General features: G+C 65.0%; 52 protein-coding genes and 4 pseudogenes (1 of these 56 running past the window's edge). 23 read left to right on the top strand and 33 right to left on the bottom strand.

The genetic code is table 11. From position 1 onward, the window contains the following. From JWS14_RS46860 to JWS14_RS46840, 5 genes are all read right to left on the bottom strand, one after another. Positions 1-652, bottom strand: partial view of a hypothetical protein gene (locus JWS14_RS46860; protein ID WP_206017035.1) — the 5' portion only. Its footprint begins 146 nt before the window's first position; only the first 652 of its 798 coding nucleotides appear in the window; it begins with the start codon at positions 650-652; the stop codon falls past the left edge of the window. Beyond that, on the bottom strand, positions 652-2,688 hold the full coding sequence (locus JWS14_RS46855; RefSeq protein ID WP_206017034.1) for a hypothetical protein: 2,037 nt from the start codon (positions 2,686-2,688) through the stop codon (positions 652-654). Before JWS14_RS46855 ends, JWS14_RS46860 begins: the two co-directional genes overlap by 1 nt. Next, complete coding sequence (locus JWS14_RS46850) at positions 2,685-3,029, bottom strand: hypothetical protein (protein ID WP_206017033.1); 345 nt, start codon at positions 3,027-3,029, stop codon at positions 2,685-2,687. Before JWS14_RS46850 ends, JWS14_RS46855 begins: the two co-directional genes overlap by 4 nt. A gap of 238 nt (positions 3,030-3,267) precedes the next feature. Beyond that, entirely contained in the window at positions 3,268-3,438 is a 171-nt protein-coding gene (locus JWS14_RS46845) for a hypothetical protein (RefSeq protein ID WP_206017032.1), read from the bottom strand. A 133-nt stretch (positions 3,439-3,571) separates the two neighbouring features. After that, a complete protein-coding gene (locus JWS14_RS46840; RefSeq protein WP_206017031.1) occupies positions 3,572-3,799 on the bottom strand; it encodes a hypothetical protein in 228 nt (75 codons plus the stop codon). A gap of 268 nt (positions 3,800-4,067) precedes the next feature. On the opposite strand from JWS14_RS46840, the gene JWS14_RS46835 reads away from it, so the two are divergent. Continuing rightward, entirely contained in the window at positions 4,068-5,006 is a 939-nt protein-coding gene (locus JWS14_RS46835; protein ID WP_206017030.1) for a phospholipase D family protein, read from the top strand. 770 nt (positions 5,007-5,776) lie between these two features. Here JWS14_RS46835 and JWS14_RS46830 read toward each other — a convergent pair. The 9 genes from JWS14_RS46830 to JWS14_RS46790 form a co-directional block, all read right to left on the bottom strand. Beyond that, positions 5,777-6,085 carry a hypothetical protein gene (locus JWS14_RS46830; protein WP_206017029.1) on the bottom strand — a complete coding sequence of 103 codons (309 nt, stop codon included), beginning with the start codon at positions 6,083-6,085 and terminating at the stop codon, positions 5,777-5,779. Between the two features lie 364 nt (positions 6,086-6,449). Beyond that, entirely contained in the window at positions 6,450-7,868 is a 1,419-nt protein-coding gene (locus JWS14_RS46825; protein WP_206017028.1) for a DUF2637 domain-containing protein, read from the bottom strand. Between the two features lie 156 nt (positions 7,869-8,024). Then, the gene (locus JWS14_RS46820; protein WP_061043254.1) at positions 8,025-8,396 is read right to left on the bottom strand and encodes a hypothetical protein; all 372 of its coding nucleotides are present in this window, start codon (positions 8,394-8,396) and stop codon (positions 8,025-8,027) included. After that, entirely contained in the window at positions 8,393-9,175 is a 783-nt protein-coding gene (locus JWS14_RS46815) for a ParA family protein (protein ID WP_061043255.1), read from the bottom strand. Before JWS14_RS46815 ends, JWS14_RS46820 begins: the two co-directional genes overlap by 4 nt. Before the next feature lie 1,234 nt (positions 9,176-10,409). Then, positions 10,410-11,642: a hypothetical protein gene (locus JWS14_RS46810; RefSeq protein WP_206017027.1), complete on the bottom strand. Its 1,233-nt coding sequence runs from the start codon at positions 11,640-11,642 to the stop codon at positions 10,410-10,412. A gap of 407 nt (positions 11,643-12,049) precedes the next feature. Next, positions 12,050-12,616, bottom strand: coding sequence for a hypothetical protein (locus tag JWS14_RS46805; RefSeq protein WP_241031875.1), 567 nt, complete (start codon positions 12,614-12,616; stop codon positions 12,050-12,052). 2,060 nt (positions 12,617-14,676) lie between these two features. After that, entirely contained in the window at positions 14,677-14,934 is a 258-nt protein-coding gene (locus tag JWS14_RS46800) for a hypothetical protein (RefSeq protein ID WP_043827435.1), read from the bottom strand. A gap of 229 nt (positions 14,935-15,163) precedes the next feature. Then, complete coding sequence (locus JWS14_RS46795) at positions 15,164-15,430, bottom strand: hypothetical protein (RefSeq protein ID WP_206017025.1); 267 nt, start codon at positions 15,428-15,430, stop codon at positions 15,164-15,166. 103 nt (positions 15,431-15,533) lie between these two features. After that, positions 15,534-16,028, bottom strand: coding sequence for a hypothetical protein (locus JWS14_RS46790; protein WP_206017024.1), 495 nt, complete (start codon positions 16,026-16,028; stop codon positions 15,534-15,536). Positions 16,029-16,598: 570 nt separating this feature from the next. Between JWS14_RS46790 and JWS14_RS46785 the strand changes: the two genes are divergently transcribed. Continuing rightward, positions 16,599-17,030, top strand: a complete 432-nt coding sequence (locus JWS14_RS46785) for a helix-turn-helix domain-containing protein (RefSeq protein WP_043827433.1) — start codon at positions 16,599-16,601, stop codon at positions 17,028-17,030. A gap of 292 nt (positions 17,031-17,322) precedes the next feature. Here JWS14_RS46785 and JWS14_RS46780 read toward each other — a convergent pair whose 3' ends face one another. Genes JWS14_RS46780 through JWS14_RS46770 form a run of 3 tightly spaced genes read right to left on the bottom strand, consistent with a single transcriptional unit; the run spans position 17,323 to position 20,205 of the window. After that, the gene (locus JWS14_RS46780; RefSeq protein ID WP_241031874.1) at positions 17,323-17,877 is read right to left on the bottom strand and encodes an inner membrane-spanning protein YciB; all 555 of its coding nucleotides are present in this window, start codon (positions 17,875-17,877) and stop codon (positions 17,323-17,325) included. 38 nt (positions 17,878-17,915) lie between these two features. After that, positions 17,916-19,001 (bottom strand): GAF domain-containing protein, encoded by a 1,086-nt coding sequence (locus tag JWS14_RS46775; protein ID WP_206017022.1) that lies wholly within the window; start codon positions 18,999-19,001, stop codon positions 17,916-17,918. Between the two features lie 37 nt (positions 19,002-19,038). Continuing rightward, positions 19,039-20,205 carry a cytochrome P450 family protein gene (locus JWS14_RS46770; RefSeq protein WP_206017021.1) on the bottom strand — a complete coding sequence of 389 codons (1,167 nt, stop codon included), beginning with the start codon at positions 20,203-20,205 and terminating at the stop codon, positions 19,039-19,041. Positions 20,206-20,296: 91 nt separating this feature from the next. Here JWS14_RS46770 and pgfA point away from each other — a divergent pair, with 91 nt between their 5' ends. Then, positions 20,297-21,370, top strand: coding sequence for a cell envelope lipid trafficking protein PgfA (pgfA, locus tag JWS14_RS46765; protein WP_241031873.1), 1,074 nt, complete (start codon positions 20,297-20,299; stop codon positions 21,368-21,370). 194 nt (positions 21,371-21,564) lie between these two features. Here the strand turns inward: pgfA and JWS14_RS46760 are convergent, their stop codons facing one another. The 8 genes from JWS14_RS46760 to JWS14_RS46725 all read right to left on the bottom strand — a co-directional run bounded on the left by JWS14_RS46760 (position 21,565) and on the right by JWS14_RS46725 (position 31,541). Then, complete coding sequence (locus JWS14_RS46760) at positions 21,565-22,152, bottom strand: hypothetical protein (RefSeq protein WP_206017019.1); 588 nt, start codon at positions 22,150-22,152, stop codon at positions 21,565-21,567. A gap of 12 nt (positions 22,153-22,164) precedes the next feature. Continuing rightward, positions 22,165-22,752, bottom strand: a complete 588-nt coding sequence (locus JWS14_RS46755) for a hypothetical protein (RefSeq protein WP_241031872.1) — start codon at positions 22,750-22,752, stop codon at positions 22,165-22,167. A 409-nt stretch (positions 22,753-23,161) separates the two neighbouring features. Next, a complete protein-coding gene (locus tag JWS14_RS46750) occupies positions 23,162-24,763 on the bottom strand; it encodes a peptidoglycan DD-metalloendopeptidase family protein (protein ID WP_206017018.1) in 1,602 nt (533 codons plus the stop codon). Then, positions 24,760-25,593 carry a hypothetical protein gene (locus JWS14_RS46745; RefSeq protein ID WP_206017017.1) on the bottom strand — a complete coding sequence of 278 codons (834 nt, stop codon included), beginning with the start codon at positions 25,591-25,593 and terminating at the stop codon, positions 24,760-24,762. Before JWS14_RS46745 ends, JWS14_RS46750 begins: the two co-directional genes overlap by 4 nt. Beyond that, on the bottom strand, positions 25,593-27,737 hold the full coding sequence (locus tag JWS14_RS46740) for a hypothetical protein (RefSeq protein ID WP_206017016.1): 2,145 nt from the start codon (positions 27,735-27,737) through the stop codon (positions 25,593-25,595). The genes JWS14_RS46745 and JWS14_RS46740 overlap by 1 nt, the downstream gene beginning before the upstream one ends. Beyond that, positions 27,734-30,790 (bottom strand): ATP-binding protein, encoded by a 3,057-nt coding sequence (locus JWS14_RS46735; protein WP_206017015.1) that lies wholly within the window; start codon positions 30,788-30,790, stop codon positions 27,734-27,736. The genes JWS14_RS46740 and JWS14_RS46735 overlap by 4 nt, the downstream gene beginning before the upstream one ends. Then, the gene (locus JWS14_RS46730; RefSeq protein WP_012687085.1) at positions 30,787-31,185 is read right to left on the bottom strand and encodes a hypothetical protein; all 399 of its coding nucleotides are present in this window, start codon (positions 31,183-31,185) and stop codon (positions 30,787-30,789) included. The genes JWS14_RS46735 and JWS14_RS46730 overlap by 4 nt, the downstream gene beginning before the upstream one ends. Before the next feature lie 44 nt (positions 31,186-31,229). Then, a complete protein-coding gene (locus JWS14_RS46725; RefSeq protein WP_043827431.1) occupies positions 31,230-31,541 on the bottom strand; it encodes a hypothetical protein in 312 nt (103 codons plus the stop codon). A gap of 1,211 nt (positions 31,542-32,752) precedes the next feature. Here JWS14_RS46725 and JWS14_RS46720 point away from each other — a divergent pair. The 17 genes and pseudogenes from JWS14_RS46720 to JWS14_RS50890 all read left to right on the top strand — a co-directional run. Next, positions 32,753-34,897 (top strand): type IV secretory system conjugative DNA transfer family protein, encoded by a 2,145-nt coding sequence (locus JWS14_RS46720; RefSeq protein ID WP_206017014.1) that lies wholly within the window; start codon positions 32,753-32,755, stop codon positions 34,895-34,897. 32 nt (positions 34,898-34,929) lie between these two features. Then, positions 34,930-35,643: pseudogene (locus tag JWS14_RS46715) on the top strand (type IV secretory system conjugative DNA transfer family protein); the annotation flags it as partial. Positions 35,644-35,783: 140 nt separating this feature from the next. Further along, complete coding sequence (locus JWS14_RS46710) at positions 35,784-36,131, top strand: hypothetical protein (protein WP_206017012.1); 348 nt, start codon at positions 35,784-35,786, stop codon at positions 36,129-36,131. A gap of 2 nt (positions 36,132-36,133) precedes the next feature. Beyond that, the gene (locus tag JWS14_RS46705) at positions 36,134-37,513 is read left to right on the top strand and encodes a CpaE/TadZ family protein (protein WP_206017011.1); all 1,380 of its coding nucleotides are present in this window, start codon (positions 36,134-36,136) and stop codon (positions 37,511-37,513) included. 113 nt (positions 37,514-37,626) lie between these two features. Next, a complete protein-coding gene (locus tag JWS14_RS46700) occupies positions 37,627-38,850 on the top strand; it encodes an insoluble domain protein (protein ID WP_206017010.1) in 1,224 nt (407 codons plus the stop codon). A 24-nt stretch (positions 38,851-38,874) separates the two neighbouring features. Continuing rightward, positions 38,875-39,564, top strand: a complete 690-nt coding sequence (locus JWS14_RS46695) for a DUF8176 domain-containing protein (protein ID WP_241031871.1) — start codon at positions 38,875-38,877, stop codon at positions 39,562-39,564. Positions 39,565-39,707: 143 nt separating this feature from the next. Continuing rightward, positions 39,708-40,508 (top strand): N-formylglutamate amidohydrolase, encoded by an 801-nt coding sequence (locus JWS14_RS46690; protein ID WP_206017008.1) that lies wholly within the window; start codon positions 39,708-39,710, stop codon positions 40,506-40,508. A gap of 323 nt (positions 40,509-40,831) precedes the next feature. Beyond that, the gene (locus JWS14_RS46685; RefSeq protein ID WP_206017007.1) at positions 40,832-41,008 is read left to right on the top strand and encodes a hypothetical protein; all 177 of its coding nucleotides are present in this window, start codon (positions 40,832-40,834) and stop codon (positions 41,006-41,008) included. Between the two features lie 77 nt (positions 41,009-41,085). Further along, positions 41,086-41,640, top strand: coding sequence for a hypothetical protein (locus JWS14_RS46680; RefSeq protein ID WP_241031870.1), 555 nt, complete (start codon positions 41,086-41,088; stop codon positions 41,638-41,640). A 656-nt stretch (positions 41,641-42,296) separates the two neighbouring features. Beyond that, positions 42,297-42,635, top strand: coding sequence for a hypothetical protein (locus tag JWS14_RS46675; RefSeq protein WP_206017006.1), 339 nt, complete (start codon positions 42,297-42,299; stop codon positions 42,633-42,635). Next, complete coding sequence (locus JWS14_RS50910; RefSeq protein WP_241031869.1) at positions 42,632-42,862, top strand: hypothetical protein; 231 nt, start codon at positions 42,632-42,634, stop codon at positions 42,860-42,862. The genes JWS14_RS46675 and JWS14_RS50910 overlap by 4 nt, the downstream gene beginning before the upstream one ends. Before the next feature lie 98 nt (positions 42,863-42,960). Then, entirely contained in the window at positions 42,961-43,239 is a 279-nt protein-coding gene (locus JWS14_RS50905) for a hypothetical protein (protein WP_241031868.1), read from the top strand. Positions 43,240-43,374: 135 nt separating this feature from the next. Further along, positions 43,375-43,712 (top strand): annotated as a pseudogene (locus JWS14_RS52295) (DUF6308 family protein). 182 nt (positions 43,713-43,894) lie between these two features. Beyond that, entirely contained in the window at positions 43,895-44,074 is a 180-nt protein-coding gene (locus tag JWS14_RS46665) for a YegP family protein (protein WP_206017005.1), read from the top strand. A 343-nt stretch (positions 44,075-44,417) separates the two neighbouring features. Beyond that, a complete protein-coding gene (locus JWS14_RS46660; protein WP_206017004.1) occupies positions 44,418-45,656 on the top strand; it encodes a ScoMcrA-related endonuclease in 1,239 nt (412 codons plus the stop codon). Between the two features lie 101 nt (positions 45,657-45,757). Beyond that, complete coding sequence (locus JWS14_RS52290) at positions 45,758-45,910, top strand: hypothetical protein (protein WP_338051797.1); 153 nt, start codon at positions 45,758-45,760, stop codon at positions 45,908-45,910. Positions 45,911-45,990: 80 nt separating this feature from the next. Further along, positions 45,991-46,545, top strand: a pseudogene (locus tag JWS14_RS50890) (YveK family protein); the annotation flags it as partial. On the opposite strand, the pseudogene JWS14_RS46655 reads toward JWS14_RS50890, so the two are convergent. Next, positions 46,546-46,977: pseudogene (locus JWS14_RS46655) on the bottom strand (IS21 family transposase); the annotation flags it as partial. Between the two features lie 132 nt (positions 46,978-47,109). Continuing rightward, positions 47,110-48,171 carry an IS110 family RNA-guided transposase gene (locus JWS14_RS46650; RefSeq protein ID WP_206017003.1) on the bottom strand — a complete coding sequence of 354 codons (1,062 nt, stop codon included), beginning with the start codon at positions 48,169-48,171 and terminating at the stop codon, positions 47,110-47,112. Between the two features lie 301 nt (positions 48,172-48,472). Between JWS14_RS46650 and JWS14_RS46645 the strand changes: the two genes are divergently transcribed. Together JWS14_RS46645 and JWS14_RS46640 are read left to right on the top strand one after the other, a co-directional pair. Then, on the top strand, positions 48,473-49,270 hold the full coding sequence (locus tag JWS14_RS46645; protein WP_338051850.1) for an O-antigen ligase family protein: 798 nt from the start codon (positions 48,473-48,475) through the stop codon (positions 49,268-49,270). A gap of 25 nt (positions 49,271-49,295) precedes the next feature. Continuing rightward, a complete protein-coding gene (locus tag JWS14_RS46640; RefSeq protein ID WP_206017001.1) occupies positions 49,296-51,245 on the top strand; it encodes a hypothetical protein in 1,950 nt (649 codons plus the stop codon). Positions 51,246-51,624: 379 nt separating this feature from the next. Here the strand turns inward: JWS14_RS46640 and JWS14_RS46635 are convergent, their stop codons facing one another. From JWS14_RS46635 to JWS14_RS46625, 3 genes are all read right to left on the bottom strand, one after another. Beyond that, on the bottom strand, positions 51,625-52,233 hold the full coding sequence (locus JWS14_RS46635) for a hypothetical protein (RefSeq protein WP_206017000.1): 609 nt from the start codon (positions 52,231-52,233) through the stop codon (positions 51,625-51,627). A 25-nt stretch (positions 52,234-52,258) separates the two neighbouring features. Beyond that, positions 52,259-52,720, bottom strand: a complete 462-nt coding sequence (locus JWS14_RS50885; protein WP_241031866.1) for an SHOCT domain-containing protein — start codon at positions 52,718-52,720, stop codon at positions 52,259-52,261. A 312-nt stretch (positions 52,721-53,032) separates the two neighbouring features. Beyond that, complete coding sequence (locus tag JWS14_RS46625; protein WP_206016999.1) at positions 53,033-53,398, bottom strand: hypothetical protein; 366 nt, start codon at positions 53,396-53,398, stop codon at positions 53,033-53,035. Between the two features lie 133 nt (positions 53,399-53,531). Between JWS14_RS46625 and JWS14_RS46620 the strand changes: the two genes are divergently transcribed. Continuing rightward, entirely contained in the window at positions 53,532-54,665 is a 1,134-nt protein-coding gene (locus JWS14_RS46620) for an IS630 family transposase (RefSeq protein WP_206017310.1), read from the top strand. Between the two features lie 240 nt (positions 54,666-54,905). Here JWS14_RS46620 and JWS14_RS46615 read toward each other — a convergent pair whose 3' ends face one another. The 3 genes from JWS14_RS46615 to JWS14_RS46605 all read right to left on the bottom strand — a co-directional run bounded on the left by JWS14_RS46615 (position 54,906) and on the right by JWS14_RS46605 (position 57,589). Then, positions 54,906-56,306, bottom strand: a complete 1,401-nt coding sequence (locus JWS14_RS46615; protein ID WP_206016998.1) for a ribonuclease H-like domain-containing protein — start codon at positions 56,304-56,306, stop codon at positions 54,906-54,908. Positions 56,307-56,527: 221 nt separating this feature from the next. Further along, entirely contained in the window at positions 56,528-56,803 is a 276-nt protein-coding gene (locus JWS14_RS46610) for a DUF4258 domain-containing protein (protein WP_206016997.1), read from the bottom strand. Between the two features lie 141 nt (positions 56,804-56,944). Further along, on the bottom strand, positions 56,945-57,589 hold the full coding sequence (locus JWS14_RS46605) for a type II toxin-antitoxin system CcdA family antitoxin (protein ID WP_241031865.1): 645 nt from the start codon (positions 57,587-57,589) through the stop codon (positions 56,945-56,947). Positions 57,590-57,671: the final 82 nt, after the last annotated feature.

Genomic DNA, 57,671 nt, shown 5'->3' with positions numbered 1-57,671 from the left:
CCAGTGCGGCGGCCAGTTCGCGGGACTCTTCGCTGGTGAACGGTGTGTCGGAGTTCGCGAAGTCCAGGGTGCGGATGCGGTAGTCGTAGCCCTCGTCGGCGCCGTTGCGGACCATGACGCCGCCCTTGACGCGAATGACCGCCTTTTTGGGTGTTCCGTCCGGACGCAACACCCCGGCGCGTTTCATGATGTCCTGCGCCTTCACGGTTTTGAGTTTCTTGCTGGCGTCGGCCCGCAACTCGCTCGTTTCCCCGGACCGGTACCGGGAGACGGCGGAGCGAGACCGGCCGATCTTGGTGGCCACGGCGTCGATGCCGCCGAGGCGTTCGATCGCGGCACGGCGTTGGGCTCGCTCGAGAACATCCGCATGCGGGATCCGGCCTTGCTGCGCCCACCGGCGCAACGTGCGCGCGGATGGGGGTGTGCGGCCGGCATCGATCGCGGCCTGCCGCAGGCCCTCGTTGCCGAGTTCCTTCCGCAGCTGTTTGACGGAGACCTTGCTGGTCAGTCCGGCCAGCCCCCCGCTCTTGACCTGTTTTGATTTTTCGACGCCGCTGGTCGCGGCGTTGGCGACGGAGACCTTGAGTCCGTCGAGGCCGACCGCCTCCTGCGCGGGTTTCTTGGTGCGCGGCTTCGGGAGATGCAGGGCCATCAGAGCACCCCCTCCCCTTCGTCGTCGGTGTCCTCGTTGTCGGCGAAGGCGGCCTTGATCGCGAGGTTCACCTCGTGGACGTCCTGGGCCGATGTGAAGGCGGATAGGATTGTGTCGGTGAGGATCACGTCCTTTTCGACCGACATCTTCCCCAGCGCCTCGCTCGGGTCGGCGATGTCCTCGCCGCCTGAGAGGAGGTATACCCAGGAGTCGGTGACGGTGCGGACCGGCCAGCGGCCGTGTTCGCGGGCAATCCGCATCGCCACCCGGCGGCCGCGCCACCGGCAGTGCGCGATGATCGCCGCCCGCCACACAGGCTGGTGGTGATGTTGCATCTGCTTGGCAGTCCACATGTCCGGGTTGACCATCCGCCCGATGTAACCCTTGTAGCAGGTGCCGAGGAACCGCTTCGCCGCTTCGTCGTCGGTGTCCACCGCGACCTTGCGGGCCTCACGCAGAATTTTCGCCCACTTGTCCAGCGCCCGGCCCTGCTGCGGGTAGACCCACGCCTCGGCGATGTCGAGGTCGTCGAGATCGGCGCCGATTCCTCCGTCCGCCACCGGTGAGCACAGTCCGTCGAGGCTGACCGTGCTCACCCAGGTCTGCACCGGCTGGTCGGCGAGCATGTGCGGATGCGGCAACGGGAGTTTCGCGGGCAGCGACAGTGTCTGCCCGGGCGGCAGGGTGATCCGCCACAGCCCGAACGGGGCACCCTTCTCCCCCACCGCCGCGGCGGCGGCATTGTGACCGGTCAGGTGCTGGGGTTGCCCGTAGCCGAATTCGAGCATGCCCGCGGAGGCGAGGTAGGCGGCGCGTTGGTCGATCGACACCAACCGGCTCGTCCCGTCCACATCCTGCGCGTCGGGGACGCGGGTCCAGCCGACGGCGGGTTCGAGATCTCCCCGCGGCGGGCCGTCCAGGGGTGGGACCGAACCGGGTGTGGTGACGACGATGCCTTTGCCGCTGCGGGTGCGTTCCCGCTTGATTTTGTCGACGAGGGCGGCGCCGGTGCGCGCGGGCGTTGGTCCCGGGAGCACCCCGAGGTGCTGGGCGCACCAGGCCAACCGCCGACCGAGTTCACGTGCTGCCGGGAGGTCGTCGTCCGGGAGATACGTTCCGGCCGTCGGTGAGCCGAGGATGCCCATGTCACCGACCCGGTTGTGCCAACCGAAGTCCTTGTTCCAGTACGTCCACACGTACGGTTCGATCACCACATCGACCATCGAGGTGAAGTTCCCGATCGAGCGGGACAGGTGCACAACGTGCCCGGGATCGCCGCGCAACTCCCAGCCCGCGTTCAGCATCGGTGTCAGGGTGGCGTGCAGGACGGCGGTCAGTTCCTGGGCGGCGCGGTTGCGCAGGGCCTCCATGTCGTCGACATCGTCTTCGCTGCCCGGGTCGATGATCCACCCGAGCAACTCGCACGCGCCCTGTCCGACGACCCAGATCTGCGCGGGGGCGCCCAACGGTGTCAGCGAGGCCCAGCGGATCAGTTTGTCCAGCTTCTCGACCGAATCGACCGGACCGGTCAACTCCCGCCCGGACGGTGTGTAGGTCCCGTCGGCGGTCACGATCAACGCATGGCCATCGGCTTCCTCTCCGGCGGGCAGCGCCTCCCACACCGGCGGATCCGCCGCGCCGTTGCCAGCCTCTTCGTTGTCAGCCTCTTCGCTGCCAGCCGTGTCGCTTTCAGCCGCGTCGTCGTGCACTTCGTCGCCGTCGACCGCAGCGTTGTCCACTTCTTCGCTGTCCGTCTCGGGTGTCGGCGGGGACGGGGCTTCGGCGGGGTCGGCGGCTTCGGCCACATCCGACCGCTCGGGCGATGCAGCGTGGGCGGCAGCGGCCGGCTCAGAATCCGCATGATCGGCTTCGACGAAGACATCAGCATCGACGGAGACAGCGTCGTCGTCGGGAAGAACGTCATCGTCGGGAAGAACGTCATCGTCAGGGAGAACGTCATCGGTGGAATCGGGAGACGTCGTCAGGGTTGTCTCGGGCAGTGCGAACAGGGGTATCTGTTCCCACGGACTGCTCATGACTCCTGCTCGGTGATCCGGCCGTCGTGATCGGCCGGCGGGACGCGGTAGCGGTCGAAGAACTCCTGCAGGGCCACGTCCACGACATTGGTCACCGTGGATTGGCGATCGTTCACCAGCCAGTTCAACCGGGCCTCCGTCGAGGCCAGGACCCGGGTATTGAGCGGAACCTTCGTCGGGCCCTTCCGTGGTTCCAGCTTCGCCGTCAATTCCGGACTCGGCGTTCCCGCACCACCGACGTCGCCCGCACCGGACGCGCGTTTCGCCGCTCCTACGGCTGCTCGTCCGGCCCCGGTCGGGCGGCGGCGGGTGCCGCCGTCGGAATTTCCTGCCTTCGCCATTCCCACCCACTCGTGTTCGGTGTGCCGCCCGTGTACGTGCGCGGACCTCACCCTACCCACTACGCGCCTTGTTGCCGGTATTTTCGTTGGCATGTTTGCGTGCAGAGTTACGCCCAGACTGTGACCGGGTGCTACCCCCCGCCGAGTGCATCGACGCCGCTGGTGGCGACCTCGCCGGAGACACTGCCCGGGCGGTGTCCCCGCCGGAAACCGTTAGGACTCGACCACTGCGGAGTCGTTATTCCACCAGCGTGATCGGCACCCCGGGGGTGATGAACAGGTGATGCCGGGCGCCGTCATAGGTGAGGGTCATCGCCACTCCCAGGGTGTGTCCCTCGGCGAACCGTGCGAGCAGCTCGCGGGTGGCCTCGAACCTGGTCTGGCTGATGCCGTAGGTGACACCACCCAAAGATGAGGCTGGGCACCCTACCCTCCTTCTACTCGGCGGTGGATCGTTGCCGAAAGTCTCGCGCACACCGACTCCTCCACGAGGACGGACACACTGGAGCGGCCCGACGAAGAAGGTATCTGCTGGGGCGGGGCTACCAGCGGTGGACAACGGTCGGGTTCGACTCGTCGCTGCCCCGAATCGCGATCGGAGTCGCCGGCGTGATCAGCAGGCGAACCGTCGAGTTCTGGCTGACGAACCCGACGAATCCACCGTTGCCGTTGTCTTCGAAGAGGCCCCGGATGTCGTCCTCGAGGCCGTGGGCGGCGGCCGCATCGGCGAGCGGGTAACGGACCCCGTCGTAGATCGCTTCGTAACTCATGATCCTTCTCCCGCCGGTCTCGTCTCGTGGTGCTCACAAGAGTACGAGCGCCGAGCCGACGGTCGTGGCCGCCGCCGACGCCGACACGTTGTCCGCAACCGAGATTCGACCGGATCGCTGCACCCCCCCGGCGACTGCGGTCAACCCGCCCACGCGCCACCGTCGACCTCGCCAGGAGCACTCGACCGGCGGTGACCCCTTTAGCTTCTTTTAGCGTTGCCAGGGACCGCCACCCGGCACAAGGCCTGGCCGGTTACCGTCTGTCGGTATGGGGACCACCTTCCACGGACCGAGCCCGTGGCCACACATCACCCGCGCCATCCGCACCCGCGGCGCCCGGTACGCCGCGATCGGCTACCTCGGACAGGACGCACCCGCGCTGCTCCCGCTGCGCGCCGGGGACGTCCTGGTCGTCAACGCCTCCAAGGCCGCTATCCGTGCGCACGCCACCTCCCCCGCCGCCCTCGCGTACTACCTGAACAGGGGGGTGCGGGTGCTGTCCTCGCCGACCCTGCACGCCAAGGTGATCGTCACCAACGCCCGGGCGGTGATCGGGTCGGCGAACGCGTCGGAGAACTCCACCCTCGCCGACGACGCTGTGGTCATCACCGACGACCCCGACATCATCGCCTCCGTGCGGAAGTTCATCAACGGCCTCGATGAAATCACCGAGGTCGATCAGGTGTTCCTCGACGACGCGATCCTGGAGTGGGAGATCGGCCGCGCGGTTCCACTGCCCGGGGTCACCGGCAGGGTTCGCATCGAGACAGATTTCCTGCCGACGCCGGTGACTCGGATGTTCGTCAAACACGCCGTCGACTATGAACCCACCCGCACCGAACAACAGGTCCTCGACGAACTGCGGGGCCGCCATCACAGCCGCGGCGGCCCGGCGGCGAAGTACCAGCTCGAATCGCTTCGCCTCGACAGGCCCAGCGGCGTGAAACGGGGCGACGTGATCATCCTCGCGGATGACGAGTGGATCTACGCGCCGGCGGTCGTGGTGTCCGACCCGATGAAGATCCCGCGGTCCGGTGGAGCGGTTCTGTACTTCCTGCGCCTGCGCACCGGCCTGTCCCCACTCGTCCTTTCCGATGCTGAGAAGGCGCTGACCGATCTGGGGCACCCGGGCTCACGGCTGCGGACCGACCACTACGTCCGCTCCCCCGGCCTTAGGTCCGCGTTGCTGGGGTTGTGGGACCTCTGATCGTCAGCGAGCCTGTGTCAGTGTGAGAGTGCGGCCGCAGAACCGACGAGCCCGACTGTTGAAACACTAGACGGCACTAGATACCGCGACACTGCTGCGCGCCGCTCGAACGGTGCTGATGCGGTGCTGCCAGCATCACCCTGGGTAGTACTACCTTCCACATCTCGTCGACCCGTTGTTCGAGGTCGGCCCGGTGAGCCAACAATCGAGGGACAGTCTGTAAACACGATGGGTGCGTTCCGTTGCGCAATACGCAACCTACAATCGCAATGCTAGCTAGCGTAGCGGAGTTAGCTATCTCCGCCTTGCTGTCACGGTCGCGGCGCTTTCCGGAGCACAATTCGTGACGTTGCCATTTACGCGGCAGCCATCCGGCCGCCGGTGAAGAAAACAGACAACCGTCCAGGCCCGGGCATTTACGTCACAGTGATGAAATTCTGTCCGATCTCCCCTGCCACCAGCGCCGCGTGAGATGGGTTCGCCAACCGTTCCGCAACTGATCGATACCCACCCATCCAAAGCGTCGGACCGCGCACTGACACCCCGCGGCACCGTCGAACGACTCAAGCGGCCGCGAAGGCATTTGCCGAGACCGGGCTCAACCAGCTCGTGACCTTAATGTGCCGCGCCGACGGCGCTGACGTCCGAAACAACATTGGCCCGAGGGGCGATGTGGAACCGGATCTACTCGCCCACTTCGAGATCGAGTGGCTGGATGGGTGTGCCTGCGGCGGATGTCAGCGTCACCAGGTACCCCGAGGAGACCGCAACTACAACTCGACGGATATACGTTGCTGCACCGTGCGGGCGTGTTGTTGCTTCGCGGTGATGGCGGCCTCGATACGGCAGCGCAGGTTTTCGTCGCTGAGGTGTGGATTGTCGAACCCGGCCACCACCGCCAGCTCTGTTCCGATACGGATGTGGGCAGTCTTATTGACCACCGACCCGTCGTCGCGGCGCGCCAGCTCGCGCCCAGTGGCGATGACCTGAGTCATGGCGTCAACGCGATTGGACGCTTCCCCCGCGCGCACCGATGTCCGCTGAGTCTCCAGATCCCAAAACGATACGAACCATTCCACAACCGCTCCCTCATCCACTCTTCTTAGGTGAACTGTGTAAATCACCAGCGTCCAACTTGCAACGCGGCGCTCGCCCACCTGCAATGCGCAAATGATCGCCGACGTTGTTGCGTCCGCTTAGCGGCCCACACGTCCGGTTGTCCGTTGCATCCGAATCGAACATTGCGTTGCCAATCTCGCACTGTCGGCGTTGCGCTGCAACTCCATCTGGTTGGTCTGCAACGTCGGGCCGTGTTGCGGTCAGAGGCGCTGGGGGTTGCGGCGGTTCGGGATTCCCTGGGTGTGGGGTGTGCTTCGTTCTGTTGGTCGGTCGTCTCCCGCGGAGAGCAGGGACTGGCGGTCGCCGCCTTGCCGGGGCGTGTGATCAGGGTGTCCCGACCAATGTGTACTGCGGATCGAGCGTTGCCGCATTGCGTCCGTCCGCAATCTCCTCGAGTTCCGGCAACGGGGGCGTCCGGAACCCGGCGTCGACCGCGCGTTGCGCAACCTTGTCGAACCGGCGCATTGCGGTGCTTGCGGCCTTGGCCCGCGTGAGCGTGGCGATTTCCGCGTAGCTGTGCTGTTCGATGATTCGCAGTCGGGCCGTCTCTTTCACTACAGGCTCGAAGTCGGCGCACGCGTCGATGAAGTCGAGGAGGTTCTCGATGGTCTGGGCCTCGTCCGGCAACACGAATGGCTCTTGCGAGTCCTCCGGCGCATTGCCGACCATCAGTGCATCGGCATTGCGCTTGTCCAGTGCGCTGGGCGCAACGTGCTCCTCGGTGAGGGTCGCAACATAGGTGAGGTCATCTGGGTTCGCCTCGGTTGGTTGCGCGGCATCCGCAACGACAGTGGAACCCTCAGGCCCGGCCGCGGCGCTCTCACGGCTGTCGTCGGGCGCCGAGGAGTCGTCTGCCGTTGCAGCGTCAGCGGCCTGCGCAACGGCCTGAGCAATGCGCGGCGCAACGTTGGGGTCCTGTGCAACTTTGCGGTCCTGCGCAACGGCCTGAGCAATGCGCGGCGCAACGTTGGGGTCCTGTGCAACTTTGCGGTCCTGCGCAACGGCCTGAGCAATGTGCGACGCAACGTTCGGGTCTTGTGCAACGTCGGAGTCCCGTGCAACGTCGGGGTCCGGCGCAACGTCGGGGTCCGGCGCAATGCTCGGAGCAACGAGGGCCGCAATATGGCCGACGTTCCGTTCGGACGCCGGCATCGACTCGGCCGCCATCCTCGGGTAGTCGGTCGTAGTGCCCTCACCGTCCTGCTGTTCGCGGTCGCGGGTGTCTCGGACGACCGCGGTGTACTCGGTGTGGGCGGTGCCGATGGCTTTGATGAGGATTCCGACGCCGTGGGTGAAAGCCAAGACCAGAAGTGGCGGAATGACTGCAATGAGGGAGGCGCCGGTTGGAGTCAGTGGGGTGTATCCCAGGTCGATGCCAGCTGCAGCACTCCGTGCGGCGGCTTCCCCGGCGCGGTAGGCGTGGTAGGCGTTGCCGAAGACGCTGATGAAGACGACGACCACTGCGAGCCAGAGGAAGAAGTGCTTGCCCGTTGCGCTGCCGTTGATTTTGCTTAGCGCAACGATGGCGATCGTTGCGCCGAGGATTGCGCCGTCGACGATGGCGGGGAAGATCCAGGTGAGGTAGTGCGGGATTCCGGCTTGCAATGCGAGGTCGCGTTGCACGGCGAACGAGAGGACGAACGCTCCGGTGGTGATGCCGACCGCAATGGCGATCGCAACGATTAGGGCGGCAATGAGGGCGCGGAGCTGGATTCGTGCTGCTCGGATACTAAGGTCGTTCATGATCGGGGTTTCCTTCCACGGGGTCCCGGTCCACGAGGCCCCCGCCGGCGCAATCGGCGGGGGCCTCCTTGTGTTGGTGCGGCCAGTGTTTTTCGGTGGGCGTACCTCGAACCACGAGCGTCCACCTAGCACCGATAGCTAGCGTCGCTATTGGCGCTAGCAGCCATTCTTGGTCAGGTACTCGATAAGCGCGGCGTCAGTGACCGACGAAATGGTGATGCTCCGATCCCCGGTCTCGTAGCGCAACTTGTCCACACCGCGCGTCAGGCGCGCCTTCGTCGAGGGCCGCAACCGTACGTTGTGTTGTTCGCTGAGCTTCTCGACAGGCGATGCCGCCTCAGGTGCAGGAGACAGGACCGGCGTGACGGGCACGTCGGCGACACGTCTGATAGTCGATTCGGTCGGAAGTTGCGTCGGCTGCTCGTCGACGGCGGCCGCGGTGGGGTCTTTGACGACCCGCGGGCGTTCAGGAAGATCTGCGGCAGGGTGCGCCGGCCTGCGGATAGCGGGTTCACGTTGGACGCTCATACGGTCGCTCCTGCGGTCTTGATGGGTAGTTCGTTGAGAAGGTCGGTGTAGGCGAGCTGCAATGACAGCGATTTTCCGCCTGTGAATTTGTGGATTGGGGTGCGCGCGCTGTGTGCGTCCTGCCGCGTGGCGTATTCCGGGATGGTGGTGCGCGCGACGAGGTCGCCGTAGACCTCGCGTAGTTCGCTCTCCCGGAATCGGTGTTCGCCTGTCCCCCGCTGTCGGCTGAGGACGATCTTGTCGATAGCCAGGTTCGGGTTGGGGCGTCGCTGGACGTTCTCGACGGTTTCGAAGAGCTTGGTGACGCCTTGGACGCTGTCGATGGTGGGCTCGGTCACTGCAATGACCCCGTCCACTGCACAGAAAACGGCGAAGAGGAGTTTGCCGAGCGACGGTGGGCAGTCGAAGAGGACTGCGTCGTAGGCGGAGAGGTCGAGGCCCTCGAAGGCGATGTCGAGGCGGAAGATGAGGTCGTTGGCACCATCCGACTCGATGTTCGCGAGCGTCTGGTCGGCCGGGATCAGATCGACGCCGTCCCATGGGGTGGCGATGACGGCGTCGATCGCCGTGCCTGACGCGCTTCGGCTCATCAGGTCGTAGGTTGTCAGCATCTCGTCGGTGATGGTGACGCCTACGCCGTTGGTGGCGTTGCCCTGGGGGTCGACGTCGACAATGAGGACGTGTCCGCCGGCGTTGCTTATTGCGCTCGCGAGACCGAGGGTCGTGGCGGTCTTGCCCACTCCCCCTTTCTGATTGCAGATCGCGCATTTGCGTGTCATGACTTGGTTTCCGTTCCGTCGAGGCCAGGAGACTTCCAGATGCGCGCGATGAGCGTTAGTGCAACTCCGCACGCTCGCGTAGGAAGCATAGCCAGGCTTGGCTGCTGATCTAGCTCGACACGCCGAGCAACGCTAGCGTTCTTTGCTAGGTGAGCTAGCGTTCATAGTGCAACTAGCGTCTCTAGTTTGGCTTCCGTAGCGATCGACGCTGCAGACGCAGACATAGCTATGGCCTCGACGGTTGCGATCGTATCTACGGTGTCTGTAATCGCATTGCTCGCAACACTTACTGCACTAGTTTTCATAGCGACGTTAGGTACGACTGCGCCTATAGCAATGACAGCAACGATCGATAGTTGAACTTCCCTAGCAAGCATCGCACTCGTAGTTTTGTTCACACTCATAGCTTCGCAAGCAACCCTACGGCCCCTAGACTGCGTTGCTAGCCTAGAAAGGCGAGTCAGCCTAGACGTGCGAGCGTCTCTAGAAAACGGCGCTACTGTAGCGCTCATACGGCGTCTAGCTCACGTAGATATCGTTGCTGGCATCTCTCTGATAGCCACGATTGCGAGAATTGCTGCGCTACAACGATTAGTTGTGATCGTATCCCTAGCAGGAATATCTGCGATATGAAGGCTAGAGACCATAGCCTGGATAGTTGCGCTTCCCTTCCTGCTATCAAAGTAGATCCCGCTAATGCTACAGGAGCTAGCATTGATATTTCAGCAGGTCAGGGGGTCGCCGCCCCAAATATGCACGAGGCGCCGTCACGCGAAACGCATCCCTCCAGCCAGATCGCATCTGCCTAGGCGCGGCGGAACCCAGCGAAACGGAGCAGGCCAGGATTCTGGCTTTCACAGTTCGACATGCTGCCCGAGCGGATCTCGCCCCGGATCAACCGAGCACGATTCTCGGGCTAGCCGCGCTCCGCTAGCTAGTATAGCGTCCTTATCTCTGTGAGCGAGAACTGCTATTTCCGCCAGCGGCCTTAGTGCAACGGTCGCTTCACTGCTAGCTACTACTTCACTCCTAGCAGGAGTAGGCGGGCGAGCAATCAACGCTCGCCTAGCAAGGCAAAATAGCTGGAATAGCGTTACTAATCTATCTAGCGTCTCTATCGACGCTAGGTAGCCTTACTAGCATCGCACTGTGGGGTTACATCGCTTTCCCAACGAGCGCACATTCGCTGGGCCGCGGCAGGCCGTGTGAATCGGGTGTGCACAGAGCCGACGGTTCAGGGCAATAGTCGGTGGGCGAGTTGTTCGGCGTTGAGTTGCCGAATGGCGTCATCGACGGCGTGGCGGTCGGTGAGGTCGACGCCTCGCTCGGCAAGCGCCGCGGCCACCTGTTTGGCGGGGCCCCATGCAGTTTCGTCGTCGAACGCGTCATGGAACTCGGGTAGGAAGGTGTCGACAGCATCAACGACGAGGCTGATCCACTGGCGGTCGATCCCCTGTTGGGTCAGCGCGAAGGTCAGCCATCGGCGCAACACGAAGGGCAGTGCGTTGCGTTGGTCGGCGTCGAGGACTGCTTTGCGGGGAAGCCAATCTGTAAGCAGCAGCATCACCTCGCCCGGACTCCAGCGCAGCGCCCCGGCGCCGATGTAGCCGTCGCCATAGTCCAGGAACAGCTCGGCCAGCGACCGGCTCACCTCGTCGTCGCTTCCGATGTCGGTGAGGAAGTCCTCGACCAGTTGGCGGCGCCTTTGCTCGGGAAGTCCGGTGTGTTCGGGCCATTCTGGCAGGTAGTCCCGGCAGCGGGACCATGCCAGCGCCCTGTGATCGCAAAAGTCCTCGTCGGTGGTGCGGGGCCAGGTCATGTCGGTGAGGCGCAACGCGTGCGCGAGATCGGCGAGCACCTCGGCGACCGGGACCGACTGGAGCGGCATCGGTGCTTCATCGGGCTCGCGCAGCTGGTCCCAGGCGGTGGCTGCGCCGGGATTCAGGAGAGCGAGCTTGTCGATCATCAGCCCGCCGACCTGATAGATATTTGCCATCAATGTGTGTGGGTGCGGTCCGTCGTAGTCAATGAACAGGACCCGTTCGCTGTCGTACACGTCGACCGCGCGCCACGCCGCGGTCGGGGTCCAGGCCTCGATAGTGTGCCAGGTCGGCAGTGGTTGGGTTTCGGCCAAGATGTCGAGGGTGTCGGTCAGCATGACTGTGTCGGACGCGGGTGCGACCCGCGCAAGCGCGTCGACCGCGGCCAGCGAGTGCGGGGACGGTGTGGAGCATGCTCGGCCGGTGACCTGCATGCACAGTTGATGCTCGGGTTCGTGTTCGGTCACTGCCGCCGACCACGCCTTGCCGAGCCAGCCGCTGGCCCAGGTCTCCGCGGTGAGCACATCGTCGATTTCAAGGAGTTGCCGAGCGTCGCGCAGCAGAAGATCGGCGGGGTGGAGCTGCCGGGGAGCACGGCGAACGGGTCGGCTTTTGCCGCCCTTGCGGCGGCCACGGCTCTTGGGCATGACCGCAGTCCACCACAGACACCGGCCAAGGCGCTATCACGACGCGCCGTCTGGTCGGATTCAGGCGACGTCCGTATCTGACCCTCAGTTACCAGCAACCGTAGATAGCCGGGACATCAATGCTCGCCTAACTATTCGCAATAGCTAGGATCACCTGGCTCTGCTAGCTCGCATTGCTAGCAGAGCCAGGTCAGGTTACTTAGCTGCCGAACAGCATGGAAGGACGCTGTGCCCGGTGACGGCGACCGCTGGGGTCGCGCCGTTGAAAAGTCTTCATCAACGAACACGGGGTGGACCGACGGCTGTGCGAGAGGGTCGACTTCGATGGCCAGGCATACGAGGCCGTCTCGGAACTGCTGGTGGGCAGGTGGTGCGGTGTGAGAGCTGCGTCTGCCCACGCTCAGGCATCATGTGTCCCTCATGGTGACGTTCTTGCGAGCTGGACCGCGAACCACGACTGCGGTTTCCACGACTGCGTGTGCCTCATCGGAAAGGGCGAGAATCGCGTGATCTTTAGCCTGGACCGTGGCCTCGTCGTAGGCGTGGACAACGACATTGTCGTCGGCCCACACAGAGGAGCGGTCGCATGCTCTGATGAATGCGCGATTGTGAGCTACGACCCGGCACTGATCGAAGGCAGTAACCGTTGCGTGGGTATACGCCCAAAGATGAACGTGTCCTGTGACTTCCACGGTAGCTGCGTCAGTGGCGACGATGTGCGCGGTCGCGGGTAGTGGTGAGTCGAGATGAATCCGTGCTTGTGATCCAGCGGTAAAACGCAAGGTCCATTCGTCGCCGGCCGTCGCGAAGGTGTGGTTGTCGAGTTCGATTAGCTGACCTGCAGTGTCAACCACGACTGTGCGGGCGCCGTTGCGGAGACGCTCGCGGATCGAGTCTGCGTTGCGGCTGATGCGCGGATGCGCCTGGACTCGACTGACATCGACCCGCGGGTGGCGTCGGGTCGATCGGGACACGGTGTTCTTACTTACGAGCGCACTCCGTTCTGTGCAAGTCGGCCACGGTGATTCTCGCAGGATATGGCCCATACACGGTAGCGAGTGGGATGTCGCTCGGCGCGGTGTTTATTGTCCGCGGCCGGTCCGACCAGCGTTCCGTGTGTATGGTGCACCGAGGATCGATGAGCATCGTTAGGCTGTCCGCTTTTGGGGCGCCAGGGTGGCGCGGATCTGTTCCATGAATGCCTTTTGGCGCTCAGGCGAGGCCGTTGCGCGACGAGCTCGCTCGCGTTCGGCGTCACGTGCAGCCCGCAGCTGTGCGCTGCGCGCGGCCTCTGTGGCGCGTTGCTCACTGGGGGAGGGGCCTGACCAGTCGATTCTGGACAAACGCCAGGTCAGATATCCGATTGGCGAGCGCACCGCGTTTGGCCAGAGCTCACCTCGCGACACTGTGTCAGCGGTCAAAGCTTGGGCGATATCCCGTCCTGTCCAGCGGGTGGTGTCGATTCCTGAACGCTCGATGACGTCGCACACGGCTCCGATGTGGCCGCTGGGGGCGATGACTGGAGCTGCAGCGACCAGCGCGGAGGCGGCTCGTTGGAGATTCATCGGGCGCGGGTCTGTCTGATTCGAGGATGAGGTTTGGTTCTCGCGCGCGCACGCGCGTTTGGTGATTACTTCTCTACAAGAGATCCCCTTCGGGGAAAAACCACTCAAAGATAGGGGGTCACGGTCGCGGGCTTGGGGATTGGGATTCGAACCCCTTGTGGCGGTGTGGCGAGCGTGCTCCGCCGGGCGGTATGTCCTGCCGTGGGAGCGGCCGCGCTTCTTTGGTTGTGGGGGAGCGGGGGTGGCTGCGACGAGGTCAGGTGGGGAGGACAGAGCCCATACGCTGGCAGCGCGGTGCTGACGCCCACCATGGTGGACTTCTGCGGCTTGGAATTCCCGCGTAGTCAGGGTGCGGCCCCGTACCAGCTCGAAGCCCAGGTGTAGTGCTTTCAGCACGCGGCGACCTCGTTTGACCACCGCCTCGGACACACCTGCTCGGGCGGCGAGGTTCTGGACTGTGGCAGTAACGCGGCGCCCAGTTTTCGAGTCGGCTGACGACGCGTGCGCGGCAGCGACGGCGACCATACTTTCGACGCCGATCCTGTGTCGGGCGGCTGCGGCGCGGCCGTCGGCGGTCTTGGTGATTGCGTACCGGACCTGTCGCGTCCATCCGTCGCGGCTTGTCCAGATCGGGATGCTTGCTTCTTGGCCGGGCTTGACGGGCAGCGTCCAGGATTTTCCGCGCTGATCGGTGTCCGTGTTGAGTCGTCGCAGCTCGTCAATCCACGGGGTCTGAAGTGGATGCGTGTCCGGTTGCGTGGTTTGGGAAATCGGCGAGTTGTGTGATTTATCCCACGACACGCCGAGATCGGAGTGTTGAACCGTGGAAAAGGCGTCAAGGCATGGTTTATCCTCAGACGTACCTAGCACAGGTAGTCCCTTCGGGGAATGCAGTACCGAGTTGAAGAGGCTGCTAACTTCTTCTACTCACCTCAGGGAATGACCGTCCTGCCAGACGATCGCCCTAGACGGGGAGGACCTGCCAGTCCTCCCATCGGGATTCATTGGATAAACCCACCCCCGCCGGGGGTCCCTTTGGCTTGTACCGCCGCTCTTGAATTAGCTATCGAGGAAGTTCCGATCCGCTATTCGCCAGGCCCACCGCCTTCCTCAGTTGGAAGGGCCGGTGCGCTCCCAAGCAGCACCGGAAGTCGCAGATCAGAACCCGCAGATTCCGTCGCGTAATGGGCGCCCTGGTAAGCCAACACAGAGGTAGCGCCGCGCCGTCGAAAGGGTCTCGACTGTGCGGGAGTGCAGCAGTCAGTGTGTGGTCTTGCTGAGACAGACACGTGACCGAATAGAAGTTCGCAGACAAAGCAGACTTGCGGACGTGCGTTATCATTGAGAAAGCACCGCCTCTTCCTTTCGAGGTAGTGGTGGTCAGGGAGCTGGCAAGGTCCCGAAATTTCATAAACGGACAACCCCCGATGCCGCCAAGCCCTGGGGGTTGTTTCGTGTTTAGGTGTCGTTCATGCGCCCATCGCCAACTGCTCGATCTGGTGCAACGACCCTGAAGCCTCGACTTCGAGTAGCCGGAGCTGTTCAGGTCGAAGTTTCTCGCTGATGTAATCCGGGATGTCCAGTCCGTGCGTAATGGCGAGGATAAGCACGGAGTAGTCGCCAGCAGGGATGCCGAGTTCGGCTGCCCGACTCTCGTAAACCTTGTGGTGTCTGAGGGGTGCGCGAGTAGCGATCTGACCGCGGGGCCCCTTGTTGTGCTGTGCCATGAGGAAACCCTAGATCGAACCTGTAACCGATACGGGTAACCGGCGCTCTTCGGTGTGTCGCATGTGACTGAAGTGGTCATCGAGGGTGACTGCCTTTCGTCTATTCGGCGTATCAGGACTGAACGGACTTGGCCGCGGGTTTCAGCGACCCCGCTTCCAGTGAGGGCGCGACAAAATTGGGTGATCGGGACCGATCCGCCCTGCTCTGAAGCGCGCTGAATCTGTACTGCTACGCGGGATGTCGGCGGAGAAGTAAACGGGCGAGCGAAGCGACCTCACGGATCTGCTCAACGGAAGCCGTCTCAGGGTTCGTCACGACCAAGTCGATGACATCGGTGAGCCTCTCTCGGGCGCCCACACTCAGAGTCGGCGGCGCCTCAGCCGAGATCACCAGAGGACCCACGCTGTCCGCAACGATCATGGCGCAGATGACATCCTGTATCGGGCCGAGGTCCCACTGGCGCCCGTGAAAGTCGACAGCACTAACGGTGGTCATGGCTGCGACTCCTGTCGCCGAACCCTGACGACGAGCCTCCCAGGCGTCGATAGTTCGAGGGCATTCTGCGCTCGCGTCGAACAGACGAAACCCGAGCGGACCGTCATGCCGCCCCGTCCTCGAAGAGCGCGAGCTGCCGCGCCGGAGCCGGAGTAGCAGCAGGGGTCGGGATTGGGGCCCGGGGCTTCTGCTGCTTCTTCTTCGTCCGCCCCCGTGCAACTGCGAACGCATCGACCCCAGCGGCTTCGACCTCGCGGCCCGTGACGGTGAACAGCCTTCCAGCCATGATCTGCTCGCGGACCTTCACACCGGTAGCGAGCCTGTCCTCCAGTTGCGTCTCACACTGCGCGAGCAGCGGGCACACCGAGCAGGCCGCCATCGCACGCTTCCACGCCGCGGCCTTTGTACTGGTGACGGTCCAACCGGAGCCCTTACCTGCGCACAGCCCCTGACCTGTGCGGGGCTGAGTCACGGGCGTCTGGCCGCGGGTCTCGAGTTCGGCGGCGATCCGCCGCGACGTCGGGCATAGACGCACCTGACCGGAGTAAACGAACCCGCACCGCCGGCACCGGCCCTCGCCGGTGTGCTCGCGCGCCATCGCGCGGAGTCGACCGGTCGTGTAGTGGCCAAGAGACAGGTCCTGGGGTCGGACGGCGCCCGTGGACAGCTCGCGCAGAGCGCCAGCGACGGGCGGGCACAACGGGAGATCGGGGGTGTAGACGAACCCGCAGGCCGTGCACGACGTGTGGTCATGGTTTGAACGATGCTTGGCCAGGATCTCGCGGAGAGGGCCGTTGGTCACGCGATCGTGCCCGTCGACCTTCTCCCGACCAGCATGAGAACTTGCAGCCGCTAGGCGTAGAGCGCCAGCGCCATCTAACGTGTTCATTTGCAGGCTCCGATCTGCATTCGAGGCCGCGGGCCGCTAACCCGCTGGTCTCATGGCTTGTCCGACTGCGCTAACAGTCGACTTGCTGTTCTGACGGTCCCCTGGCTGCGCTAACAGCCGGGGGATCGTTCACGTTTGGTGAGAACTCCCATCTCTCCCTTCCGAATCTATACCTACTGATTTATAGGTACCGTTATGTGCGCATCGTAACGAGGGGATTGCACAGTGTCTAGTGATGACGACTTTTCTGGTAAGGCTCAGTCTGTGAGCCGTCGAGTTATGCGCGGATTCCAGCCTGATCAACTGGAGAAAGCCCGCCGATCTGCTGGTGTATCGCAGCGCGAACTCGCGCGCCTGGCGCGACTCAATGCCGACACGATTAGGCGATGGGAACTTGGCGACTCGTCGCCGCAGGTTGATTTGCTCGCCCGTGTCACCGCCGCGATTGGGGTGTCCATTTCCGACCTCGTCAAGGTTCCGGAGGGTGACCGCTACCCTGGCGATTGGCGGATTCTGCGAGGGCTTACCCAGCCACAGCTCGGCGCCGCTGCCGGCGTCACCACCCAAATCGTTGGAAGTGTCGAACGAGGCGAGATTTCGCTGTCTGACAACATGGCAAGGAAGCTCTCTGCAGCGCTTCAAATCCCTGAAAGCGAACTGCGGGCGAGCTACGAGCGGGTACGAACCCGCCCCGCCGGCACTCCCGCGTAGCCCTCGGGCGCCGCGGATGCTAAGAGAACGGTTCCAGTCGCACTGGACGTGGGTGTTGGCGTCCGTGGTGGTGCAGTAAGCAAAGTGAGTAATCATTCGACCTTCTCGCGAGCATGACGAAAAGCCCCTTCGAGGAGGGGCTTTCTGCGTGCTGCGCGGGCAACGCGAAAAGGTCGCGCCGCAACCTCGGGTGAGGTGCGCTGACGTCGGCCGACCGGGCACGTGCCGGAGGGGGCATCGCGCAGTCAGTCCGCTTGGCGAACTCTATGTCGAACCAACGTCGGAGGGGATATTACATAGCTTCCTCGGATTGGTGGTCGCGCCATGCCGTGAGGATGTAGTTGCGATGCCAGGTGGCTTGGGCGACAGCGAGAGCCAAGAGACTTCCAGGTGCGACGAAGACACGCCAGTTGACCCAGGTGTCCGTGGACATTGTGTAGGCGACGACGATATTGACGGCGCCGACCGCGACCAGTGCCACGAACCAACTCCAGCTCAGGAAGCGCCAGACAGCGTCCGGTGCGCTCACCCATCGTCCGATGATGACACGCACCGGGTCACGCTTCGCGACCATCAGCGACGTCAGGAAAGCGCCGGCGATTAGCCAGTACACCCCTGTGGGACGCCACTTTATGAAGGTCTCGTTGTGGAACAGCAGAGTCGAACCGCCTAGGACGAGCACAAGGCATAGACCGATCCACTGCAGTTTGTCGACCCGTTGGCGTCGGGCCAGCGTCACGATGATCTCGCCGACGACGCCGGCCATGACCACGACCGTCGCCGCGAAGATTCCGGAGGTCTTGTAGATAGCCATGAACGCAACAACCAACGCGGCGTTGTAAAACACTCTCCACACGAGCTTTGTCCTCCGAAAGATTTTCTCCGTCAGGAGGTTTCGTCAGGGATGGTTTCGATCTCGGGGGAGATCACCGCCACACCGATCGAGTCGCTGACGAGGGGATCGAGAAGGAAGCCCCGGAATTCGGCCTTCAGCCAGCCGCCACCGCCCCGTCGTGCCCGCACCGTGCCGGAGACCGGCCCCTTACGCACCTGCTGGACCCACTCGATGATCTTCGGCCAGTCTTCCTCATGGAGCGCGAAGGTCTGTCCGGTGCTCACGCCGTGTCCGAGGCCGGGAACGTGCTCGGTCACCCACTTCAGCCAGTACGGGTACTGGTACGACAGATCCCCGACCGCGATGTACATCCCCGATGTCGATGCCAACATCGTCGACAACCACGCGTCGAGCATCGCTTCGTGGACAAGGGCTTCGTCGGTGCCCGCGTCCCAGCAGATCCCGCGCACACGTCTACCCGCCGGGCCCTCCACACACCGCTCGGCGTAGCGCAGCTCCCGGGTGACGTCGGTCTCAGCCCGGATGGTGAACGTGCCGTCGAAGGTGTCATCGACCCGGCAGTCTCGAATTTGGCGCACATGCCGCAACGTGTCGGACAGGCGGGCCGAACGGGTGTAGAGATCTGCAGGACCGAAAACCGATCGATCCTGATGCCGGGCGGACATCCCGATGAGCTCGATAGCTCCGGGGTCCAACTGCAGCTGCGGTGGGGGCGGGTTGTCCTCCGAGCTCAGAACCCACTCCCATGCCCCGACATTGGGGCGGTCCGGCGGGTTCTTCTTCGGGTCACCGCTCCAGATCTGAACTGCTACGACCACGCTCTTGTCGGGAGTCAGGATGGGGTGGGCTGCCCCGACCGGGCCCAGGGCGTCGGCGACCTTGCCCTCGAACGACTCGATCTTGAGCTCGCGATCGGCGATGCACGTACGGATCAACCCCAGGACAGCGGTGCGGGCAGGTCCACGAAAGACATTGCCGATCTTTCGCCAGTCGCGGTGCTTGGGGCCTTCGGCGACGACATGGTGCTCGTCACCGGTGCCGACGAAGACCGTCGTCCATTCGCGGATCGGGTGGGTGGGTTCGGCGGGGGCGCGCACGAGGGCATCAACTGTCATCGGTTTATCCGTTTCTCCCGTACTGGCTTTCGGGTGGTCAGGTCAGGTTTACTGGCATCTCAGTGGGGCCGTGAGTGCGCCACGTATGTCGCCGGTCGAGTGTTTCCCATGGCTTCACCAGGGACAGGCCCGGGTGGCGTTGGAACAGGCGGCGAGTAGCGATGTCGAGCTGCATCACGGCGAGATCGGCGCCGAGACAGTAATGAGGTCCGCGGCCGAAGGCCAGGTCCGGGCGCTCGCCGCGGGCGGGGTCGTTGGTCGCCGCGCGCAGGGAGAGATACAGAGGACTGCCGGCGGGGATGCGAATGCCGCCGACGGTGATGTCGTCAATCGGGAATCGCCGTATCGCATAGGACCCGGGCGCGGCGTCGAGGACAAGCTGCGCCACCCGGGCGCGCCAGAGCTGGTCGTCGTCGATTTCGACGAGTAGTTGGTCTCGATCGAGTCCGGCGAGAATGCCGATGGCGTTGGCGATCTGGTAGACGGAGTTCTCGAATCCGGCGAGAAACGTCAGGAACGCCAGGGAGATGAGTTCCTCTTCGGTCAGGCGGTCTTCGGCGTCGCGGGCGGTGATCCAATCGGTGATGACGTCGTCACCGGGTGATTTCCGTTTGGCCGCGATCACACGCATGAGTACGAGAACGATCGTGGTCATGGCCGGGATGCGAGGGTCGTCCGCGGTGGGTTCGCCAGGATTCATTGCCATCACGGTCGCCGCGGCGGTACGGAACTCGTCGGCGTCCGTATCGGTCACGCCGAGGATCTCGGCGATGATGTCAGCAGGCAGGGGAGAGGCGTAGGCGGGAAAGAGGTCGACAACACCGGTTTCGTTCGGGTCGAGGTCGTTCAGGAGTCCGTCGGCACGGGCGGTCACCATCTGCCTCACCGCTCCGATTCGTCGCCGTGAGAACGCGGGCGCTGCCAGAGCGCGGACCCGGCGGTGATCGTCAGGGACCATATTGAGCAGGTTGCGGGCCAGTGCTGGTGGTAGGGGAAGACCTGGGCTGCCTGATGGGCCGCCGGGCCGGACATTGACGATTCCGGGGTCAGCGAGCAGTCGAGAGACGTCGTCGTACCGGGTGATGATCCAGACGCGCAGTCCGTCGGCGTCGGTGGCCTCGACAACTGGGCCGGCGGCGCGAAGGTGCGCATGCAAGCGATCGGCCTCTGCGACACTCAGGCCGGGCGCAAACGGATCGAGCACCAGGTTCCCTTCTGTGATGTGGCAAATACCTCAGGACGAAGATACCGGTTGACCGGGATTCTGCATTGCTCCGGCGGCTAGGGTGCGCTACGTGAGTGCTCAGGTCGACACCGTACTGGATGAAAACGTGCACAAGGCGGATGCCGCCGACCGTCGGGGTTGGAGGAGATCCGCAGTGGTCTGCACTCTCCTCGCGCTCGGCTCGTGCCTGCTCGCCGTCGCTGTCTTGGTTCCCACCTACGGTGCCGCCAGGTTGAAGGTCATCCCGCTCGATGTGCAATCGGCGACAGTGTCGGTTGCGGAAGACGCGGCGGTGCTCAAGGCCACCTCGGTGGCTATGAAAGGTCCGCTGAAGACCGACCGGGGTGTCCCGCTGCGGATTCAGGTGTACGTGACGACAGAGGATCCAGTTTCGGCCGCTTCGACAACTCTGCAGGCGGCGCAGAAGACGGTCCGGACCGACTGGGGCGAGGGGTTGGGCCTGGTCTCGGCAATGGTCGATCGCGTCACGATCGACCGACGATCAGGCATGCCTCTCGCCGAGCCCGTCCCGACGACTCAAGCCGAGCAGGGCAAGCCCCCGACGGAGACGCCTCGCGCCGGAATTCAGTACAAGTTTCCGTTCGACGTCGAGAAGGTCAGCTACCCGTACTACGACGGGACGGCACGGGAGACGCATCCGATCGAGTACGTAGACGACGATCGCGTGGTCGACGGCATGCGGCTGTATCACTTTCAGCAGACGATCGGCCCTGTGAACCTTGGGAAATCGATTGGCAGTGTCGCGACGACGACCTTGCCCGCTGAAAAGTGGGGGCTACCTGGCACGGAGCCGACAACGATGGATCTGCACTACTCCACGACGCGCGATGTGTGGGTCGAGCCTGCATCTGGTGCGATCGTTGCTGTGGAGGAGCAGCCGAGGCGATGGCTGGCGCGGTCGGTTGACGACCCGAATGCTGTGACCACGCTGGAAGCGCACACCCACTTCGACGACGAAACGATCAACGGCCTTGCCCAACAAGCGAAGGACGCCCGTACCGCGATCCTGTGGGGAACCCGCTATGGGCCCGCCCTCGGTGCCGTGGTCGGCATCGTGTTGGTGGGGACCGCAATCATCCTCGCGCGCCGCTGGTCACGAATGAATCCCAAAACTTCTGTCTAGCAGGTGAAAAGATAATCACCGGATTCCGAGAAGAGACCTGGCCTGGCACCCACCCCCGTTCACATCAAACGGCGGACAGGACGCCGGGCCAGGCCTCATCATCTACTCCTCGCGACTGCGTCAGCAGCGGTGAACTGGAGAGAGATCAATGTCGTTGACTGGCGCAAACGACACGTCCCCATTCGTTGTTCTTGTTACTGCGAACCGCGCAGTTCGGCGTACGCGGCCTGGGCCTTGGGTAGGGCGGCGGCGTACTCGGTGCCGGCGGTCTCGCCCTTTTTGTAGAAGTGTTCCTTCTCGTTGTAGCCGCGGGGGTCTGCGAGCTGGACGGACAGGGCGTAGGCAGCCGGGTCGTCGGCGCTGACCGTGACGGTGGCGGCGTTGTCCATGAATGTGTTGGTGGCGGCGACGACTATCTCAGCGGAGTCGGCCGGAAGGTTGTACGCGAGCCGCCAGCCGAAGATGTCCCGGACGTCCGTTGCTGGCGGGGACATCCGCAGTCCGGATTGCCAGCCCGTCTCGGCTTCGCTGGAAACGAGAGCAGCGATCGCCTGTTCTCGTGTGCCGCCGCGTTCCTCCACTGTCTCGACGATCGCCCTCGATGAGTTGTGCAGCCGGTTGGCGATGAACTCGTCGGTGCCGAACACAGACACCGTCGTGGGCGCTATCGGTGCGCTGGTGGGGGTGGCGGTGGCGGTGGTCGACTCATCTCTGCTGCACGCGGTCAGGCCGACGGCGAGAACAGCGGTGATCAGTGCTGCGGCAACGGTCTTGCGGGTCACGGGCCCTCCGGGTCAGTAGCGTATGTCGTCGATGAGCCAACGGCCGCCCTCGCGGACGACCCGGACCCACACGGTGGTGTCAGGTTCGACCGTATCGGTGTTGCTGCCGGCGATCGCGGTCTGCTTGATGGTGGCCACGCGCTGGACGACGGTGTCGGTGTCCTCGGGGCAGCCGGAGCATCCGATACTGACGTCTGCGATGACCTTGGCGTGCTGCTGTGCCCACTCGTCCCACTGCACACCTGGCCCGCGCTCGGTGCGGGCGTCGATGATCATGCGGTCGGCGAGCTTGCCGGTCAGCCAGTTTCGGGCCCGCCCGTATGCGTCGTTCTGGTTGGTGTCGGTGGCCGGGTACCAGGTGAACGCCACGGTCAGGCCCTGTTGGGCGGCCTCTTCAGCGTCGCGGGAGGCAGTCGGCGGCTCGGTCGTATCGACATCGGCCGGCGTCGCGGCCGGCGTGGTCGTGGGCGCGCTGGTGGTCGTCGACGCCGCCACGCTCGCCGAGTCCTCGCCATCGTTGGTTCGGGAGAGATACATGTACGCCAGGAATCCGATGACAGCGACCACCAGAACCACGACGACGAGCCTTCGTGCCCTCACATCATCCTCCGTCCCAATGGCCGAATTTGGCCTTTTACCAGGATAAATGACACATCCTTCCTGCTCCGAATGGGTGGCTGTAGGTTCTTCCTTCTTTTCGGCCTGGTCGTGGCTGGCCTGGGCTGATGGTGTGGTTTCCCATGGGTTCTTCGCTCCAGGTTTCTCATCGTTTATTCGCCTTCTCGGCCTGCCGAGGCGCGGAGGCGCGGAGTCCGTCGGGACGAGCCGGTAGTTGGTGCGGCGCAGGCCGAGTCCGCGTCCGTCCGGGGCTCCGGCGCGTCATGACGAACGGGCCGCAGATACGCCTCCGGATTCTCACCGATCGGCCGGAAGCGAAAGGCCGGCGAAAACTATGTGAGAACGGCGAAATGAATTTTGAGAACCTACAAGTGGCGGAGATGGCCCGTCCCTACAACACGCGGCGAGCCTTCATCCCTGCCTGGAGTGGAGCTTCCTTGACGACATCGCCCTGCGTGGGGGCGTGGATCATCTGGCCGGTGCCGGAATAGACACCCACGTGTCCTGGCCCGTTCGGCCCCCAGCTGCCGAAGACCAGGTCGCCGGGCTTGGCCTGGTCGATCGGGATCTCGATGCCGACACCCCACTGTTGCTCGGAGGTGCGGGGGAGGGAGACCTTGCCTGCGCTAGCCGCGTGCACGGCGTACGAGGTCAGACCTGAGCAGTCGAACCCACCGCCGGAGGGTCCGCCGGTTCCGCCGCCACCCCACACATACGGGGTGCCGAGGTATTCGCGAGCGGCCGTGACGACTTGGCTGCTGTCACCGGAAGTGCTCGGGATGAATCGGCCGCGGGCATTGGGATTGGTGAACCCTGTGCGGGCCTGCATGATCTTGGGGACGTAATTCTCGGTCTGGGCGAAGGGCGGGATACCGCCGTACTGCTGCACGGCGCCGGGACCGGCATTGTAGGCGGCAAGTGTCAGCTCGATGGGGTCGCCCTTGGCCTGGCCGCTGGCGATGTAGCCGGAAACGTCCTGGTACAGGGCGCACATGAAATGCGCCTGCGACATCACCGCGTCACCGATGGAGTTCGGGTCGGCCTTCCCGTCCTCGTCGTAGTCCTTACCCCATGTTGCCCAGGTGCCGGGCATGAACTGTGCGGGACCCATTGCTCCGGTGTCCGACACCGGGGCATGGGGGCCGTGCCGGAATCCGTTCTCCTGCTGGAGCTGTGCGGCGAGCAACGGAGGGTCGATCTCCGGGCAGACACTGCCGGCGCGGCGTAGCCACGGCTCGAACTCGGCCGGCACGATCCCGAATGCCAGCTCGCCGCCGCCGGCCATGCCGAAGCCAGAGCAGTCAGCCGTCGACCGGGATACGGCCACGAGTTGGATGGGACTATTGCTGGCGGTGTCGGGGTCGCCTCCGCCGGTGCCGTTCTGCTCGGCGATGTCGGGTAGGACGGTGACGGGGTCGAGGGCTGTTCCGCCCTGCAGCCGGCCGCCCTGCCAGTACTCGAAGTGCAGGTGCGGGCCCGTCGATCCGCCGGCGTTGCCGATGTCGGCGATGTGGTCGCCGGCCTTGACCTGCTGGCCTGGTTTGATGTGAATTCCATCGGCGAACATGTGGCCGTAGACCGTGCTCACGGGCTTGCCGTCGACGTTCGAGTCGATGACCACCCAGTTCTCGAACCCGACCCCGGGCCCTTCGCCGGAGTCCCCGGCTTTGACGACGTTGCCGTCGAGCGCGGCGAGGATCTTTGTGCCGACCGGCCCGGCAAGGTCCACGCCTTGGTGCTGGGCTCCCCAGCGCTCACCGAATCCGGAAGTGAACGTGGTGGTCCCAGGTTCGACCGGTAGGCGAATTGGTCCTGACACGGTCAGCGTCAGATCCTCGGCGATCGACCCCGCGCTGTTGGCGCTGTCGGAGGTGACGGTCCGGCACGGATCTCTCGGGATGACTGGTGCGCCCAGTGAACATGCCGATGTCCCGATGATGATGCCGATGGCGCCGGTGAGCAGCAGCGCCCGCTGGGCGCCGCCGATGTTCACCTTCCTCCGGGGATCGGGGTGTCGAGTTCCGGGATCGGGATCGGACCGGGAATCGGTGTCGGGTCGTTGCCTCGGCTCGGGCCGGTTGCCGGTTCGTCGAGATCGAACATCGGCTGCGGCGTCGTTGACAGGCTCGACGTCGATGTCGGCTGCGGCGGTGTCATTTCGGCCGCGGTGGTGGTCGGTGTCGTCGATGTGAGTGGTGTCGCAGTGGTGGTCGCCCGGGCCATCGTCTCGACCTCGGAGAGGTCGAGGGTCGGTAGGGGAGTGTCAACCACCCACCGCTTCCCACCGTTGACCTCGTCGACAGTGAGCGTGATCCGCAGATCTCCGGCCTGGGTCGGAACGGTCACCCGCGCGGTCCGCTCGCCGTCGGGCCCGTCGGTGAGCGTGCTGACCGTGGGGCCGGTGATGACCACCGGGGTCCGCGGCCGGGCCGCTACGACGTGCTCTCCCGGCATGTCGGCGGTGTGGCGGCCGATGGTGCTGGCCCACATCGCATCCGACGGTGTGGTGTCGACGAAGGCGTGCGCGTACGCCATTGCGGTGGCAGGCGCGCTGGATGCGGCCCAGGCTGTGGTCTTGGCGGCGACCAGGGACTCGCTCACTTCGTCGAGGTCGTAGCTGATCGTCTCCGCGAGCGTGACTGATTCGACGGTGGTTTCGGCCTGGTGGGCGACTGCCCGCGGCGGAGGGTTCTCTCCGAAGGCCGCGCCGGCGGCGAACAGCAACGCCACTGTGCCGGCCACCGTGATCGCCAGGTGGGTGCGGGAGTAGAGCACCCATCGGCGAATCGGTGCGAGGACAGGGTTGGGTCCAGATGACGACATCAGATGTACCGGTCCTCAGGTGTCGTGCGGGCCGGGGCGGCGGCGTTCCACACCTTCGCGTTCGGCGGCGCCTTCGCCGGTGATCGGTGCGGCGTGGACGCGGTGGCGTGATGTGCCCCTCGCCGGCCGCTGGTGGGGGTGTAGACCTTCATCGGCGCGATGGCCGAGCGGTCACCGCCGTCCCACCGCTGCCCGACGCTGGCGGTCAGCAGTTCCTTGCGGGCCCGGCGTTCCTGGACGAGGTTGTCGGCCTCGTCCTGGTCGAACCTTTTCCACGCCGCGGCGCCGGACCTGACCGCGCGATCGGCGTCCTTGCCGTCGACCCCGCCCTTGCCGCGGCCGATGTCGCGGCTGGCCACGGCAGCGATCCCCGCGATACGTGCATCGCGCTCGACCGCGGCGTCGGACGCCTGGCCCAGGCGTGCGGACCGGCCCAGCCCCTGCGCTTTGCGGGCATCCGCCCGCGACTGCGTGAGCGCCTGCTGGCGACGGTTGCCCAGTGCGCGACCCTCGGGCCGAGTGACCGTGGTCGCCGCGTCGTGGTCCTCCTGTCCGTCGCGTCCACGACGGGCGAAGCGCTCGGTGGCCTTTTCCGTGATCGCCTGCGCCGGCCCGCCGACCGCGAAGCTCGCAGCGTCGAATGCCTTGCGTTTGATGGACTTCTTGGCGCTTCGGGCTTTGCGGTTGACCATGCTCGCGCTGTTTTGTGTGAAGGTCTGGCTCATCCGTTTGAACGGCCGCATGATCGCCCAGCACACGACGGTCAGCAGCACCATGAACCACAGTCGCCAGGAGCCGTCGACGGCCCCGTTCGAGTTGACGTAGAGCTGGACCAGCGCCATCAGGTAGAGCGCGACGATCACCGAGCCGGCCACGCCCCACATGTAGGCCGAGGCGAGCATGCGCATCACCCGGGCCAGCCACCCGCCGTAGGCGATCGCGACCGGAATCCAGATCGGGGCGAACAGGACCGCGAACCGGATCGCCAGCAGCGCGGTCAGCTTCAGCAGGGACGCGCCGATCCACAGCAGCGAGGGCATGGCCAGCTTGATCATGCCCATGAAGCCGGTAGAGGTGCGGCCGGAGTCCTTGCCCTGGAACTGGTAGTAGGAGAGCTGGTATTCCGTCTCCAGCTTGGAGACGATGTCGCGGAACTGGTCGGCCTTCTCCTCGGCGAGCTGCGCCTGTGCCTTCGGATCGTCCTTCACCGTGTTCTGCTGGTCATAGCTGAACGCCAGCGCATCCCGCAGCTTCGGACCGAGTTGGTCCTTGTCCTCGGGGTCGTAGTTTTGGCCGAACCAGCCCTTGCGCCAGTCGTCGAGGAAGACCTTGTCGATCAGCACGTTTCGAGGGTCGGTGCTGCCGCCGGCGAGCGTGCCTCCGTCGTCGCCGAACTGCACCGCGAAAATCTGGTCCTGCGTCTCGGTGATCAGCGACCCGAACGTCTCGTCAGCCACCTGGAGCGCCTTCTGCGGAGCCCCGACCATCAACGCCCCGAGCGCGAGCCCAGCGGCGGCGATCGCCGCGGTCTTCGTGACTCCGGCTGTGTCAGCTTTCAGGGCTTTCCACAGGATCATCGCGGCCACGACGACCAGGCCGATGCCGACCCATTGCCCGTAGAGGCCCCGCATGCCTTCGGTGATGGAGAAGATGATCTGGTCGAACTTCTCCAGCGCGGGCGTCACCCCGGCCGCGGTGGCGTGTTGGCCGGTCTTGGTCTGGTCGTCGAGCCAGAACGCGGCGGCCGCCATCGATTTGCCGATGGTCAAGAACGTGTTGCCGAGGGTGGTGTCGCCGACCGCACCCGGTGCCTTGACCAGGTCCGCGCCGCAGCCGAGGTCGTAGGTGTGCCACTTGAGCCCGGCCCACCCGTAGGTCTGATAGCCGGTGCCGCCGGTGGTCGGCCGGTCGGCGCTGGTCGAGTCGAAGGTGGTCTCGATGACTTCGTTCGGGAACTCCGGTGGCGGGACGTCCTGGCAGTCGAACCCGCCGGCCGCCGCGACAGCACCACCGAGTCCGATCAGCGACACCGCGGCCAGCATCAGCACCACCAGAACACGCCCTACGAGCCCCGTACGCCACCCGAAACGGCGCGGGGAAGGGGAATGGCCGATCCGTGCGGCTTTGGGCCGCAGCGGGCTCATGTCGCACCCCCGATCGTCGCGCGGGTTGCTCGCGAGTCCAGGGCGTCGAACACGTGGGCCAGGTGCACGTAGTGCGTCCAGTCCGAACGGATCAGCTCGATGTCGTCGGCCATCTTCACGATGAACCGGCGGGCCTGGTCCAGGTGTTCGGTGTTCGTGTCCTCGTCGAGGGTGTCCTCCCCGCCGCCGCCGAGGCCGGCCAGTAGTGACTCGTAGCCCTCGCCGAGCGGAAGGTTCAGCAGCTTGAGCGCGCCCTCGATCGCGTGGGCGTTGCCGCCGAGGTCACCGATAATCACCTCGTACGTCAGCGCGGACTTGTCGTCGGTGCCGTCGACGCCGAGGTAGTCGTCTGGCAGTTGCGAGCAGACCAGCGCGCGAACCTTGTACTTGCGGCTGTCGCGGGCGATCCGCAGGTTCAGGGTGCGTCCGGCGCCGGTCTGCTCGAGGTATTTGTTCTCGTCGAGAAAGAGCACCTTGCGTTCGTAACGCGGCAGCTCGTAGACGAGCCGGTTCGCCATCCACGCCGCCATATGCATCAGCGGGCCGGCCATCCGCTGCTGCGGGGTCCACTGCGCCGGGTCGGTGCCCTCGGGGGGTAGTTGCAGGCCCGGCATCGTCAGGACCGTCAGGCGCACGTTGCGGTCTACGTCCTCGCCGTCGCCGATCGTTCCCTCCTCCGGGAAGAGCACGCGAGCCTCGGAGAGCTGGGACATCATCGCCAGGTCCTGGTGGATGGACCGTGCGCAGGAAATCAGGTCAATGTTGCTCTCGTCCTTGCCTTCGCCGATCGCGGCGATGGCGGCGAGGACTTCGCTCAGGTTGTGGCGGCGGTCGCCGCCGACCATGTTCGCCGCGGTCTGTAGAACCGTCTCGGTCCATTGATGTTCGAGGCGCGAGGGTGTGAGCATCATCTTCAGCACCGACACCGCCACCGAGATCCGCTCCGCCTCCGCGGCTCGCAGATCCGCCTCGTACTGCGACTGCGCCGCGGCGACCGGATCGGCGTCGTCGGTGTAGTCGGGATTGGACGGGTCGTACTCCGGGTCGTCGGGGCGGGGGTCGACGATCACTCGGTAGGGGTTGAGTGAACCCGGACGAGAGGTGCGACCGGTCAGCGCCTGCACTTCGGCGATACCCCGGAACTCGGGTAGCTGCGCAAGCTTCTTCAGCGGCCCCGAGGGGTCGAGCACCACACCGCAGGCGCCCGCACGCACCGCCTGGTAGACGAGCATGCCGGCGAGGAATGTCTTACCCGAGCCGGGCACCGCGACGATCGGCGTCAGACCGGACTTGTGCTTCTTCTCGTGCGCGGCGAACAGATCCCATACCGCGGGCCGCGGAGCGATCGACGCGGTCTGCCCGACCACGACGCCGGTGCGGTCACCGATCCGGTCACCGACCGCGGCCATGCCAGCCGACAGCGCCTCGACGTTCATCCGCCGGCAGTGCGCGATGTTCGCCAGTGGCTCACCCGGGATGAACTCGCGCAGCAGCTGGTACTGGCCGTGCTCGGGTTCCAGGCGAATCCGCGGCGCGTACATCTCCTGCAACAACGCAACCTTCTCCTTCGCCTCCTCCGGCGACGAACCGACGACGAGGACGCGGTACCAGCCCTGGGTGCGTACCGATAGGCCCGAGTGGTCCTCCTCGATGTCGGAGATCACCCGTTGGGCGAGTGCGTGCTGTTCGGCCAGTTCCTGCGGCGGGACCTGGTCGTGTTCGACGGTGTAGTGGTCGAACTGGGCCTCGATCTTCGACGTCAACCGGCGCAGGCTACGCAGCGTCTGCCCCTTCGTCTTGAGCGAGATGCGCTCGGACCATTCGAGGGGTTCGCCTGACGGATCACCGATCACCTGCCACGGCAGCATCTTCTCCGGGATCGGCAGCGGTGCCATACGCCCGACTGTCAGAACGATCGCGTAGCCGGTGTAGTCCCTGCCGCCGACCTGCCCGCGCACCGTGGTGTAGCCGTCGCCAGGAGTCAGCTCGAGATTGGTGAGGTCCTCGAGTGTGGCGACATCGGATTCCTCCCAGTCGCCGGCACCGGAGATCACACCGTCCGCATCCAGCGGCAGCCCAAGCGTCGCAGAGCGCAGCAACAGGTAATCCATCTGGCCTGGAGTTGCAGGTTTAGCGTTCACACCCTGACCGGACAGGTGCCGCTCGATCGTGGAGAGGTGATCGGCGATCGCTCTCTGCTCGTAGAGAAATGCATCGCGCGCCCACTTGCGCCACAGCTGAGCGAACCTGCCCAGCAGTGGCCAGTCGACGACAGGAACCAGCCACTGCCCGACCGTGTCGAGCCCCTGCGCGAGCACCGAGCGCGGCGGCAGCTCCACGCCCCAATAGCGGCCCTTCTGCGTCGGGTTGCCCCACAACATCGCGTGCTGTTGCCCGCGCAGGTAATCCGCCCACGACAACGCACCCGGCACGTCCGGAATCGGATCGGCCCACCCGTCATGCGCCTGCGCCCACTGCCGCACCGGCCACGGCGTGCGCACCAACCGCCGGTGCAGCCCCGTCACACCGGCCTCGGCGAGGTTCGCCACAACCAAGCCCTCGTTCTGGATGTAACGGCGCTGCTTGCCGACCGGACGCATGTTCCACGGCCCCGGCGACTGCACGAACCACGCCGTCGACTGCCGGCGCGTGCGAGTGACGTTGCCCTCCACCCCGACCAGCGCGAGACGCACCGCCTTGCGTTCGCGGTCCGCGCGCTTCTTCGCCGCCGCGGCCTGCCTGGTGAACTCCGCCTCCGGGTCGCCGCGGCGGCCGCGCTTCTTTCCGCGCCGCTTACCTTTCGCGGTGGGTTCTGGCTCCGCGTCAGGTGCGGGGGAGGGGACCGCGACCGGTGCGGGGGCTGCGATGTTGCTGTTCGGAGCCTGTGACCAAGCCAATTCCTGGGCCAGGGCCGGCGTGGCGGCCGATCGGTTCGCCGCCATCGCCGCCGCCCACGACGGTGGCAACGCACCGGGCGGAACGATGACCGGCTCGGGCTCGTCGAAGTTCGGATCGAACAGTGCGGCGATCTCGTTGTCGGGCTGCAAAGTCATCGGGAGGACTCACCTTCGATCGGCGTGACGGCATGCGCGCTGCCGGCAGCGCGGGAAATGGCGGGAATGCGGAGCACGACGGTCTGGCCGGGCTTCGGTGGGCGCGGTGCGTTCAGGTCGTTCCACGCAGCCCGGATCACCGCCCGGACCGGGCGGTCGGCGTTAACGAACTTCGTCACCCGCGCGGTGAGCACGACGGTGATGACCACCATCACGACGAGGGACTTGAAACCCAGCGGCACGTGCACGATGCCGCGGGCGATGACGAAGACGGTGACCATGAATGCGGCCCCGAGCCCGAGCGCCGCGTACCGAATCCGGACGGGCAGGGTGAACCCGGTTGGGCCGAGGTAGTGCTGATCCACCCGGTGCAGCAGGTCGTCGTTGTCGATCACAGTCGGCTCCCTTCGATCGTCGATTGGTGATCAGGCACGGCAGGTCAGACCACTCGGATGCCGAACAGGCCGAGAATCCAGTTGCCGATGCCGGTCGCGGCGCTCTCACTGCTCGCGAGGGAAAAGAACGCGATACCGACCAGCGACAGACCGCCTACGGTGAAGACCTTCGACAGGTTGCCGCGCAGGCCGCCGAGGAGGACGACGCACGCGATCAGGGCGAGGATCGTGAAGATGATGTTGTCGCCGATCCACGCGCGCAGGCCGCCAGTGGTGACTTCGGTGTTCTGGGCGAGTACGTCGACGCTTCCGGGCGGGGTGGTCGCCAGGTCGACGACTGCGGACGTGAGGGACATGAGCACACTCCATCGCTGAGTTCGGTAGGTGCATCTGAATGTGGATGCGCACGACCGTAAGTCGAACTCGCTTTTCATCTCAACGGGGTGTCCGCGCCGGGATCGGGTCATCGGTGCAGGTGAACGGGGGCGGTGCGGCATCGGGAATGTCGTTTCCAGCGATGGGTGCGAAGCGGCGGCGCGGCGCGGCCGGAACGATCTCGATGGGCAGCCGGCAATCAGGCTGCGCGTGAGGGGATTCCCCGCGGTGATTCGATCGATGGGGGCGGCCCGTGTGTCGTCGCGGTGATCAGGATCCTATGGGGCGCAGGGGGTAGGGGCTCGCGTATGGGAGTGCGATGGAGCGTCGAGCTATGGGTCCACACGGGCTCTGCGGGCGTCAGGTCGGGCGGTGCGTGTACGCGGTGCAGACGGCGGGTCCAAAGGCCGCGCCCAGACGGGCTGTCGCGGCAGGTCCGCAGCGAGCGGCTCGAGCACCAGTGAGCCGGTGCGTGGAGACAGCGCTCAGATGCGCGGTGAAAACGGCGCCGGATTCGGCGCCGGATTTCGGCGGTGGATTCGAGCGCTCGAAAAAGCGCCTCCCAGGCCCACCCCCTCCGGGGGCCACTCCCCCCGGCGTTCCTTGGGGGGGAGTGTAATCCAGAATTGCGCTCAGCGCCAACGCTATTCGGAACGCCCATGTAGAACGCTATGAGCAGTGCTCGAACCGGTGCCGCGGCGAGCACTCACCGCCGCGCATGTCCACGCCTTCCGCAGCGCTCACAACACCACTCGGTCGAGCGGGCACACCCGCTCGCAGAGGCGCGTGGCGAAGCACTCGAAAAAGCACTGGAAAGAGCACTCGCACGGGCGCTGAATCCCGCGTCCCACATTGCCCCGCAGGGCACTCGGTGAACGCCCCCGCAGAGCGCTCGAACGAGCGTGCCGAACAGCGGTCGATAGAGTCCCCTCGGCGCAGCGGTCGACATACCGATGCAACCACCGCTCACACAGGCGGTGATCAGAGCGCCCGTCAGGGTGCGAGTCGAACGCGTTGAGGGTTCGGCAATCCGGCCTGGAGATCGTGTGCGAGAGCGGTGTTCGTCGCACCGCCGGGGGTGCGTCACACGAGGGGGACACCCCGTTGAGGAAAATCGCGGGTTTCTGTCACTGTGCTCAAAGGCGCCTCCTCGGACGGCGTTCAGGCTCGAGACGATCGAAAGGCGCAGGCGGTGAGCGGAAATCACGACCCACTCAAGGACTGGTTGGTCGCGACGTGGCGCGACATCTTCGGCGATTCCGGCGGCGGTCGCGGCAACCAGGTCAGGGAGGACGGCCAGCCGACGCGCATCCGCCGTTTTACCCCGCTCTCGCCGATCACCATCGTCGCCGCCGGCCTTGCTGTGTACTCCCCGCGCCTCATGTCGGCGGCCACCGGCAACGAGACCGTCGTCGGCGTGCTGACGAAGCTGCACGGCCACCGGGTGCTGCTCGTCGCCGCCGCTGCCCTGCTCGTCATCGTCGACGTCCTGCGCCACCGCATGCACAGGTGGTCGCAGATGTTCGAATCGGTGGTCCGACAGGGCACCGGACACCTGCCGAAGAAGATCGCCGTCTCGTTCCCGCCCGGGTGGCGTGTGATCCGCCGCGCGACGATCACACTGCACCGCGGCACCGTCATTCGGCCCAAGCAGTTCGAGGAGGTCTCCCGCGCGATCGCGGCCGCGTTCCCCGGCAGTGACAAGTGGGAGGTCAAGGTCCGCCACGAGGCCCACCACGACCGCATCATCATCGCCCGTAAGACCATCACCCCGGACACCCGCTCCGACCGCCAGAAGGTCCTCCAGAGCGCGCTCGATGACGCCTCGATCTTCAAGGACCCGAAGGTCACCGTAGAGACTGTCGACGAGGCCGGCATCGAGACCGGCTACCGGATCGCGTTCGAGAAGTCGATGAACGCAGGCGCCAAAGGCTTCCAGCTCAAGGTCGAAGAAGCCCTCGCCTCCCTGGCAGGGCAGCACGAGTCCGGCCGCAACTGGACCACCGACTGGTACCCCGACAAGGGCCACCTGGTGATGCGTCTGGTCACCGCGATGCCCTCGCGCGTCGACCACCCGCTCGAATTGGTCGACGAGAACCTGCGGCACCTGCCGTATGCGACCGGTGCCGCCGACCGAATCATGTACTGGGACGTCTCCACCAGCTCCAACAAGCCGCACTGCCTGATCGTCGGCCCGACCGGTGGCGGCAAGACGTCGGTGATCCGCACCCTGCTGACCGAGGCCGCCCGCCGCGGAGTTCCGTTCGTCGGCGTCGATCCGAAGATGATCGAACTCGACGGCCTCGAGGGATACCCCGGCTGCGGCGCGATCATCTACGACGCACTGCGCGCAGCGATATTCGTGCGCGCACTGCACACCGAGATGATGGCCCGCAACGCCTACATCCACCAGATGAAGATCGAGGGCTCGCAGCTGCCGCTGATGATCGCGGTCCTCGACGAGTTCTTCATCCTCTCCGGTAAGTGGCAGCGCCTGGCCAAGACCGGCGACGACGAGACCCGCGAACAGCTCAAAGAACTCGACCCGCTCGGGGCGTGGGCCGACCTCGCGGTTCTTGCGCGTTCGGCCGGTATCCGGCTGTTGCTCGGTGTGCAGCGCCCCGACGCCAGCCTGTTCGGTGGTGCCTCCGGGAACGCGCGCGACAACTTCGGTACCCGCATCAGCCTCGGCAACCTGTCGCAGGACGGCGCGCTGATGATGTGGGGCGACTCGACCGTCGGCCGTGAGGTCGACACCTCCGTCAAGGGCCGCGGCATCGCGCTCGGCGACGACGGCAACCCCGTCGACGCGCAGATGTGGTGGACCCCCAACGTCGACCGACACCCCAACAAGTGGAGCCAGCTCGCCGCGAGTGAGAAGGCGATCATCGACGGCCTCAAACCCACCGAGGCCCCGCAGTTCACCTGCTACTCGCAGGAGCTGGCCTCGTTCATCGAATCCGAGCGCGCCCTCGCCAAGCGAGCACGCAGGCACGGCCGTGCTCCCGAGCCGATCGTCATCGGCGCGACCGCCACCAACGACGGCCTGTCCGCCACGTCACCGACTGTGGACGCCGCGCCCACCGGCGACGACGACTTCTCGGACGTCATTCCCGCCTCCGCAGTAGTGGCCGGCCAGACCGTCCTCGTCGACGACGACAACGGCGAACTCGTCCCCGTCACCGTCGACTCGGTCGACGTCCGCCGCGGCGCCACGGGCGAGGTCACCGAAACCGTCCTGACCGTCGGCACCGGACGTGTGAAGACCCGCATCACGTTCGACGCCACCGGCGTCGTCGTCCTCCCCGAACCCGACCTCGTAGGAGCGCCTGCATGACCGCCGCGAACCCGCCTGAAGGGACCGACATGCATCTGCCCTACGCGACGACCGCTAGTGGTGAAACCCTGTCCTGGAACATCTTCTCCCACGCAGCCGGACCGCACTGCCTGATCGTCGGCCCGACCGGTGGCGGCAAGACGTCGGTGATCCGCACCCCGCTGACCGAGGCCGCACGCCGCGGCATTCCCTTCGTCGGCATCGACCCGAAGGCGACCGAACTCGACGGCCTCGAGACCGAACCGAACTGCGTCACGATCATCGGCGATGCACTGGATGCCGCCGAGCTGATCCGAGCACTGCACCGCGAGATGCACGCGCGGCTGGCATGGGTTCAGGAGAACCGGACACAACCGACAGAGCTTCAGCCGCTCATAGTCGCGGTCGACGAGTTCTTCATCCTCTCCGGTAAGTGGCAGCGCCTGGCCAAGACCGGTGACGACGAGACCCGGGCGCAGCTCAAAGAACTCGACCCGCTCGGGGCGTGGGCCGACCTCGCGGTTCTTGCCCGTTCGGCTGGTATCCGGCTGCTGCTTGGTGTGCAGCGCCCCGACGCCAGTTTGTTCGGTGGTGCGTCCGGGAACGCGCGCGACAACTTCGGTACCCGCATCAGTCTCGGCAACCTGTCGCAGGACGGTGCGCTGATGATGTGGGGCGACTCGACTGTCGGCCGTGAGGTCGACACCTCCGTCAAGGGCCGCGGCGTCGCGCTCGGCGACGACGGTCGGCCCACTGCCGAGCAGATCCGAACCCCTGAGCAGGCCCCCGCAGAAACAACCTTTACGCCGATGACCTGGTACTCGCGGGAACTCCCGAATTTCCTCGACAACGCCTTCCAGGGCGACTGACCTCAGCTCCACCAACACCACCACCGAAGGGAACACCCATGAGCCGCCGTATCTCCCAATCGATCACCCCGACTACCGAGGACGTGGCCGCGCTGCGCGGACCGTTCGTCGCCAAGGGTGCGAACGACCCTGTCATCAAATCGCTGCGCGAGTACTTCAAGAGCTCGGTCCCAGCATGGCTGGCCAAGCTCAGTGAGGAGCAGGAGCTGACCCGCGAACGGCTCGCAGAGATCCGGGACGCCTCGTCCAAGCGTCGCGTCGTCATCGAAGCGCTGCCCGACGGAAGCGCCCGTGACAAGGCCCTCGCCGAGCTGGAAACGGCCGAGGCCGTCGTCGACGACATGGACACGGCACTGTCCGGCGCCAGTGCCTTCGGGGGCAGCTGACGATGACGCCGCCGACCGTTGATGTCGAGATCACCTCCAAGACCACTGCCCGCGCCACCCTGGCGGACGCCGACGTGCCTCCGATGAATCTGGAGGCGAACGAGAGCAAAACACTCTCCACTGTTGTGCACGAGTTCCTACACAGCATGGCGCAGACCCAGGGCGTTGACGTCGAGGTCGTCTACCGGACGGCAAAGGACACTCGGTTCCTGACCGTCGGCCCGGACGGGAAGACGGAAGAACGCGCCCCGAGCATGCCCCTGCCGACCGTCAAGCAGACCGGGCCCGAACCGGTGGCGGCGGAGCCTGTCGCCACGCCGCCGGGCGGACCGGTGGTCGTGGCGGCCGAACAGATCGCCTACGAGGCGGCCCCGCCGCACTTCGGTGTCTCCACACCTTCCCCAGTGGGGCAGCGGCCGACCGAGCCGATCACAGGCCCAATCGCGGGCCCGTTGGACGTGCTCCCGCAGCTGTCCGCGCCGCGCGCGAACCCTGCGGCGAGCGACCCTGCTCGGCTCGGTGTGCGTGGCCGACTCAACGCCATACTCGGACTCAAGCTCGCACCGAAGACGGACTCGCTCGAGAGGCGACTGCGCGATTCGCAGACAACGATCGCCCGCCCGCTCCCCGAGGACGCAGTGATCACCTTCGCCAACCTCAAGGGCGGCGTCGGCAAGACCCCGATGTCGATCAGCCTGGCCGAGACGCTGGCCGAGCACCGAGGCCCCGCCACCGTCACGTGCATGGACCTCGGCGAAGTCGGCGGCAGCTTCGCTGATCGCGTGGCCGTTCCTCCAGCCGCGGGCAAGGACGTGGTCGGCCTGCTGGCTGCGATCGACCCGGCGGCCACCGACGTCCGGCCGTCCACGCTTGCCCGCTACCTGACGCGTCAGCCGTCCGGCTCCGACATCATCGCCGAGCGGGACGGGGCCGACTCGCCCCTGAGCTACGACGACGCCGCAGCGCTCGGGGCGATCCTCGGCCGTCACCGCGACGTCCTGGTCGCTGACACCGGAAATTCCAGCCATGCCGGGAGTTGGCGCTGGGCGATCACGGCCGCGCACGCGGTGATACTCCCGGTTCCGCTGCGCCGCGACGCCGCCGCGGCCGCCCAGCGCACCCTCGCCACGATCGCAGCAGTCCAGCCCGACGTTTTCGCCCGCACCGTCGTGGTCATCACCGCCGGGCCCGGTGACGTTCCGAGGGTCGAGATCGAGGTTGTCAACGCGCTCCCCGCACTGAGGGTGTGCCGGATGCCGTTCGAGCCGTTGTTCGCCTCCGGCGAGCGAATTGCACTCAGCCAGTTGCGGCGGGAGACGCAGGACGCGTTGACCGTGCTCGCGGCCACCGTTGTCGACCTGATGGCGGGCGCCGTGGGCTGATGCGCTGGCCCGGCCAGCCCGCTCGGGCGTGACCGTCCTACCTCCGATCCTTCCCATTCCATGAAGATCCGGCCCTCCGACGAGGGGCGAACCCAGATGAAAGGCGATGCTCGATGAGCAACGACATCAAAACCGGTAGCCGCGCCGCCCTCCGCGCCCGGCACCGCCGCCGCAGCGCCACCCAGGCCGCCACCGCGCTGGCAGTGATCACCGCTGCCGTGGCCTCCGGCATTGCCCTGTCCCCGTCCGCGTTCGCCGACCCGATCCAGGGCGGTGTCACCGGCGGCAGCAACCAGGAAGGTGTCACCGGCGGCGACACCCCCAGCGGAACCACCACCCCCACACCAACACCCGAACCCGCCTCCGTACCCGAAACCCCCACGGAACCGGTGTACTGGGTCGAGCCGCCCGCCGAGTACCAGAACATCGAGTACCAGCCGCTCCCGAACTACGACTACGACACCAATGCCTATGTCGAGCCAGAGAACTACTCGATCGAGCCGGTGCAGCTCGACCAGCTGCACCTGCCGACCCCGGTGGAGCCGACCGCACCATTCATCGCGCCCCGAGACACCCTTCGTCTGGGTGAGCTGCACATCAAGCAGCCGAACTGGATCAGCGACCTGGACAGGGACCGCACCAACAACACGATGTCGGTTGTCCAGGCAGGGGTCTCGACCGGTTGGCGGTCGATCGGCGTGGAAACAAACCGGGCCGACCGGATCGCCGCCGCACAAGTCGGTGCCGGCGCACTGGGAGTGGTCACCGGTGCTGCTGCCGCCGGTGTTCCTGCCGCCATCGCCGGCGGGGCCGCTGTCGGCACCGTCGCAGGACTCGTGGGCGCTACCGCAGGCAACGCGTTCATCCCCGGCATCGGCTGGGCACCGGTCGGGGCCATCGCGACCGGCGCCGGTGCTGCAGCCGGGGCCGCGACATTCGGGCTTCCCGCGGCAGCGCTCGGCGGCGTCGTCGGCGGCGCGGTCGCGGTCGCTGCGGTCACCCCGATCGCCGCCGGGGACAAGGGCGAACCGAAGGAGATCGAGGTCCCGGACATCGATCAGCCGGCCGTGACGACGCAGACCGAGACCGTGCTCACCGACTGGGAGAACTCCGGCCCGGTCGGTCAGGCCGCCGCCGGCGCCGTACAGGACACAGCCCACGCTGCGCCCGCGATCGACCAGCAGGCCCGCGACTTCGTCGCTTCCCAGCCCGGCGGCGAACAGATCATCGACCAGGTCGATGGCGCCCTGAACACGTTCTTCACCGACGCCACGCCCGGCCTGGCCGGGAACCTGCTCTCGAACGCCATCGGCGGCGGAATTCCGACCGCCAACTGACACCGAAGAAGGCGGGTGCACACCATGAAAAAGCCGACCCTGAGCCGAAAGCCGTCGCGGCATCCCGCCGTGATCGACCTCCTCGACGGCTCACCCACCGCCGGCAACCCGCCGGGCGCCCGCACCATGGCGCTCGGCAGCCCGGCCACACCACCGCTCACACCCGGCGGCGGCCGCGGGCCGGGAAAGAAGACGATGGCCGCCGTCGCGGCGGCCGCCGGCGCCGTGGCCGCCGTGGTGGCCATCAGCCACCTGCGCAACGGAGACAGTGAAACCGCGTCTACCGCGGCCACACCCAGCGCCACCACAGCGGCTGACGAGAACGGGCTGCCCATCCTGAACCTGCCCGAACCCGAACAGGCCGAAAAGACGTCCACGTCGGACGGGGAATGCCGGGCCGACCGCGGTGACCAGAAGAGCGGCGCGGGCGTGATCGCAGCGTTCAACCACGCCTACTACAGCCAGCGCAACGGCGAAGCCGCCCGCGGCCTCGCCACCCCCACCTCCTCGGTGCTGCCAGGTCCCGAGCTGCAGAAGGTCATCGACGCGGTCCCGATCGGCACCAACTATTGCCTCCGCACCGTCGAACTGTCCAACGGGGTCTACCTCGTCGATCTGTCCGTGATGCAGCCCGCCCAGCCGGTCAAACGCGGCACCCAGACCGTGACCACCCACAAGGTCGACGGGCGCTGGTACGTCGATGTCTTCACCTGAGTCACTAGCCCGGAGGGAGTGCTCGCTGCCGCCAACGAACCCGACCGAACGGGGACGTAGTCCGGGCGGAGCGCTCGACCACCGGCCACGGTTCGCCACCTACCGCCAAGGTTGGCCGCCAGCCGATCTCACGAAAGGAACGCATGAACAGCTTCTCGATCCTGCCAGGTCACCCGTCATCGCCGGTGATCCTGCACGTACCGCACGCCTCACGCACGATTCCCCCGCACGTCCGCGCACAGCTGCTGCTCGACGACGCGGCACTCGACGCCGAACTGGACGAGGCCACCGATACCGACACCGACCTGATCGCCACACTCGGCGCCGACCACGCCCGCACCCATCCGTGGATCGTGAACAATGCCCTCTCCCGACTGGTCATCGACCCCGAACGGTTCCCCGACGCCTCCGAACCGGCCACAGTCTTTGGCCGCGGTGCCGTCTACACCCGCACCTGCGACGGCAGACCCTTAAGGGACGAACCATTCGCCGACACTGAGACACTCCTCGACGAGTACTTCCGTCCGTACGCCCGCGCCGTCGCCGAACTCGTCACCGACCGCATCGCCGCATGCAGACGAGCAGTGATCATCGATGTGCACTCCTACCCCGAACGCCCGTCTGGATTCGAGAACCCGGCCGCAGTGCGACCAGCCCTGTGCATCGGCACGGATCCCGTCCACACACCGGACTGGTTGACGAGCGCAACCCGCCGGGCCTTCCGGCCCCTCGGGGAGATCGCTGAGAACACCCCCTACACCGGGTGTTACGTGCCGCTCGACCGCTACGGCCGCGACGAATGCGTATCCGCCGTGATGATCGAGCTGCGCCGCGACACCTACCTGCCCGTTGATGGTCGCCCCGGCAAACACGCGGTCGCACAGCTCGGCACGTACCTTGCCGCACTCATCGACACCGCAACCGAGGTCGGCGCCGATGTGTAAACCCAAGCCCGGACCACGCTGCAGCCCGCACATGCGCAACCGTCTCACCCGCGCCGCTGCGCGGCTGACCGAAGCCCGCCGCGACCTCGACGCCCAACCCGACGCCGTCCACCTCCAGCAACGGCTCATCAAGGCCGAATCCAACCACGCCGAAATCCAAGCCCTCTACGACGCCACACCCGGTGGCCAACAAGACCTGTGGTCGGCGATCGAGAGCGAAGCCGGACCCGCACGAAGCGACCTCGAGCGCCGCTTGGCTGCAGGTGACAGACTGCGTGCGAACCAAATCGAAGCACTGAGCCGCGCCCGAAACACTGGGAAAGATGTTCGAACCGAAGGAGCTGACCACCATGAATCACGAGCAGATGACGCAGGAGCGCAGGGAGGCGTTCTGGAGGAAGTACCGGTGGACGCCCGATCTGCCGTCGGAGCAGCGCAAGGCGATCGAGCAGGTCTGGACGGACGAGAAGATCGAGGAAGCCGAAGCACTCGGCTTCTGATTGGTGGCCGCCGAGTCGACCCGCTCGCCGCACATCGCCGGCCTGATACCGAGCGAGCCGACTTCGCGGCGCGTGGGTTGTCCAGCCCGACGCTGTACGAGCTGCCGTCGTCGGATGCGGATCTGTACCGCACCCAAATGCTGGAACTGACCAGAAACAATCGCTACGCATCCTCGGTCTACGTCTATGACGAGAGTGAATACGCCGAAATGCGGATGCTGGTCACCGAGGATGGAAAAGCTGGCGTCGCTCTGAAGGACGATGAAGTCGTCTCAGTGTTCTCCCACAACGATGGCGCGCATCCCAACGCGGCTCCCTCGATGCTGCGCCAGGCCACCGTCCTCGGAGGGAGGCGACTCGACTGCTTCGACACGGTTCTACCGAACATCTATGCCGACGCCGGATTCGTTCCCGTCGCCCGGCTGGCATGGAACGACGACTACGCGCCCCACGGCTGGGACTATGACACCTACCGCCGCTACAACAACGGACGGCCCGACGTCGTGTTCATGGCCCACGATCCAGCGGCGGTCGGCTTTCTGTATGACCGAGCGGCAGGTGAGTACGTCAGCGACTACGACGACGGTATCGCTGCGGCGAAGGCCTACCGAACCACAAAGGCGGGGATGTAGCGGCTGGCGCGGCTTCGTCAGTGAGATACCACCCGGGGCGCAGGACGGGATCGGCACCTCACGGCCATGATCGCGACGACCAGAAGAGCGGTGCGGGAGTCGGCTGCATCTCGACCTCGCCACGCCCGGGCCGGCCGAGCTGGTCAGGCTCGGGTGGCTGAGCGGCATAGGTCAGCGCGCTCTTCACTTCCGCGAATAGCGCTCCTCTAGTCGATAATCCCGGATTCTGCGGTGCGCGCTGAGGTACCGGTACGCACACGACACTCTTTTCCCTGAACAGGGCCTTTTCATTGAGCAGGGCGTATCGAAGCTTGAGTCACCGGGTAACGCGTGTGGTGGCTCGCGCAGGGCCACCGGACCGCGGCCGTCGGTGGTGGACGCTCTCGGGGAGTGTCGGGCATTTATGTCCGAGTCCGCACTTTTTCTCTGGGAATCTCCGAGCAGTTGGGGAGTGGCTGCCGTCGTCCGACAGGTGACGCTATCGGGGGGTGATCGCGGTAGCGCGGATGGTCCTGTGAGCCCATGTTCGTATAGGTGGATGGAGGTCGGGTCGTCGCTGCGTGAGCGTGGGGTGACCTGCGTAAACGGTGGCCGGACCCGTACACTGTGGGCACCGACCGCAGCGGTAGTTGGCCTGAGCAATGAGGGAGCGAGAGATGACCGTCGTCAATATGAAGGTCACTCGGCAGAAGCTCATGCAGACCGCCATGCTGAACAAGGTCGAGCGCGAGCATCTGCCCCTCGACACGGTCCGCGTACGCCGCAGTCTGCAGAGTGTCCGCGAGCATGTGAGTCGCAGCCCGTATTTCACCGACTTCCTGGATCGGTGGGAACGAATCGTCGAGGACAACGACGTCGAGACCCTTCGTCAGATCGTGGAGTCGGACGACGAGACTGGGAACGAGATGCGCAACCTTTCTCCGCTGCACGTGCTGCTGACCGAGGATGAACGCATGAAGGTCCTCGATGATCTGCGTGATGTCGTCCTGAAGTGAACCGGGAGCTCGAGCAGGTCATCAAGGCGGCCTGCGCGAACCTCGACGAGGGTCAGGTGATTGTCTTCGGCTCCCAGTCGATTTTCGGGTCCTATGACGAAACGGAGTTGCCGGAGTACGCGACTTTGTCGCGTGAGGTCGATGTGTTTCCGCGGAGCGGCATCGACGCTTCCGGCGTCGCCGGCAGTGGTGGAAAAGATCCTCATCCTCAACGGACGGCTTGGTGAAGGCTCACCGTTTCATGAGTCTTTCGGCGTGTACGTCGAGGGGATCCACAAGGGATGTAGTGGTACTGCCGAAGCAATGGGACAACCGGCTGGTCGCGGTGAAGGTCGAGGACGGGTCGGAATACGGGCGGACGGGCTTTTGTCTCGATCCGGTCGACCTGTGTGCGTCCAAGGCCATCGCTGGTCGTGAGAAGGACCGCGTGTTCGTGGCGGCTCTCGTGGAGGACGGGATTGTCACTGCCACTCAGATTCTCGGCCGCATCGACAGTTACGGGATCGAGTGGCCCGACACCTACGACGCTGACAAGGATGTAGCACTCGGTCGTGCCCGGAACTGGCTTGTCGGCCTCGAGAAATTCGACGATGGCCGCGGATGATCGGAACGAAGCCGTCGCCGGACCAAGCCTGGACGCAGACCGCGGGGCGACCGTGATCGCCTGCACCACCTCCTGTCGGTGCAGGTCCCAGCGAGGGCGGCGCGGCGGTCCTGGACACCGAGGCGGAGGTTCTGAGTGCACTTCTGGCGGCGGTGGGTCCGGATCGGGACCTTGGTCGACGAACCGGACCCGCTCGCCCCAGGGTGGCCCGCCTGGGACCTGGAAACCGCGCTCCGCGGCCTGCGGGACGTGGGCTGGACGAGGGCAACGACGTTGATCGCCCGCACACGCCCCGGCCTATAGCGATCTGGGATCCGGTGGTCAGTGAGGTTCTGGGCGCCGCGCGGACACATCTGAACCCGGTCCGGGAGGCGCTGCGCGCCGACGACGGCGCGTTGCATCACCTGTTGCTGTCGATACGGGAGGAGGCCGGCCTCCACAAGAGATCTCGGCGCTGCGGGTGTTCGATGTGATCGCGTGGATGGACGGGGTAGAACCGCGGCCGCGAGGAGCGCTCTGACCTGGGGAGATGACACGTCCCGGACTGCGGGTCGGACGGCGCCGCCGGGTGTTCGGCCGCCGGTGGATGTGTGGTCGGCAGACCGTGATCGCACGGGGTTCGCGACCGTCGTGGACACCTGGCGGAGGAGGGGCGATGACTGCGAAGTTCGAGCTTTTCAAGGACGCGGCCGGCAAGTTCCGGTTCCATCTGAAGGCAGCTAACGGGGATATCATCGCGGCGAGCCAGGGCTACACCTCGAAGGCGGCGGCTCAGACCGGGATCGCGTCGATCAAGGACAATGCCGCAGCCGTCTCCACCGAGGATCTGGCCTGACCTTTGATGATCCCCGTCGCGCCGATGACTGAGACCGCCGCTCGCGGGGTCGGGGCGGGGTTGGCGGATTTCGCTGGGGGTGTGCGCGGGTCTGCTGCTGGGGTTCTTCTGCTACCTCAACACACATATGTCTAATGCAGTGCGAACTTCGCGATCGGGCAGCCGAGTCCATTACGAGGGGAATTCGGTACTTGTGATCGGGCATATCGACGGCGAGGACGTTGGTCGAGTATTGCGTGTCGACTGTCGTGGAAGTTCTATCCGCCTGTAAGTGCGGTGACGCGCCCTGGTTTGGGGCGTGCCGGAGCCATAACTATGTCGTCCACCCCGCTATTGTTTGGCCGTGACCCTCGCTGACATCACCCGTGAATCGGTGCTCGCCGCCATCACGGAGTGCGACGAACTCGGGCAGGACCAATTTCTTGCCAAGTACGGCTTCGCACCAGCACGGTTCTACCGGGTCCTACACGACGGACGCGAGTACGACTCGAAAGCGATCGTCGGCGTCGCCCACGCCTACGCCGCCGGCCGCGCGTTGACCGCAGCCGAATTCTCCGGCGGACAAAACACAGTGGTCAGAGCGCTCGAATCCCTTGGCTTCACCCTCACGACGGCACCGCAGGGTGCACCCGCGCAGCGCCGCGCATGGCTGGTGATGACCAAAACCGAGTACCGCCGACTTGGCGGCGGGGAGAAGTACGACGACGACGCCGCCAGCCACTACAGCTGGGACAGCAATGTGGCGAACTCACGCCAAGTCTCTCCCGGCGACGCCATCGTCGTCTGGGACCAGAACGACCTCATCGGCGCCTCGGTGATCGAAACGATCGCCGAGGGCGAGAAGACCAAGGCAATCGGTCGATGCAGAGAGTGCGGAACCACGAACTACCTGGAACGTAAGACACTGCAGCCGCGGTACCGCTGCTATGACTGTGGAACCGAGTTCGACGAGCCGACATTCACCGAGTCAAACGTCAAGACATTTCGGACGACACACGACCAGGGATGGGTCGACCTCGCCGGCGTACTCGACGCCCCACAACTGCGCGCACTGTGCGTGAAGAACTACTCGCAGAACAGTATCCGCGAACTCCGCTGGGATGACTTCCGGACAGCGGTCGAGGCGGCCGCACCGGGAGAGCCGCTCACGATCGTCGACGCCACCAGCAGACAGCTCTCGGGCGGAGGTCACTCAACCCGCCCTGTCCGAGTGCGGCTCGGGCAACCCGCCTTTCGCGCGGAACTCATCCGGCGTTACGGATTGAACTGTGCCTTCACCGGACCATCACCAGCGGAGACGTTGGAAGCGTGCCACTTGTACAGCTACGCGGACGTCGGAGTCCATGACAGCGAAGGCGGACTCCTGCTCCGCCGCGATCTCCACCGGCTCTTCGACCACGGTCTCATCGCGATCGACAGTGCCGGCACCATCGACATCACGGACGAGATCCGGAAGTATCCGTCGTACGGTGATATTCACGGAAACAAGGTGGGGATCACGCTCAGCACGAAGCAGAAGGCCTGGGTCCAGCTGCACTGGGACGAATGGCGATCCGAGCCCTCAGGACTGCGCGCTATCTGATCAGATCCGGGTGCACGTCGGTGACCTTGCCGCCACTGACTGCCGGGCGCTTTTCGTGAACGACCGGGTGACCCGCACCGGGGCTGATCCTGATCACCGATGTGGAGGCGCTGAATGCCCTTCTGAGGGCGGTGGGCCCGGATCGGGACCTGGTCGATGAACCGGAGCCGCTCGCCGGTGGGTGGCCTGCCTGGTCACTGGAAACGGCCCTGCATGGCCTGCGGGGGTTGGGCTGGACGAAGCGACGAAGTTGATCGCCCGCAAACGTCCCCGGCTGAATCCGAGGTGGGGGTCCGGGTAGCTGCCAGGAGGCCCGGTAGCAGACTGGCGGCTCGGTCCGGATGCCACCGCTCGCGTCGTGGTCGAGCAGCAGGCGCAGACCCCGACGTCGGCAGTATCTCCGAACGCGCTGCGCAACCTCGCGCTCGGCGTGGCGGTTGGGTTGCTGCTCGGCATCGCGCTCGCCGTTCTCCGGGACCGGCTCGACAACACCGTCAAGGACCGCCGCACCGTCGAAGAGCTGGCCAGATCCTCTTTGATCGGCACCATTCCGTTCGACAAGGAACGGCAGACCCAGCAGGCGATCAACTTCGCCGACAGCAACTCCTCCAGCGCCGAGTCATACCGAGAGCTGCGCACCAACTTGCAATTCCTCGAAGTCGACAACCCGCCGCGGGTCATCGTCGTGACGAGTTCACTGCCATCCGAGGGCAAGACCACCACTGCCATCAATATTGCCCTCGTTTTGGCTGAGGGCGGGCAGAACGTATGCCTGGTAGAGGGCGACCTCCGTAAGCCCCGTGTGTCGAAGTATCTCGGCGTCATGGGATCTGTCGGCCTCAGCAATGTGCTCGCGGGCAAGGCCAGCCTCGACGCAGTGCTCAGCCTCGCCAGGCGGGACCGCGCCACGGGCCACAGTCACCTTCGACTCCGCCACCTTCTCGGCGAATTGTGCTGCCACATACCGTCGTACGGTCGATTCCGACACCGCGACGCCGTGGTCGTCGCGCAGGCGTTGCGCAATCGTCGCTACCGTCACCGACGCCGTCAGCTGCCCGTCGATCCAGTCGTGGTGCGCGGCGATCGCCGGCCATGTCCCCGCCCGCGCCGCCGGGTCGCCGACCTCCGGGAACCATCCGGTGATCAGCTCCCACCAGAGCGGCTCGTCGAACTTCCCTCCCTCGCCCGGTGTCAACCCGGCCGCCACGGCGGGAGCCAGGTATTTCCGGATGGTTTTTCGGTCGATATCCAGGGCCTCCGCGATCTGCACCTGGGACCGGCCGGCATGCCAATGCCGGAACAACTCCATCAGATCGATCATCGTCCACGTTCTCCTCGCCACCGTCAGGCCCCTTCCCGGGCCCCGTTGTCGGTGACCCAGTCAGGAGCGAACCTGCAGCAGCACCCGAACCCCCGGCCGACACGCCCCAGGGGTGGGGTGCCTCTCTATTTGTCAAGCGGCCCTGGCGGATTGATTCTTTTCTGGTCGAAGACGATGCTTTTCGTCGGCGAGCATGATCCGCCAGACGTGATCGGACAGGTGACGTTTGAGGGCGCGCCTCGCCGCAGCGGGCTTTCTTCCCTCGGCGATCTTCTTGTCGTAATAGGCGCGCCCGGCGCTGGCGGGCATCCGGATCTGAACCACGGCGACGGTATAGAGCGCGCTGTTGAGTTGTCGGTCGCCGTAGCGGGAGAGTCGGTGCCGGTCGGTGTCGGCACTGGCGATCTGTACCGGCGCCGTGCCGTTGTAGTTCGCAAAGGCCGCCGCGGTCGGGAACCGGCTGGCCCGTCCCGTGCGACCGATCAGCCGGGCGGCGGTCACCGCACCGATCCCGTCCACCTCCCGCAGATGGGTGCCGTGCTCGTCGAGCGTTTTGGCCATCTGCTTCTCGTTCGCCGCGAGCTGACTATCGAGGCGCCGGATGTCGGCGATCAGGTCGCGGCACAGCCCGACCCGGGCCCGGTCCACCTCGCTGCGGACGCGGAAGCCCCGCAACAAGGCCGTGGCCGCGGCCGCGGTGAGCGAGGTCGGGGCACCCCCGGCGAGCAGCTGCCGCAGGAGCGCGTGGAGTTGATTCACGATGCGAGTTCTGCTGCCCGACAGGTTTGTTCGTCGCTCATCGAGTAGGGACAGGATGTCGGTGGGACCCTCCGGATCAACCGGGCGGGCGTCGTCCTGTGCGGCGGCGACGCACGCCGCCGCCGCCGCATCGATGCGGTCGTTCTTGCGTCGGCCGCCGCGGGAGAGTTCCCGGACCCGGGCGGTGGCGGTGGTCGGAACGTCGAGGGTGACCTCCCCGAGGACGAGCAGCCACTGCGCAAGGTGATGTCCGAGACCGTACGCGTTCTCGACCGCCCACTGGCGTTGCGGCCAGGACTTGGCCCAGGCGATCAGCGTCTTGTAGCCGGTGAGGGTGGCGTCGATGCGGATCGAGCCGAGGTCGGTGTTGGTGGCCGGGTCGACCGCGGTTGCGGTGTGGGTGGACTTGTGGGGATCGATACCGATGACGATCATGGAAGACGGTTCCCTTCTCTGTCAGGATGGGATCCGCGGAGGACAATCCGACTTCAAGTACCTCTCACAGCAGCTTGGGGTCACGCCTCTCTTCAGTCACTCCGCGAACGCAGACCGGGAGGGGTGGACACACCCCTACCAGGGTCAACCCAACGGGCGGGTGACAGGAATTACGCGAGTCAGCCCTTCCGGTCTGCTACGGAACGCTACGGGTAGCTGACCCGACCACGGACCGCTGACACTCATACAAGTCGGAATTACGTGACGGACAAACCCCTCAACCTGGGGAATTACATGACCGCTGACATGCCTGAAGATTGGCCCTAGATGGACCACACGAGCGCCGTGGAACGTAACCCTGGCCTTCCTCTACTTCATGCTCTTGCTCGGCACCCGATCAAGAGTCGTAACTGCGGTGGCGGTGATCATCATGGCGGTTTGTCTGTTTCGCGTGATGCACCGCAACCAGAACGCAAACATCATTGGCTGGTTCGCGCTGGCCAGCGTCGTCGCCACAGGGTGGTGGGTTGCGACGCGAGATGACCTCGTGAACATCGTCATCGATTTCGTCGTACGCGGCCAGGATGCGCAGGGGCTCACAACCCTAACCGGAAGAACGGTCGTGTGGGAGCGTGTGCTTCCGCTCATTCGCACGGACGAATGGTGGGGTCTTGGCTACTACAGCGGTCACCGTATCGGCCTTCCGATGCGAGACAGCCTGTTCAGGAACTACAGCAACCTGGACAACACCTGGCTAGAGAGCATGGTTGGTGTAGGAATAATCGGCACGGCGGGGCTGCTGGTGTTCGTGGTCTTTGGTCTGGCTCGGTCAATCAGGGCGACGAAAGGGATGGGACCCTACCGTCTCCTCGCAACACTCCTTGTAATCGGCGTGGCCTGGTTGACCCTGATCAACCCGACCGTCCAGGCCAACACTTCAACGCTAGTGTTCTTTTCCTTGATAATCTTCGCTACCAGGCGAGTCGGATCGACGCACCCAGGAGCTGCAACTTCAAGCCCCCGCAACGCTGTTGCGGGCACATCTCGATCCCCGCAGCGATCGGGTGGGCGAGTCGGCCAGATCCGGTCGTTCCTGTGACGACCCACTGTGTCAAAGTTTGGTCATGAAGACGTACGCCGATTTCGCTGACTGGTCCGAGTTCCGTGACGCCGTGGGCCCCGGCTACGTTATGGCATTGCATGAACTTACGGTCGTTGTCGGCTCGGCATTCCTTGATTATGTGTACGCGAATGACAGTGGCCACGGTCTGAGGTATGTCGTGCCGACCCCGGAACAGTGCAGTGTTCTCGAGGAGCTGTATGCGCTGTGGAAAGGGATCTGTCAGAGCGCCCCCGAGCCGGACGAACGGCGCCTTGCGATCGCGAGGGCAGTCGGTGAGTACGTCGACGATCTGAAGACTTCGCGCGCTGCGGAATGGCACGAACGGTGCGGTGGTCGAGTGCCGACGACTGTCGACGATGGCAGCGTTGAGGCCGCCTTTAAGATTCTGGCCCGCGATCTCCTCGGCTTCCGGATTCTGGGCACTACGCACATCAATCTTGTGCTCGATATGCACCCTACTAGGCTCGCGTTGAACGAACGCTTCGGTACACACGAACCACTGCTCACCATCTTCGAAAACGCCATAGCAGCTGAGCCCGAGCAGTCCCCGTTACTGACTGTAGTCAGCGAATCGTCGGCGACGGATGCGTCAAACCATGAGCAATCCGAATTACTCGCGGCACCCTCCGCAGCGGAGGCAAACGCTCAACCTGGAGAAGATGCCGAGGCAAAACGCGGAAAGTCCACAGAAGAGGTACATGAGACTGCGGTAGTTGATGCGCCGGAAGAAGGGCAGAACTCGACAGATCCCGAGGTCGATATAGCGAGTGAGCGTCAGGAAGCGCCATCGTCCAAGGACGCGCGAGCGGCGACCCTCGAACCCGAGCGACTGGCCGAGCGCCAGAATTTGACGATGCTCTCGACCGAGCAACTCTGGACTGATGGGTCACGCTCTACCTTGCATTTCTCCGAGCTTCCGTGGGCCATCCTCGGTAATGCCGGCGTAACTCGTTTTCAGCCGCGTGATGTTGTCGCGGCGGTCCAGAAGTCCACTCTCGAGAACCTTGCGGTAGCACGACGTCTATCGGCCGGTGAGACCGTCACAGTGCCCACCGTAGTCGGACTGAGGGGACTACGCCTCAGTGATGATGTCGACTCGATCCAGGGCGACGGTATTCGGCTGCGTCGGTCGACGCCGCTCGATTTCCGGGATTCCGGCGACGGCTCGCAGATACCGACCATCGTCGAGATCGACACCGAGTTCGAATGTCTTGAGAACTGCGTGAGGAAGGCGGCAAGTCCAACTGCACCTGCGCAGTTTCACCAGAGAGCCGACCCGACGAAAGAGGAATACAAACGTCGGAGCATGAACGAGAAGAAGATACGAGCCCACCGTGACTCGCTCGACCGGAAGATGGAACGTCTGCGCTTCGCAATCCTGCTGTCTGGGTCGGACGAAGTTCTGGGGTCAACGACCGTGTTCACCACCACGGTCAGTCCGTTGAGTCAATCAGCGCGACCGCTGCTAAACAGCGCTTCCTACCCGGAGGCGCGGGAACTGTCGACTCAGGTCGCCGACCAGCTGCGCGACTGGCTGCCGAAGGTCACCGCGATGCCGACCCACTTGGTGCTGTCGATGCGAAGGTTGCTTCGTGCAGCCTCGGAACGTCACACTCCCGACGACCAGCTCGTCGACGCGGTCGTCGCGTGGGAGGGCCTCTTGGGCGGCTACCCGGAAATCAGATTTCAGACCACCGGCTCGATGGCCGTTTTACTCGCGGGCTCGGACATGGAACGCCGTATGAAGATATGGGAGGACGGCGGAAAGATCTACGGCCTGCGCAGCAAGCTGGTGCACGGTGCGAATATCGCCGGTGGTGAACTGCAAGCTGACTCACAACTTGCCCTCGAACTAGGCATTGAGGTAGTACAAAAGATCCTCAGTGACCCGGAACTGGCCGCTGAGCCGAAATCCGATAAGCGTTGTCGGCGAATCCTGCTCGGTTTTTAGCCGAACAAGGGCGCATACCTTGCAAATTCGATCGGTCCACCGGTCTGTGTTTGGCGGCAGCGTCGGCAGTGCGCGTGGGGGTTCGGTCAGGGTACGCCCGCTCGAGGTCCTTGGGGACCCGGGTGAACTCGCGACCTCGCCCTTTCGGTCCAGATCTCGGGCCGAGTCGCGGTCGTCTTGGGTTTCCCTATGCCGGTAACGGTCGGTCTCGATGCCGGGGAGAGCTCGGCCTCAGGATCAACCGCTTCGGTGGCGCGTCTGGGTTGATGCTGCACGCCACCTCGGATTGGTCCGCTCCGCCGGTTCCCATAAAGCATGGATGCCGTCTGGGCCTGGGCGGCATCCATGCGGGACGGTGAGAGCATCTGACGCGCCCTGGTCAGTGCGATTCGCGGCGGAGCTGCAGTGTTACTGGTGTGCTTCGGTCCATCGGCGTACCGGGTTGCGGCGATTCGTTGGAGATGAACCACTCGTAGGTTGAATTCGCGGGATCGTTCATCACGTCGTGTCCGTCTGGGGCCGTCGCAACGGTGAGATTGAAGCAAAACAGGGTGTCTGTCGAGGCTGTATTGAAGTCTAGGCCCTGCACATCGGGAAGTTGCAGTGGCCACGGCTCTCTGTCGCACACCTCGTTAGCGGTGAGTTCGGCAGTCGTCGCCGGCGAAGCGCTCGTGGGTGAGATCAGTACGGGTGCAGCACTGGAGGGCGGCAAAGCAGGCGTTGAGACTTGCGATGACGTGCTAGGGGATACCGGTGTTGCACTCGTAGTGGTAGTGGTAGCAGCGGTGGCGGCGTCGCTTGCGTGAGTGGGGGTGTCGCGTACTGGTGACAGTGCGCCACCGACCCCCGTGATGACGATTGCGCCGCCGATGATGAGTCCTGCAGCTTTACGCGACCTGATTCGCGCCCACTCCATCCGCCCGCGAATCAATGCAATAAGACCACAGCCGAAAATAATCAAACCTACCGAGATCAAGAACCCGCCCACGTCGGGCTCCTTTCTTTGTTGTGGCCTATCTCAGCGCGTTTGCCTTTGCGGTTGCGAATTCGGCGTCGGTGAGGACACCTTGTGCGTGTAGTTGCGCGAGCTTCGCCAGTTCGTCGGCTGCGGATGTGACCGGGATAGGGGATGGCGCGGGGGAGTCGACCCGGCCTCCGACGACGTCCTGCGCGACCTTCACAAAGGGGGCGGCATCGTTGTACTTGACGCGACACCTGGATACTCCCCCGGCAAAAGTGATCATCACCTGGGCGAACATGAGATTTTTATGGAGATCGACAGACGTCACGTGCTGCAGTGGAATTGCGCGATGTTGACTCGAGCCGCGCCCGTCCCCGCTGAAGAAGAACCTACGGTTGGTCAGCACGAGCTTGCCGCGAACGGTGCCGGACGCGCCGAATGACTTATCGACGACGGTGGCAAGAACGGATGCAAGCACATCTTCGCCAGGCTGAAGCTCCGCGGAGATCTTCACAAGGTGCTTGTCGGATAGTAGGCCCATGCTCCGAGATTAAACGTGTCCGAATCGCCCTCTGCTCCAGGGCCTCTCCGGATGACGAACTCGGACATCCATACGATCGCAACGAACCCTACGTACCTGTTCCGTTTGCGGCCAAGGAACCGTTCTGCCATCCCGGCGTCGCGTCGGACAATGGTGGGAGATGAAGTGCGGACATTCGCGTTCCCCTGCGCCCGTAGCGCACCAGCGGAAGGCCCGATTGCGGGCGTAGGTCTGGCCGTTGTTGACCGCGCCCGTCAACGATGCGATACCCCATGCGTGCCTCGACTAAGTGGTCTGATTCATAAGTTCGTCGAGGGTTGTTGCCAGGCGGTCGGGTCGCCGAAGGTACAGGCCACAGGCGCAGTCGAGTGCGTCCTCGACACTGCCGGCGAAGTTTCCGTTGGGCAGGACCGAGTCCTGGTACTTGCCGCTGCTGTTGAGGTAGATCGCGAATCCCCACACACTGGCGGATCCGCCGTACCGCAGTCGCATCAACGGGATCACCGTCCCGTCGGTCAGCACGCCGTCGACGTAGGCGAAGTTGCTGCGGAATCGGGTGTTGATCGTGGCCAGTTGCGGCCACCTGGTCCGGGCCCGATCCAGCAGTTTCCAGCGCAGCGAGCTCTTCGTCGATTCCGGTGGCGTCGGCATGTTTGTGATGGTGCCCGATCGGCACGGCTTTCGTGGCGGCCGGCGTGTCGTTGCTCGGGGATTGCTGTGGCCGGTGTGGTGTATGTGCCGTGAGTGATCCAAGTTGTTCTTCGGTGGATGGTGTGTCGTGGTGATGGTCAGCCCGCACCGGGTGGTGTTGACGGGCAACGACCGCGAGGTGCTCGACGGTTGGGTGCGGGCCGGGAGCACACCGCAGAGGACGGTGCTGCGGGCGTTGATCGTGCTGATGGCGGCCGACGGCGACTCGAACGCCCACATCGCGGCCGAGCTCGGTGTCTGCGTGGACACGGCCCGCAAGTGGCGGGCCCGGTTCTATCACCGAGGAATCGAAGGACTCACCGACGCGCCACGCTCGGGACGCCCGCCGCGGTATTCCCCGTCGCAGGTCGCCGCGGTCAAGGCGTGGGCATGTCAGCTTCCCACCGAGCACGAGCTGCCCCTGTCGCGGTGGAGCGCCCCGGAGTTGGCCCGGCAGTTGTTGATCGACGGCATCAGCGCCTCGGCCACGACGGTCCGACGCTGGCTCGCACAGGACGCCTTCAAACCCTGGCAGTACCAATCGTGGATCTTCATCCGAGACCCGCAGTTCGAGATGAAGGCGGCCGTCGTCGTCGATCTCTATGCCCGCAGGTACGACGGAGTCGAGTTGGGGGCGGACGAGTACGTGATCTCCGCGGACGAGAAACCGTCCATCCAGGCCCGCCGGCGCTGCCATCCCACGCAGCCGGCCGACACAGGCCGGCCGATGCGCGTCAATCACGACTACCGCCGTGGTGGGGCACTGGCCTATTTGGCGGCCTACGACGTCCACCACGCCCGGGTGTTCGGCCGATGTGAAACCACAACCGGCATCGACCCGTTCACCGCCCTCGTCGACCAGGTCATGAGCCAGCAGCCATACGCCTCCGCAGCCCGGGTGTTCTGGGTTGTCGACAACGGGTCCTCACATCGTGGACGGGCCGCGATCGATCGGCTGGCCGCGAGGTATCCGAACGCGGTGATGGTCCATACCCCAAAGCACGCCTCCTGGCTGAACCAGGTGGAGATCTACTTCTCGATCATTCAACGCAAGGTGCTCTCGCCCAACGATTTCGAAGACCTCGATGATGTCGAACGGCGCCTGCTCGACTTCGAGGACCGGTACAACGCCACCGCTGTGCCGTTCAAGTGGCGCTACACCACCGCGGACCTGCACCGACACCTCGAACGACTCGACCACCACGACCGAACCCGACAAGCGGCATGACCCCCGACGAATTTATGAACCCAACCACTAAGTCGTCACCCCGCACGTAGTGAGGGCATCGGTCGGCGACTGTCGGGGTCGGTTGACCGGCGATGCCGAGGAGACGCCGCCCGATGGGGACCTGTCTTCTACCGGTAGGGGACGGCACTCGTCCGGAAGCTCAGAGGTTCCAGAGCCGCCGCACTGTGTTCTTAGTCCGGCAGTGACGATGTGGTGATCGGCGCGCAGACGGGTCGCGGATCATCCGTGGTCGGCGAGCCGGGCCGCGGCCGACATCTCGGAATGTCTGTCGAGGTAGCGAAACAGTGAGCGGAGTCTGTAGTGGAGGTCCGCGAGGCGGTGCCTGCGGTGGCTGGTTCTCGGCTGTGGGGATGTCTCGTGGTGGTGGAGGTCGTCTCGTTCGATGGGGACTGCTGAGGGTGGCACCGAGGTCTGTTCGTGGATTGCCCGGAGGTGGTGGGCGACCTCGATCAGGATCGCGACGTCGGTGCGGTTGTAGTTGATGAGCCGATCTCTGAGGGTGGTGTCACCGGTGGTGATGTATTGGTGCCACAGGGAGTTGGCGTAGAGGCCGTTCCCGATGTCGCTGTTGTTCTCCACGCCGAGCCATGCGGCGATGTCTTTGATCTTTCGTCCTGGGATCGGCAGAGACAGTGCTGTTCTGGTCCATTGGAGCAGATCCATGTGCCGTGTCTGTAGGTTGTTTATGAATGCTTGCCCGTCGATTTCGGCAGGGTCGGTGCGGGCGATCAGCTTCTCCAGCCACTTGAGATCGGCGCTTGTGCCGTTCCAGGTGAGCACCGGTAGGTCAGGGTGCTCGGCCAGGAAGTCGGCGAAAGTCACGACGAGGTCGGCCTGATGGTTATCGTCTGCGAAGACGGTGATCCGGTGCGGAGTGCCGATTCCGACGGTTTGTGCGGTCAGCAGCCACACCACGGCCGGTGCTTCGGATTGGTATTCGAGGTCGAGGGCGATGAACTGGTCGGGTACTCGCTCGTGCTGTCCTGGTTGGACGCGCGGCCGGTTCTCGATGAAGACCGCCGCGTGGGCTTGCCAAGCCTGCAGCGTCGACTCGGAAGGTATTGCAAGGTCGGTGGCCGCAAACACCTCGCAGGCGTCGACGGTCGTCATTTCGGCGAGCCGGCCGACCGTGGTGATGCCCCCCGCTTCGAGAGCTGCCCGTTTCTTGCGCCCGATCCCGTTCACCACGGACACGGGTGCAGTGCGACGCACTGACGGCAGCGAGGCTTGCGGGTCCTGCGCGCACACGTCGCAGTCACACCAGAAGGGTTCCAGACCGTTGACGAGGACGGATCTGGCGCGATGCGCCACCTCGTGAACCGCTGCGATCACTTCCGCTCGAATCGCCACGCGAATCGGTTCGGCCGCGCGGCCGGCTTCGTCTGCCAGTTGCAGCCACCCGGCTGGTTCGGCGGCTGTGACGGTGCGGTGCGGCTGTAGCAGCACCCAGTAGAACGCGAGCTCGAACTCATCGAACCGGCCTACCCATCTCCGGTTCTTGATCTCCACCGGTTCCAGGCGGCCATTCCCGATGTTGATCCCATCGGGTACACCCCGAAACCGATACTCCCGGTTGATGAATAGATGGTTGGTGTACACGAGCCGGTCGGTCGTGAGCATGTCGGCCAGTGGCACTGCCCGCCCTGCGTGATCGACGATTGGGACTGTGTCAGCGCGGGCAGCCTCATCGAAGAGGGTGCCCGCGTCCATCAGTGCATGTGTGCGGGATCCCGGTGATGCGGCGTGTCCGACCTCACCTTTCCGCAGCAGGAAGAACCCTTGAGGGCATCGGAGGTAGCGCGTCAGGTCAATCTTTGACAGCCACGGCGTTGTCTCGGCGTTCATGCCGCCACCGTCCGGTCGTCAGTGCCGGCGATCCATCGCTCGGGCGCACGGAAAAGAACGGTGATCACGGCTCGGCTGTCGGTGTCGACGATGATCCCGAGATCGCCGCGTTGACGGACCTGCCGGGTGGGCCCGTACCGGGATTGGCTGTACGTGACCTCCGGGTCGTCGAGAACCGTGCGGATCTCGGAGTCGGTGATGCCGCGTTCGAGGGCCCGTTGGCGGAGGTGGTGGGTGTACGTCCAGCGTTCGGGCGGGGTGGTTGGTGACATGACCTGGTCCTCTCGATTGATCCGCGCGGGAATGCGCGGTGTCGTGGCGCCAGGTCTGTGTCCGTAGAGTGGTGGTGGGGGTTTTGCTCTCTACGGGCGGAACCTGGCACGAGGGGCTCGTTGGCGCGGGCCCCTCGCTGCTTATTGTTCGGTCGACGCTGTCGGGTCTTCGGGTGTGGAGTCCTCAGCGGCAGGATGTGGTGTCGCGCCGGGCTTGGCGGGCCGTTGCGTGAGTTCGTCGACCTCGAGGTTGGTAAGGATCATGCGGCGCCGGCGTAGTACGGTGTCGTCTTCGGTCACGAGCGTCCGCAGCTCGTCCCATGCGGTTTGGGCGCCCTCGATAAGTCCGCGCCACCAATCGTCGAGCTCGAACTCATCGTCTTCGGGGTCGATGTGGCCTTCGTCGATCAACCATTTCCGCAGGGATCCCCAGCCGTTCAACGCAATCGCAGTCGATCCAGAGTCGTCGGAAAACAGCATCGGCGGTAGGTCGTCATCGTCATCGTCGCCGAAGGTGCAGGTGTCGAGGACTTGAAGGTCGCGGAACGTTGCTGCCTCCCTGACCCATCGGCGGCCGATGATTGCACCCCCTTCCGCTGGACCGCGGGGATGGTGGCCCTGACGCGCATCGCTGCCTCCACCAGTTTCAAGCTGCGAGGTGATGTCGCGGGAGCGCAGGTTCACTGCATCGGACAGGGCCTGCTGGCAAACCGCGGAGACCTCGATCTCCGCCGATTTCACGGCCTTTGCGAGGTCGTCAGGCAGATACACGTTCACTCGGGGCATGTTCTTCGTCTCCCTCCATCCGTAAACAGCCTATGTGGCATATGCGCATAGTGTCAACACTACACACCACTAGCCCAATTCT

Source organism: Rhodococcus koreensis, assembly GCF_017068375.1.
Classification (GTDB): Bacteria; Actinomycetota; Actinomycetes; order Mycobacteriales; family Mycobacteriaceae; genus Rhodococcus_F; species Rhodococcus_F koreensis.
The sequence above is the reverse complement of the archived record's forward strand: the minus strand, read 5'-3'. Positions and strand labels throughout refer to the sequence as shown.

Excerpts from the sequence above, each read along its gene's own strand:
- JWS14_RS46675 (WP_206017006.1), top strand. The coding sequence starts at position 42,297 with ATGACCGTCGTCAATATGAAGGTCACTCGGCAGAAGCTCATGCAGACC.
- JWS14_RS46825 (WP_206017028.1), bottom strand. The coding sequence starts at position 7,868 with ATGAACGACCTTAGTATCCGAGCAGCACGAATCCAGCTCCGCGCCCTC.
- JWS14_RS46710 (WP_206017012.1), top strand. The coding sequence starts at position 35,784 with ATGAGCCGCCGTATCTCCCAATCGATCACCCCGACTACCGAGGACGTG.
- JWS14_RS46735 (WP_206017015.1), bottom strand. The coding sequence starts at position 30,790 with ATGACTTTGCAGCCCGACAACGAGATCGCCGCACTGTTCGATCCGAAC.
- JWS14_RS46850 (WP_206017033.1), bottom strand. The coding sequence starts at position 3,029 with ATGGCGAAGGCAGGAAATTCCGACGGCGGCACCCGCCGCCGCCCGACC.
- JWS14_RS46700 (WP_206017010.1), top strand. The coding sequence starts at position 37,627 with ATGAGCAACGACATCAAAACCGGTAGCCGCGCCGCCCTCCGCGCCCGG.
- JWS14_RS46790 (WP_206017024.1), bottom strand. The coding sequence starts at position 16,028 with ATGGCGCGCGAGCACACCGGCGAGGGCCGGTGCCGGCGGTGCGGGTTC.
- JWS14_RS46795 (WP_206017025.1), bottom strand. The coding sequence starts at position 15,430 with ATGACCACCGTTAGTGCTGTCGACTTTCACGGGCGCCAGTGGGACCTC.
- JWS14_RS46820 (WP_061043254.1), bottom strand. The coding sequence starts at position 8,396 with ATGAGCGTCCAACGTGAACCCGCTATCCGCAGGCCGGCGCACCCTGCC.
- JWS14_RS46745 (WP_206017017.1), bottom strand. The coding sequence starts at position 25,593 with ATGTCGTCATCTGGACCCAACCCTGTCCTCGCACCGATTCGCCGATGG.
- JWS14_RS46605 (WP_241031865.1), bottom strand. The coding sequence starts at position 57,589 with ATGCCCCGAGTGAACGTGTATCTGCCTGACGACCTCGCAAAGGCCGTG.
- JWS14_RS46650 (WP_206017003.1), bottom strand. The coding sequence starts at position 48,171 with ATGATCGTCATCGGTATCGATCCCCACAAGTCCACCCACACCGCAACC.
- JWS14_RS46665 (WP_206017005.1), top strand. The coding sequence starts at position 43,895 with ATGACTGCGAAGTTCGAGCTTTTCAAGGACGCGGCCGGCAAGTTCCGG.
- JWS14_RS46740 (WP_206017016.1), bottom strand. The coding sequence starts at position 27,737 with ATGAGCCCGCTGCGGCCCAAAGCCGCACGGATCGGCCATTCCCCTTCC.
- JWS14_RS46610 (WP_206016997.1), bottom strand. The coding sequence starts at position 56,803 with ATGTCACCAACCACCCCGCCCGAACGCTGGACGTACACCCACCACCTC.
- JWS14_RS46785 (WP_043827433.1), top strand. The coding sequence starts at position 16,599 with ATGCGCGGATTCCAGCCTGATCAACTGGAGAAAGCCCGCCGATCTGCT.
- JWS14_RS46855 (WP_206017034.1), bottom strand. The coding sequence starts at position 2,688 with ATGAGCAGTCCGTGGGAACAGATACCCCTGTTCGCACTGCCCGAGACA.
- JWS14_RS46615 (WP_206016998.1), bottom strand. The coding sequence starts at position 56,306 with ATGCTCACGACCGACCGGCTCGTGTACACCAACCATCTATTCATCAAC.
- JWS14_RS46695 (WP_241031871.1), top strand. The coding sequence starts at position 38,875 with ATGAAAAAGCCGACCCTGAGCCGAAAGCCGTCGCGGCATCCCGCCGTG.
- JWS14_RS46810 (WP_206017027.1), bottom strand. The coding sequence starts at position 11,642 with ATGCCCAAGAGCCGTGGCCGCCGCAAGGGCGGCAAAAGCCGACCCGTT.
- JWS14_RS46840 (WP_206017031.1), bottom strand. The coding sequence starts at position 3,799 with ATGAGTTACGAAGCGATCTACGACGGGGTCCGTTACCCGCTCGCCGAT.
- JWS14_RS46835 (WP_206017030.1), top strand. The coding sequence starts at position 4,068 with ATGGGGACCACCTTCCACGGACCGAGCCCGTGGCCACACATCACCCGC.
- JWS14_RS46775 (WP_206017022.1), bottom strand. The coding sequence starts at position 19,001 with ATGACAGTTGATGCCCTCGTGCGCGCCCCCGCCGAACCCACCCACCCG.
- JWS14_RS46725 (WP_043827431.1), bottom strand. The coding sequence starts at position 31,541 with ATGTCCCTCACGTCCGCAGTCGTCGACCTGGCGACCACCCCGCCCGGA.
- JWS14_RS46690 (WP_206017008.1), top strand. The coding sequence starts at position 39,708 with ATGAACAGCTTCTCGATCCTGCCAGGTCACCCGTCATCGCCGGTGATC.
- JWS14_RS46815 (WP_061043255.1), bottom strand. The coding sequence starts at position 9,175 with ATGACACGCAAATGCGCGATCTGCAATCAGAAAGGGGGAGTGGGCAAG.
- JWS14_RS46800 (WP_043827435.1), bottom strand. The coding sequence starts at position 14,934 with ATGGCACAGCACAACAAGGGGCCCCGCGGTCAGATCGCTACTCGCGCA.
- JWS14_RS46705 (WP_206017011.1), top strand. The coding sequence starts at position 36,134 with ATGACGCCGCCGACCGTTGATGTCGAGATCACCTCCAAGACCACTGCC.
- JWS14_RS46640 (WP_206017001.1), top strand. The coding sequence starts at position 49,296 with ATGAAGACGTACGCCGATTTCGCTGACTGGTCCGAGTTCCGTGACGCC.
- JWS14_RS46625 (WP_206016999.1), bottom strand. The coding sequence starts at position 53,398 with ATGCCGACGCCACCGGAATCGACGAAGAGCTCGCTGCGCTGGAAACTG.
- JWS14_RS46620 (WP_206017310.1), top strand. The coding sequence starts at position 53,532 with ATGGTCAGCCCGCACCGGGTGGTGTTGACGGGCAACGACCGCGAGGTG.
- JWS14_RS46685 (WP_206017007.1), top strand. The coding sequence starts at position 40,832 with ATGTTCGAACCGAAGGAGCTGACCACCATGAATCACGAGCAGATGACG.